Raw genomic sequence first — 53,781 nt, 5'->3', positions numbered from 1 at the left:
ACGGGGGATATCGCGAGGACGTTGTCTCCCCTTATAACGACACGCCCGTAGCTCTTGACGACCTCGCCGTTGTCGAGTACCTGGGCGTTCGCCAGCACGAGGTTAAGGTGAATGTCATAACCCTTGAGCGTGCCCCTCACTTCGAGTCCCCTCTTGAGGACAACGAGCACGTCCTTCTCAAGTGACTTGTGGATGACATCGAGTGGTCTTTCCGCCATTTTTCTTCCCTCCTAAACAATCAAAGACAGACAGTTCACAATCATAACGGGGAGGAGGCTTTATAACTCTTTCGTATGGAGCACGGGACGCTCTCGCGGAAGGCCGGCTCTTTCCAATCCGGTCCATTTATCCCATCAGCTCGTTGAGGAGGGCCAGGAGTTCCTTCTCGTTAAGCGCGGCCTTCTTGGAAAGCCTCCACTCCTTAAGGGTGCTCCCTATCTTCACGCTCGCGGGCAGCTTCACCCCGAGCCTCTCGAGGAGCTCCACCTCCTCAAACACCTCCCTCGGCCTTCCCTCAAGGATAATCTCGCCTTTATCAACCACAACCACCCTGTCCGCGAAGTTCAGGAGGTAATCGGTGTTGTGCTCCACCATGACGACGGTGAGCCCCTTCTCCTTGTTGAGGAGCGTTACGAGGCTGAGAACCTGCTCCCTGCCGAGTGGGTCGAGTTGAGACGTCGGCTCATCGAGAACGAGCATCTCCGGTTTCATTGCTATGACGCTCGCTATGGCGAGCCGCTGTTTCTGACCGCCGCTGAGGTTGGGGGGAAACTCCTTTTCAAGTCCCTCGAGGCCCGCCAGTTTGAGGGCCCACGATATGCGCTTCCTCATCTCCTCCCTGTCCAGACCGAAGTTCTCGAGAGCGAAGGCCACCTCCTCCTCCACCGTCATGTTGAAGAGCTGCGCATCGGGGTTCTGGAGGACGAGACCGACAATCGTGGAGAGCTCCGCCACGCTCGCCTCCCTCGTATTCTTCCCCTTAACGTAGACGTTGCCCTCGAACTCGCCTCCTATGGAGTGGGGGATTATGCCGTTGAAGAGGAGGCACAGCGTTGATTTGCCGCTCCCGCTCGCCCCGAGGATTCCCAGAAACTCGCCCTCCCTGACCTCAAGGGAGACATCTTTGAGGGCGTAATCCCTGGCCCCAGCGTACCTGAAGCTGACGTCTTCAACCTTCGCCATGTACCCCATGGTCGCACCTACTCGCCAAACTTTAAAAGGATGTGGGGTTAGTTCATACGGTGGTGTAAGTGGATAAGTCGGAGGTATGGAAGTATCTCACATTTATTCTCACCCTTCTCCTCGCGCTCTCCGTGGTTTCAAGCACGCTTCTCTACATGCAGAACGGGGAACTCCAGAGGGCGATGCTGAACCAGACCAGGAATGCGACCTTCGAGGTGCAGATTCCCAACGTTACCGTGGTTACCAACAACACGGAGCTGGAGCTTAAAATCGAGGAGCTCAGGAAGCAAATCGAATACCTTCAGGAGCAGTTAAGGGAGAAAAGGGCGGAGAAGGCCAACGCGACGATAGTGGTTCTCCCCGTAGTGGGCCCTATTGATGAGTACACGGCCATGGACATGGTGGCGAAGATAAGGGAGATAGAGCGGAACGAGAGCGTTGGAGGCGTTATCCTCTGGGTTGAGAGCCCGGGAGGCTACGTCGGGCCCGTCCGCCTCATTTACGCCGAGCTCAAGAAGCTCTCCTACAGAATCCCCATAGTGGCCTACACCTCCTCCATGGCCGATTCGGGGGGTTATTACATCTCCTGTGCCGCTGACAAGATAGTGGCGGACCCCCTGGCTGATGTGGGGAGTATAGGGGTCCTCTACGTCCACTACGACCTCGAGCAGAACTACGCCCAGAACGGCATTAAGGTGAACGTCTTCAAAACCGGGCCCTACAAGGACATGGGAGCGGAGTGGAGGGACCTGACGCCTGATGAGAGGAAGATCATAACGGACATGATAAACACCTACTACAACGAGTTCCTCTCCGTGGTGAGCGAGGGCAGAAACCTCGACATGAACACCACGAAGGAGTACGCAACGGGTAGGAGCTGGTTCGCCAGGGACGTTGAGGGAGTCCTCGTTGATGAGACCGGAGATTTTGAGGATGCCGTTAGAGCTCTCGAGGAGCTGATGAACGTTTCGAGCGCGAGGGTTATCTTCTACGATTCGGAAAAGGTGGACTTCGGGATATACCAGAGCTCCTCCCTCATGCTCGACCCGCGCTACCTCGATGCCTACCTGAGGAGGTGAGGGGATGCTCTGCGAGGAGAAGCTTGAGGTGTTTGAGAACGGCTTTGAGGACGGGAGGTTTCACGTCAGGATTGAGTACTACGGGAGCGACGCAAGGAAGGTTCTCCTCGCGGCAATCTTCGACCTCTACAGGGCCGACTACGGAACGGAATATGTTTACCCCTTCGAGTGCGCCAAGGAGTTCTGGGGAATATACATGGACGCCTCCGAGGTGGAGGGGGAGGAGCTTCCCCTCAGGGGCACGAAGTTCGTGAACCGCTCCCTCCTCAACAGGCTTGAGGGTGCCCTGGAGGACATAGAGGCCCCTCCGGAGGTTAGAGAGCACGTCAAAAAGGCCCTCGAGGGGAGCGAGATATACAAGCTCAAGGACGGGCTCATAGCCTTCGGCAGGGACTTCGTACTCGACGAGGGGAGGGGGAGACTCTTCCTCTTCAACAAGCCCTCCGTTAGGGAACTCATAACTCCCTATCTCCGGAAGTGGTAGAATGGAGGGTGAGAGACTCGTCTGGATAGCCCTCTCCGTTTTTATACTCTTTTTGGTGTGGAAAACCGTCGAACCATTCCTCACTCCCATCATCTTCGGGCTGGCCGTGGCCTACATAGTGCTCCCCGTCCACCACAGGCTCGCCCTTAAGACTGGCGAGAGGGAGTCCGCGATATTAATAACCGCCTTGATGGGTGTTATCTCGATTCTCCTGCTCATGGGTGTTGTGCTCTGGCTGAGGGGCACGCTCAACTACATCTACACTTACATCGTTTACGCCATGGACTTCATCAACCGCCCCGACCTTCCGGGTCCGGTTCAGAGCGTTGTGGCTACCCTGGGGGAGAACCTCCCCGCGAGAATTCAAAGCTCCCTCCTCAACTACTCCCTCTCCGTTCCACTCTTCGTTCTCCAGATTATAGTGTTTCTCGGGGTTTTCTTCGTCTCACTCCAGAACGCCCGCTTCCTCTACCTCGAGCTCAATCGCCTCATCCCTGCGGAGAACAGGGAGCTTGGAGAAGCGCTCATAAAGAGGGCCGAATCAACGTTGAGCGCCCTTCTAAGGACATGGTTTCTCCTGAGCACGCTTAAGGGGATATTCCTCGTAGCGGGGTTCATGCTCTTTGGGATAGGTGACACCGCGGCCGCGATAGCCGCTGGAGTGCTCTGCGTGATACTCGAGCTGCTCCCGGTCATAGGTGGGTGGGTGCTCTGGCTGGCGGGTGCGATCTACCTATATCACAGCACTGGCCTCGCCAGCGCGCTCCTCTTCGCGCTCTACGGTGCGGTCTTCATATCTCCGATCCCTGACGTAACCATAAGGCCCCGCCTGGTGGGTGAGGGCGCTAGAATAAACGGCGTGGTGGCCCTCATAGGGATATTCGGGGGTCTCATAGCCTTTGGCTTCAAGGGGTTGATAATAGGGCCCGTGAGCCTCGCGCTCCTCCAGACGCTCATGGAGGAATGGAAGGAGAGGGAAAGGGAGGCACTTCCGGTGGCAGAGTAGTCAGACAACCTTCCACAGTTCGTCAGTTTTTGGCTGGGGAAGGGGCCTCTCCTCCCCGTCCACCACGATAACCCTCTTTTTCTCCTCTAGGAACTCGCCTATGACCTCCGCGGTGATGCCCTCCGCCCTGAGTGCATCAACCACCTTTTTAGCTCTCTCCGGCGGCGCCGCTATCAGGAGGGCCCCCGAGCTTATGAGCGCCAGCGGGTCGAGGTTGAAGTGCTCGCATATAACCCTCGTTTCCTCGGCTATGGGGAACCTCTCTCCGTACACCCTAAAGCCGAGGTTCGAAGCCTCTGCCATCTCATGGAGGCCGTTGGCCACTCCTCCCTCCGTGGGGTCGTGCATCGCGTTAACACCAACCTCCATCGCCACCATCGCATCCTTCACGACGCTTATTTTTCGCAGGAATGACTTTGCCCTCTCGACGAAGTCGTCCCCGTATGCCGCCCTGAGCTCTTCCTCCCTCTCGGCGGCTATTATAGCCGTCCCCTCTATCGCGAGGCCCTTCGTGAGTATTACGGCATCCCCGGGCTTTGCGTTTCCGGCGTGAACGAGCCTACCCTTCTCCACCTCCCCGAGCATCGTTCCAAGGACGATGGGCCTCTCGAGTCCGACGGTTACCTCCGTGTGGCCACCTATCACGGCCACGCCAATCTCCCTCGCGCTCCGGTGTATGTCGTCCATTATCTCCCTCAAAAGCGCCTCGCCGGCGGTCTCGGGCAGGAGAATCGTCACGAGAAACCACCTCGGTCGGGCTCCCATCGTCGCCACGTCGTTGGCGTTGACGTTCACCGCGTAGTAACCTATGCCCTTTTCGGCACCCGTTATCGGGTCGCTCGTCGCTATCAAAACCCTCCCCCCGAAATCTATGGCGGCGGCGTCAATCCCAACGCTCGGCCCTATCAAAACCCTCTCGTCCTCCACTCCAAGGTGGTTGAAAACTATCTCCCTGAGCTTCTCCGGCGGAACCTTTCCAGGCAGCATCTTTCATCCCATCACGTGTTCGGGGGAACGATTAAAAGCCTGTCGGAGAAACTAAGAACGGCGGCCGATGATTGGAACAAGAGTGAGCTGAGGGATGACGACCGACTTCTCGCTGAGGCCGCCGATAGAAATGTAAAGGCTCAGTAGCTCACCTCGTAGTCGAAGGTGACGCTCCTCTTCTCCCCCGGCCCCACCGTGAGGATGAACTCCACATAGCTAGCGGTCTCTTCGCTTGGACTTACGCTCGACTCAAGAAGCTTTCCGCGCCCCTTGTAGTGCCTTACAACGACATCCCTGCTCTCGCTTCCAAAGTTTTCCACGGTGACCTCCACCTTGTAGTAGGCCCCCCTGTCGTAGTGCCTCTCATCGAGCACCTTCGTCGTGCCCTTTAGGTCAACGTCGCGCCCGAGCCTGAGTCTCAGGGTGTCGCCCTTGGGGGTGTGATCTATCCACTGCTCGCCTATGAGGAGAGCTTTACCCTCGTTTTCGCGGTAGATCTCCACGATTCCGGCAGGGAGAACCCTGTCCGTCTTGAGGGAGACGACCTCGTAGACGTCCCCGCTTCCGGAGTACGTGTAGCTCTCGTAGAGATAGCTCCTATCCACAGGTGCCCTCACGGAGACGTAGGGTATGAGCTTCCGCTCGAAGGCGTTGATGTCCGCCGTTCCGAGGGAGTAGAGGTAGAAAGCCTCAAGCTTCTGGGGCTCCACAGGGGCAGCCTCGGGCATTCCAGCGCTTTTTACAGCCATATCGAGGTAATATCTGGGTGATCTGTAGAAGGTCACATCCCCCGAGACGAGGAGCACATCCACATCCTCGAAGCTCTTGTTCGTGGGGTTGTCTATCACAACGTAGCCCTGGAGGATTGCATCATCGCTCAGGTAGAGCTTGTAGCGTGAGCTCCAGCCGATGTTCTCGACGCGGTATATAATGCGGAAGGTGTAGGTGCCGTCCTCCTTCGCCCTCACCACCGCGTAGCTCTTTCTCCCGTCCGAACCGGCGGAGGGCACCTTGAGGTATGCTATCTCAGAGGGGTCAACGAGGTAGTAGCTTTCGCCCTCTATGACGAGCTTTCCGTCCGAGTAGCCCATGAGGGTGCCCGCTATAACATCCCCGTTCTTCAGCTTGAGTTCCACCCTCTGGCCAACGCTGGCTTCAAAGGCATCCTTTTTGTCTCCCCTGCTCACGAGCCCGAGAACCTCGACCCCTTCCGGGGGTATAAGCGTTACCTCCGCGATATCCAGACCCTCTACCTCCTCGAGAGGAACCTCGTTGAGGCCCGACTTCAGCTCGAGCGTGAGGTTCTTCTCCACGACGGCTATCCTGGCTGAATCGTAGAGCACGACGCTTCCAGAGGGCTGGGAGGCTTTTCCTCCCTGAAATGCCAGTGCCGCTATAACCACGAGCACGAGCGCGAGGCCCGCGAAAACCCTCTTTCTCTCCATAAACATCACCGATACTAACTCTCCTTTATCGTATTTAAGGGGCCCGACGGCTTCAAAGGAGGTTGAAGTGAAAGGGAAACCTTAAAAGTCCGCGCCGAGAGGCCTCAACCATGAAGAGCACCAGGGTCATAAAGCCGCGCATAAGGGAAATTCTCTCCCGCGAGCTCCCGCCGGAGCTGATTGAGAAGCTCCCGAAGCACTGGGTCCGGATAGGGGACGTTCTGATTCTACCGCTCCGGCCGGAGCTTGACCCCTACAAGCACCGCGTTGCGGAGGTCTACGCGGAGGTGCTTGAGGTCAAGTCCGTTCTCAGAAAGGGCCGCATTGGAGGTGAGTTCCGCGAGACCAACTACGAGCTCCTCTACGGAAACGACACGGTGACGGTTCACGTCGAGAACGGTATAAAGTACAAGCTCGACGTGGCTAAGGTCATGTTCTCCCCGGCCAACGTCAAGGAGCGCGTGAGAATGGCCAGGGTGGCAAAGCCGGGGGAGCTGGTAGTTGACATGTTCGCGGGGATAGGCCACCTCAGCCTCCCCATGGCCGTCCACGGAAAAGCGAAAGTAATAGCGATAGAGAAGAGCCCGTATACATTTAGATTTCTTGTGGAGAACATCGAGCTCAATAAAGTGCAGGACAGGATGACGGCCTACAACATGGACAACCGCGACTTTCCGGGTGAGAACATCGCAGACAGGGTTCTTATGGGATATGTAGTCAGAACGGCCGAGTTCATTCCCAAGGCCCTCAGCATAGCGAAGGACGGGGCGGTTATCCACTACCACAACACCGTTCCCGAGCGTTTAAGGCCAGGGGAGCCCTTCGAGACATTCCGGAGGATAGCGAGGGAGCACGGCTACGAGGCGGAGAAGCTCAACGAGCTGGTCATCAAGCGCTACGCCCCCGGTGTCTGGCACATCGTGGTGGATATACGGCTCTTCAAGTGAGCAACCCTTTTAAGGCACCGCGCGATGCTTAACACGGTGGTGTCTATGAAGTTCGTTGTAGGTAGCGGTGCTTATCATATGCGTGAGGAATTCGCCGGGAGGGTCGAGCTCCTGGAGGCGGAGATAAAGAGCTTTCCGGACGGGGAGCGCTACGTCCGCGTTCCGGGGGAGGGGAAGGAAGTTACCGTCGTCCAGTCCACGTTCAGACCCCAGAACGAGCACCTCATAGAGCTCCTCCTTCTTGGTGACGCCCTCAGGGAGAGGGGCTTTGAGAGGCTCAGGGCGGTGGTGCCTTACCTTGCTTACTCGCGCCAGGACAGGGTCACGAAGGAGGGCGAGCCGGTAAGCGTGAGGGCCGTGATGAGGGCAATAGGACTCTACTACGATGAGCTCTACGTCTTCGACCTCCACAACCCCGAGACCCTCAGGTACTTCCCTGGAAAGGCGGTGAACCTCTCACCGGCTAAGGCCATAGCGGACTACTTCCGCGAGAAGCTCGGCGATGGACTTGTTCTTGCCCCCGACAGGGGCGCCCTTGGAAGGGCTGAGGCCGTTGCCCGCGAGCTTGGCCTTGAGTTTAGCCACTTTGAGAAGAAGCGCGTTTCCCCGACGGAGGTTCAGATGTGGCCCGTGGACGTTGACGTTGACGGAAAGAACGTCCTCATAGTGGACGACATAATAAGCACGGGAGGAACAATGGTGAGGGCCGCGAACCTGCTGAGGGAGATGGGGGCGGAGAAGATTTTCGTGGCCGCTACCCACGGTGTCTTCGCCGAGGGGGCCATAGAGCGCGTGAGCGGTGCAGTGGACGAACTCGCCGTCACGAACTCAATCCCGACCCCCGTTTCAAGGATAAGCCTCGTGAATGAGATAATCTCCCTTTAGCCTTTCATTTTGTTGCTCAGCATCGCCATGGCCCACGTCTTCACGTCCTCGTCCAGGATGTCGTTTATAAGCTCAAGGGCCCTGGACAAATCTCCATTCTCCGCCAGCTTCAGCGCGACCTCCGCCTTGACCTTGGACTGACCGGAGACGTCGGGTATAATGTTCCCGACCATCAGCGCGTCCTCGAACTTTCCGAGGTTCATGAGCTCAAAGGCGAGGCTCATGAGGGCCTTTTCCCTGGCCTCTTCGTCGAGTGCCATCGTGGCGTTTATTGCCTCTTTGAGGGCCTCTTCGTAGTTTATCCCTATCCTAGCCATCTCGATGACTATCTTCGAGTACGAGGTGACCTTTATGCCGTCGTCCGGGATTTCCCTGCTCATCTTGAGGGCCATCTCAAACTGTCCCTTCTTGAGGAGACTCGTTATGGTCTCATAGAGGGCCCGGGATTGATACCACTCCTGCATTTTCCCACCGTATGTAATGCGGGCTAAAATGACTTAAACTTTTGGATGAGTTGACCCAAAAGAATTTAACCTTGAAACCCAAAACCAGATACTAACAAGGTGGTGTGGTCATGGGGCTGTTTTCCTTTGGCTCGAAGAAGGGTAAAGTAAGAAAAATGATTGAAGAGGAAAGGATGGGGGAGATAATTGAAAGCGCCCTCAAGGATAGGAAGGTGGTTGAGGCCCTGATTGAGCTACTCGATGATAACGTTATGGGAATAAGGGGGGACGCCCTTCTCCTGCTTAGCGAGGTGATATCCAGGGATTCCAAGACACTGCGTGGGAAGGTTGACAGCTCTTTCGTGTCAAAGCTCTTTGCACTGGTCAGTTCTAAAAACCCCTACGTCCGTGAAAACGCCATGGTGTTCCTCAAGGCCCTCCTGGAGAGCGGTATGAGCGTTCCCAAGGAGGCGGTGCTCAGGGGAGCGGTAGAACTCGTGGAGAGCGGGGACAAAAACCAGAAGGCCTTTGGGCTCATCATGCTCAAGGCCGTGAACGGTAGGGAGGCCATTGAGAGCGTTAGGCCCCTCATCGAGGTTCAGGATAAGGTCATACTGCCCTTTGAGGGCTACAAGTGGGTCCCCCTCGGTGAAATCGCCAGGGACGTTATGAACTCCCTCGGAGGCGAGTGAGGTGTTCGAGTGGCTTGTTTTCCTCCTCCTACTCATCCTCGTTGGCTACATCGTGGCCAAGCTGACCCTAATGGTACTCAAGTGGCTGGCGGTGAACACGGTGGTGGGCCTCATCCTCGTGGGCCTGCTCAACTTCCTTGGAATTGTGCACATTGATCTGACCCTGGCCAACCTGCTGATAATCGCGGTGGGCGGCGTTGTGGGCGTCTTCATCGTCATTCTAATGTCCCTCTTCTAGGCCAAACTTTTATAAGCCCCATTTTTTATTGTGATTGAGAGAGAAAAATGGTTCTGAGGTGATGCTCATGTCTCATACCTCAACTGAGATGTATGAACTTAAAAAGAAGGTTGAAGAGCTCAAGAAGATTCGGGGCCGAGCGACGGAACTGGTGAGCCTCTACGTTCCAGCCGGCTACGACCTGAACAAGGTTATGCAGCAGCTCCGCGAGGAATACGGAACGGCGCAGAACATCAAAAGCAAGTCAACGCGAAAGAACGTTCTCGGGGCATTGGAGAGGGCAATGCAGCACCTCAAGCTCTACAAGCAGACCCCTGAGAACGGTCTGGCACTTTTCGTCGGCAACGTGAGCGAGCAGGAGGGAGTGAGCGACATACGCGTTTTCGCCATAATCCCCCCCGAACCCGTCAACGTGAGGCTCTACCGATGTGACCAGACCTTCGTTACGGAGCCCCTCGAGGAGATGCTACGAGTTAAGGACGCCTACGGTCTCATAACCGTCGAGAAGAACGACGCGACCATAGGCATCCTCCGGGGCAAGAAGATAGAGCTCGTGGATGATCTGCACTCAACGGTTCCCGGAAAGACGAGGGCCGGTGGTCAGTCTGCGAGGCGTTACGAGCGCATCCGTGAGCAGGAGACCCACGAGTTCATGAAGCGCATAGGGGAGCACGCCAACGAGGCCTTTCTGCCGCTCCTCGAGAAGGGAGAGCTCAAGGGAATAATCATCGGCGGGCCCGGTCCCACCAAGGAGGACTTCCTTGAGGGCGACTACCTCCACCACGAGCTCAAGAAGAAGATACTCGGGGTCGTGGACATAAGCTACAGCGGCGAGTACGGGCTGAGGGAGCTCGTTGAGAAGGCCAGTGACATCCTCAAGGAGCATGAAGCCGTTAAGGAGAGGAAGCTCATTCAGGATTTCTTCAGGCACCTCGCCAAGGACACGGGGATGATAACCTACGGTGAGAAGGAGATAAGGCACGCCCTCATGCTCGGGGCCGTTGACACTCTCCTCATAAGCGAGGGATACGACCTGATAAGGGCGAAAGTGCACTGCAACGCCTGCGGCTGGGAGGAGCTCAAGACGATACACGAGAGCGACTTCGATGCCTTCAGGAAGAGCTATCAGGCATGCCCCAAGTGCGGCAGCCAGAACCTGAGCTTCGAGAAGTGGGAGGTTGCAGAAGAGCTCATAAAGATGGCCGAGGAGAGCGGTGCCAACGTGGAGATAATATCCCTTGATACGGAGGAGGGACAGCAGTTCTACAAGGCCTTCGGAGGGCTTGGAGCCTTCCTGAGGTACAAGCTCCATTAAGCTCCTTAACTTTATTCTTGAATTATGGGCGATGATGAGAGCGAATTGCGCTGACCGGTGAAGAGAAGTGGGGACTGAGCTCGAAACTCCCGAAACTTGAGTATCACGAGGGAGGACTTTTGATGGTTCCTGCAAAGGTGGGATGGGCGCAGCTAACGAAGAGGAAGGCCCTTTTCGCGGGGCTCTTTCTTGTTCTGTATTTTGTTCGTACCCCCCTGGGGATGTTAGGGTTAATGTTTGTACTGGGCATTGTCCTCGCTTCTCGAATCTTTGAGGAACCTGAGGAGGGTCTATTGATTTCTCCGGCCCTTGGTGCCTCCTACATCATCATCGCCTCATATCTCCTCAGTTTTCTTGGGATTCCCCTGAAATATCTGGACATATTGGCCATCCTATCCGGTATTCTCATGGTGCTATTTGAAAAACACTCCCTCAAGTTTGATTTTGACCGTAAAGTTGCCTTTGTGCTCGCAACGGTCGTTCTGATGGAATTTGCGGTGAAGCGGTTCTACTTTCTTCTCCCCGATTACAGGGCTCCGGATACGTGGTTCCATGCCTCAAAGGTCAGGATGATACTTGACACGGGTTCGCTGTATTTCCAGAGTGTTCCTCCGTATTTCAGTTCCTCCATAACCACTTATCCCTCGGGTTACCACTCTTTGGTGGCCTGGCTCTCAGCCGGCAATCCGGGCAATATAATATTCGCGATGAACTACCTGCGCCTCTTTGAGTGGGCCTATTTCCCCGTAGCCACGTACCTTGCCGCCAAGGCCCTTCTCGGGAAGGATGCGGCGCTTTATGCCGCGTTAATAACTCCCTTCTCAGCTCTCTACTATTATTTTGTTCAGTATGCCCTTTTACCCGCGTTTACCAACTATATGTTTTTTCTGTTCGCGCTTTTCCTGTACGTCCGTGCCATGGATGTGGGGGATGTCAAGTACATTTCGACAGCAACGGTGGTGTCCACCGTTATGTTGCTCGTTCACCCGTACCAGTACATGATCTTTCAGGCTTTTGCGGGGTTTTACATGCTCTCCAAAAGGAAGGAACGCAGGGCGTTTTGGGTTTTTCTGGTCCAGCTACTCGTGAGTGCGGGGTTTTACTACCTCTCTACACCACGCGCCCAAGCTTACATGCAGAACGGTATAAAAATCAATTCCATTTATGCTAATAAGGACAATGTAGAATTTCTAATGAACATCCTCCGGTTCACATTTTTTGACAACGGACAGCTGTTGCTGGGCTTTGGGTTTGGTATGGCCCTTCTTCTCTCAATAGCAACCCATAACAGGCTGCTGCCTCTGACATCAACCTTGTTGTTCATATTTTTCCTAATCTTGAATAAAATCTACTGGAGGTTCCCTATTCCTTACTACTCTGCAATATGGAACTCTGAGCGAACTTTTATACTCTTGACACCTATAATCCCCATATTTGAGGGGGTGGGCGTTTGCTACATCGTTTCTTTCATCCTAAGCCGCGTTAAGGGTGTTTTCACCCGTGGGTCAGGTATAGTGGTAGCGGTTGTCCTGCTACTATCCCTAGCGCCCGCGGTATATCCACTCTCCATCGAGCACATGGCGAGTGAGTCATCTTACATCCTTGACGAGAACGTTGTCTCCGCCCTTAAGGCGGTTAGTAATTATGTCGGGACAACCCCCGTGGCCACCGCCTGCGTCTTTGACTCGGGGAGATGGCTTCCAATTCTTATGGACACTCCCATTGTCTGTCTCGCCAGCAACAGTGGACTCAATCCCGAGAGATACCGCAGCCTCTTGGAGGGCAACCTCGCCCGCTATCTATACGTTGATACGAGGGGAACCGCTGAGATAGATCCTTACCCACTCAACGTTGAGGAGTTTTACAAACGGTACAGGCTTGTCTATTTCAACAGCGGGCTGTGGCTCTTTGATGTATCCTCCCACGACCCACGGGAGAATATAAAATTCGTTCGTGATTACTTTGGGGTAAACGACACCATTGACTGTTCCAAGGATGAGAGCGAGAGGTACTTCGTCTATGGATGGGTTTTAAGGAATTACGCGACGAGAAAAGCCCGGATCAAAGGTACTCCATACATTGTGACGATTTCCAGGAACTCCACGATTGCATTCGTGCCCACTGGAAATTACACGGGGATCAAACTTTTGCTTTCTTTGCCCGCGGGGAAAAGGGTGAGGTTTTACGTTAATGGGGAGCCCGCCGGGGAGTTCCTATCCCGTAAGGAGTACACCCCGCAGTGGGTTGAACTGAACCATAGGCTGCTCCCGGGCGAGCTTAACTTTTTAACCATTGAAGTTGAACTCAAGGAGAACGAAGCGCTTGGGGTACGCTACATAAAGCTCATCACGGGTTGAGGAACATGAAGAGGAAGAGGTTCATTCTACTTACTTTCCCGGTGCTCCTTTACATCGTTACGAGGTTGCCCCTACTTGTCCCAATGAACGAGTACATGGACTACGATGAGGGAACCTATCTTATGATCGCCCGTTTCATCAATCACGGAATCCTTCCGTACCGCGACATTTACGCCGTCCACCCTCCCCTGTATTATTACCTCCTGGCCCTCTGGATGAGAATCTTTGGGGATACATACATTGTTGGAAGGGCACTCTCCTTCTTTCTTGGGCTCCTGGCGCTCTTTGTAGCTTATCTGGTTGGAAGGGAGCTCAGAGACTGGAAACTTGGGGTTGCGTTCAGCACTCTGCTTGCCCTCGACCCGCTCATGGTGCACATGAACACCGTGGTTTACCATGAGACATCAATAGAGCTGTTTGCCCTCCTCTCAATGTATTACTTTGTTAGGTACTTTAAGACTGGGGAGTTTAAGCACGCTTACATTTCCGTTTTCGCCGCCGCCGTTGGTAGTACATCGAAATTTACAATACTTCCCTACCTCTTGGCCCTCTACATGACAATACTGTTTTCAAGGAGAGATGAATTGTGGGATTACCTAACGGATGCGGCAAACGTTGTGTTCAACAGAAAGCAGGGCACGGTAGTACTAATGGCATACCTCGCGATGACTCTGGTCTCGATATCCGCGGTGATGTTTTATCCCACCAACCTCACGAGACTCCTAATTATTGTGCCTGGAATTTCATCAATAACCATAGTGGGTCAGAAGTTTGCGGTAGCGCTTATGCTCATCCTTTGGGGGACGCTAACGGTTTACGTGTTCAATGCAAGCTACGTCAGGAAAATTGCCCACGCCATTTCCATGATTCTTGGGGAGTGGAGGACTGCAGTCAAGCTGGGACTTGTGGCGGTGGCCGGAAAGGCTGTTATAGAGATACCTTTGGGATTGTTTGTTGGCTTTGACTACTTTAACCAGACGTACATTGCCCAAGGAGGGCGCTACCTGCCGATAATAACTCTCTTTGAATTGTTAAATAATTTCTTGACTGCACTAAAGGATAGGGAACCGGAATTTTTGTATTCCTATACCCCCCTCTTATTCCTCCTGCTGGCATACTTTTTTGTCTCCTCGAGGGGAAAAGTTCGTCTTAACGCATATTTAAGGAATCTAGCGCTGATGAACATTGCGATATACTTCTTCGTGGCTCCGGTCCTTCCAAACATGCGCTTTTTGTATCCTCTTGTGCTCGTAGGGTACCTGCTCCTCCTCGATGCCATCTGGGGGGGTGTGCTGGAGGTGAAAAAAGCGGTATCCCTGGTGGTCGTGGGGATAGTGTTCCTTGGGATGATAAACTACGGCGTGGCCGTGAACTACCCCGCCGGCAAGCTGAGGCTGGGGTGGGCCGTTCACTCAAGGGAGCTTCGGGATGACCTTGAGGATTACATAAAACGTGAGGGATTGGATGGGGAGACGTATTATTCAGTTAACCCCATGAACGCGTACTACCTGGGACTTAAGACGCCCCCGTACATGCTGGACAACTTTGGAGTTTTCTACCTTGCCAGGGAGAACTCCACGGGATTACTCCACTATCTGTCCAAACATAACGTTTCGTACATCGTATTCAGCACGTGGATGTACACCATAAAAGATAGGGACACAACGCTGAAGAGGAACTACGACTCCCTGATAAGAACCGCGAGGATGAACTTCACCCTCGCTTTTGCGGAGTCATACGAGAATGGGAACGTTTTGGAGCTATATTGGATGAGCAACGATTCTCGCAACCTCAGCGTCACGAGCTCCCATGGAGAGGTAGCACTGCTCGTAGACAGCACGGAGGTTGCGTATATTCATGCCTTTAACAACACCACTGAGTTTAACACGAAAACCATGCTAAGCTGGGAAGGCTCCTCCTACACCGTGAGGCAGTGGTCTGAAAACGGGAGTGCAACCTATCAGTTAAAGCAGGTACCAGACGAGATATTGATTGTCATCCCAAATGATATGAGCATAACCCTTGAATTTAATGATGGCATCGTGGTGCAAACCCTCGAAAACGGGGAGGCGGTCATTTTACACCCGAAATTCAGCCTTTACATATCCGGCATTGAGGAAATAAAAAGAGTAAACGATAAAAAAGCGAGGCTATTCGGGAAGGAGATAATCCTAAAACTCACCCATTAATTTCTTCACTTGATATGTTGGCAATCTTGTCCATAACGTTCTTTACGTTTTGATTGTTGGTCTCTGCTGTACTGTTGGCCATGTTGTGGGAGAATGTGGCGATGTAACCAACAACCACGAGGATTATTACTATCGTTGCCCCCAGAAGGAACAGGTACTCAACGCTGCCCTGAGCAAATCGCTTCATTTCAAACACCCTTACATAAAAGAAGAAATATGGCCAAGGTGAATTTAGCCTGTTGCGTTTGCAATTTCGCTGCTTATGGCACCCGAGATCTGGCTTCCAATATCGCTTACGGTCTGCTCAGCCTGTCCTCCAGCGGCACTACCAGTACTCCTAAGGTACCTTATCACGACGGCCACGATAATAAGGGCGGCCGCAATCATAAACAGATACTCAATTGCTCCCTGCGCTTTCCTCTTCATTCTAACACCTCCGAACGGCAATTGTCATGTTACTTTAGTGCAAAATTGTTATATATAACTTTCTCCTCAATTTTGAGTGATTTATACCCATTATGCGGTATTGCCAAGGGTGATTCCATGGAGCTGGTGATAATCCAATCGGAATCGGCGAATGTTGAAGATTGTGTAATGGGAATTAGAAAAAATTCAATGGAAAAACTCGGTAGGAGAGGAGGTAAAATCAGCAGGGCGAAGGTGGACCTGAGTTTCGGAGCGTTTATGGAGATAAGGGTAGCCCTTCTCCTGGATAAAAGTATCACAATGGACAAGGGCATAATCGTGGATTATTCAGTGGGCAGAAACAGGGAGGAGGCCATAAAACAGCTCCAAGAGGCCATTAACTCGCGCATGAAGCCCCATTACGAAGTCGTGGACTTCACCTTTGGAACGTACACGACGCCCGTCACGAGGAGAACTTACGCCGTTGGCCTCGTAGTATACAACGCTCCCCTGGAGAAAGTTGAGCTGAGGGAGTTCGGAATCAAAGAAAGGCGTGAGCTGCTTGCGAAGGCCCTGAAGCTTTTCCAGTACAATCCAAAGGCTCTCAACATCTCGGAAATCGCCAGGATGTTCAACGTGTCCAGGGACTCCATATACTACGACATTGAGCAAATTCTAAAGGAGCATAGAAAAGATTGAAAAATATCCACCCTCACGTCGTGCTCAGCGGTGCAGGGGTGGCGGATAGGAGGAATATGAGGAGCACTGCTAATGCCAGGACTATTCTCCTCCCCGATATTGGGGACACCTCGTCGAGGGCACCGGGGTTGCCGACGCGGCCCATGAGGAGCACTATGAACCCCCAGAGGGCCCAGCCCACCCAGAAGTAGCTCATGAGTATCAGGAGAAAGCCCACACCCATTGTGGCGTAGGTGTGTGCCTTTTCCCCAAGAAACGCCCTTGCCACGTGGCCACCGTCGAGCTGGGCAGCTGGAATTAGGTTGAGGAACGTGACGAGTATCCCCACCCAGCCCGCTATCGCCACGGGGTGGAGGTTTATGACATAGTCCTCCGGGATTTTCAGGATATATGTCTCTATGAGGGTCATTATCAGACTGTTGCCGAAGATTATTCCACCCTCGACCGGTTTTACCGCGCTCGCAGGCAGGGCCACGGAGAGGCGGAGACCTATTATGAGGACGGGGACGGCAACTATAAAGCCCGCTATGGGCCCGCTGACCCCGAGGTCAATGGCGGCGTTCCTCGTGGGGATTGGCGATTTAACCCTTATTACAGCTCCCAGCGTGCCGAGGATGTTCGGGAAGGGTATGAAGTACGGGAAAGTGGACTTTACGCCGTGGAGAGTGGCCGCTATCTTGTGGCCCATCTCGTGGGTGCCGAGGATGGCGAGAACGCTTATAGAAAAGGCGAGCGCGTTTATCCAGATGTTTCTAACTCCCGGGAGGCTGTACTCATTGAGGAAGCTTATGTAGCCGAGGGACAGGTAGTAACCGGCCATTATCGTGCTGAGGAGAGTGAGGATGAAGAGCGCTATGCCCACGTAGGGGTTGCTCTCCTTGCTCTCCTGCGCGGAGAACACGTAGAGAACCACCTTTCCCTCGCGCTTCTTGAGGGCCGCCCAGTAGCCGAGGGGCTCGAGTGCCTCCAGAACCCTCTCGAAGTTGGGCTCGTGAACATCGAGAACCTCAAAGGCCGTTACCTCTCCAGCCTGTTTCATCTCCCCGAGCGTGTAGAAGCTCTGGAGAAGCCCCTCAAGGCGTTCGTCAACGGGCTTTGCTTCCTCAACGGGCTTGACCTCGAAGCCGACGAGGAGAAGGTCACCCCCGCACTCGGGGCACGCGTTCTCTATGAGAACCTCACTTGAGTCGCGAACCTCTCGATGCCCGCAGTTTATGCACTCATAGATTCCCTTCGGCATTTTTTCACCTTGTAATAATTTGTGGGGAGGGTTTAAAGGTTATTCGTCCTCCACCACTACCTCCCCGGTTTCTCCATCAACCTTCACCCTCGCGCCGCTCCGGAGTTTCGAGACGTCTATCCCCTGCACCATTGGAATGTTCGCGATTATTGCACCGGTTGCCACTATGGTTTCCGCCTCCTCGACGATTATGGCCTTCGGTGCCTTCCCGTTCTTTTTGAGGGCGTAGATGACGTAGGAGCCAACTGTTGATCCTTTGCCGCGGGGGAAGGCGAGTATCTTCCCCGCCACACTCTGCCCCCTTATGTCGCTCTCCGCGTCGGTAACGATTCCGGTATCGGGGTCAACCCCTCCAAGGAAGGAGAGGGGCTTTTGGGACACGATGAGCTCGCCATCAACCCTCCCGCCGACCACTTTCCTTCCCTTGAGCCTCATCCTCTCACCTCACGGGGCCTCCTTTATCAGGTTCTCCGCCTCGTCGAGCCTCACGCTGAAGCCGAACGAGCGGAAGTAGAACGCTGACTTGCCGCTGTTGGTCGCTATCCCTCTGTACCAGCCCTTTATGGGTGAAACCACGAAGCAGGAATCTGCTATTATCTTCCCGTTGTAGCGCTCTATGGTTTCGGTGTAGCCGAGCGCATCCGCTAAAGCCTTAACGGCCCTGCTCGCCGTTATGAAGAGCGGTATCCTGAGCGGCCTTCCGCGCATTTTGAGGAGCTCCGCAATTTCTTTCACCTCTGGCAGGGAGGCGTGGGGACAGCCAATTAGGATCATGTCTATCTCGCTCCATCCATCTGAGAACTGCTCCTTCACCGCCTTTATGTCGGAATCCTCAACCGTTATCGTTTCAAGCTCACCGGCTATCGCTTCCTTGTACTCAGGTGTCTCACCCTCGACGTGGTAGAGCGCTACCGACCCGCTCGCGGCCATAGCAGCTCCCATCTCCTTGAGGAAGTCGGTGCTCTCCGGCTTCAACCCTTTTAGGTAGGGCACGTCGTTTCCAAGGGCCCTTCCAAGGTGGTAGCCAAGGGCCGCGTAGTCCACGAAGCTCTCCACCTTCGCTCGAACGTCCACGATAACAGTGGCCTTCCGGTTTTCATCAAGATGGAGGCCGTAGTTGGGTGTTTTCCCCACTATAGCGGCAGCCAAGCTTGATGGGCCGCCCTCCCTGTTGGTTCTGGCCCCTATTATGGAGTTCGCGAAAACCACGGCGGAGCTCTCGCTCCACGCTACGTGATCACCGAACTTGGGAAGGTTGGCGCCGTAGTAGGGGGTGCAGGTCGAGGTGACCTCGATGCCCATGGCGCGGTACAGTTCGAGCACTTCCCTCTGCCTCTCCATGAAGTCATCGTCCCCGATTCCAGCTGGATTCAATGTCGTGTAAACGCTCACCTTCGCCCCGGCATCCACGAAGTCCCTCAGGAACTCGACGCCAGCTTTGCCAATGTTCTTGTAGGAAACTCCAGCCACCTGGGCGCTCTTGATAGGTATGAGCCGATCAGCTCCATATATGTCGCCAAGCGCGACCAGTATCTCCATCGCCTTCTGGAGTGCGTAGCCGTACTCGCCCACCAGAATAAGTTCCTCTTCCTTCGTGAGGTACATGTCACCACCGTGGCTATCTGGGGAGGGAAGGTATAAAAGCATACCACCGCAACACTTATAAAGCCGACGTGGGGTAGTATGTATCGGGTCGAGCAGCGGGGTGGGGCAGCTAGGAGTGCCCGCCGGGCTCATAACCCGGAGGTCGGAGGTTCAAATCCTCCCCCCGCTATAAGCCTTTTGTTCCATTGTCCCATGATATCGTCGTTCTCTGTTACAACAACTTAAAATGAGCTAACAGTTTGTTCTGTTTTCTGCGAATAGTGAATCCTACTTCTCTCATGTACCTGTACACACTGTCTTTCTGGTTTATCATAAGTGTGAATAGGTCTGAGGTGTAGTGATATTGTTTCCCGTGTATTATCACGGATTGTCCTTTGTGTTTTGTTCTGTAAATCCTCGAAAGTATCCCCAATTCACTAAGCAGCTCTCTGCAGAGTTTTATGACTTCTAAATCGTAGTTGCATGCCTCAACACGGGCTCTCCCATTAGAAACAATCGCACTTCCCTCGCTGTCAAAGAACCCCCTCAAAAACTCCCTCGGGTACGCCTTTGCAACCTCAAAAAGCCTATCCTCAGGCCCTCTCAGGAAGTTGAAGAGACCCTTTCCGTAGGCTTCAACGTACCACCTATTACTTCTTCCGGTGTTTCTCTCAAAGCCGAGTGATGGACTGAGGCCGATTTCGCTCAACGCTCCGGCAAAGGCCTCTGCGAACTCCCTGTCAACGACCTTGAGCCTTATCGCGTAGCGGTAGTTGCTTTTCTCCACGGCGGTGGCGTCTCCTAGGTAGGTTCCTATAATGTAGGCCAACGGCGCTGAAGGTTTCAGATTAACCCTTTTCGTTCTGTTGAATGTGTTGTGCGTCCCTTTGCACCAGCGCAGAACAGTGGCTTTGGAAATCCTCACATTGCGCTCTTCGGCAATTTTCCGAACAATGTGGGAGTAGCTAAGCCCTTCGTCTCTAAGGCTTAGTACATGCCTCTGGATCCCCTCGATTTCCTCCTGCGAGAGCTCCCGGAGATCGCGCATGTTAACCACTGGTATGCGTTTTTTAAAACTTTTTTGCTGAGTAACCTCTCAAAGCGGGCGCCAATAACATTATAAATTTCCCGGCGGAAATCTAAAACATGAGCATATCGTCCAGGGATTTGCCCCTTCCAAAGAGGGTTCCCATTGGCCTCGTGGCAATCCGCTCGGCCAAGCTCTTTGACCTGCCCGACATAATGAGGATAGAGCACTCCTCGTTCAGGGAGAAGTACCCCCGCGGGATTTTCATAGTCTTTCTCGAGAACAACCCCCAGACCTTCCTCGTCGCGGAGTATGCTGGCAAGGTGGTCGGCTACGTCATGGGCTACCTGAGGCCCGACCTTGAGGGCCACATAATGAGCATAGCGGTTGACCCGGAGTACAGGGGGAATGGCATAGGCAAGGCCCTCATGGTTGAGGTGATAGAGCGTCTCTTCGGCCTTGGCGCGAAGTACATAGGCCTTGAGGTCAGGGTGAGCAACGAAAGGGCTATAAACCTGTACCTGAAGCTTGGCTTCCGTGTGCTCAAGAGGGTGAAGGCATACTACTCGGACGGCGAGGACGCCTACTACATGGTGCTAAGGAGGGACGACTGGGGGCAGGACTCATGAAGGAACCCATAGCGTTCTATCTCAGCGGTGAGAGGGTCTTCTCGGAGAGGGAGAAGGCCATAAACCAGTTCTACAATAAGCGCTACTTTGGAGAGGTCATTGAGGGCAAGCTGTTCCTCTCGCTCATCGAGGCGGCGTACCTAATGGAGTGGGGAAAGATACGGGTTTTCGACGGCGATAGGGAGCTCTCGCTGAGGGAGCTCTTCGACCTCGCGAGGAAGAAGGACGAGGGCTTTGATCTGAAGTTCCTGGTTTACAGGGATTTGAGGAAGAGGGGCTACATCGTGAAGACGGCCCTCAAGTACGGCTCGCACTTCCGCGTTTACCGGAGGGGAATGGAGGAGCACGCTGACTGGCTCGTGTGGGTCGTGGGGGAGAATAAAAAAATGGTGCCCAACGACCTCACCGCGCGCGTCAGGGTCGCCCACGGCGTTAGGAAAAACATGGTGATGGCCGTTGTTGACGAGGACAACGACGTTGTTTACTACCGCGTTGAGAGAGTGAAGTTTTAGTCCCCAAAGCTACCAGCCCTCTTTCTCACCGAGCACGACCTCAAACTTATAGGCCCCCAGCTCCTTCCCCCTTGGCCCTGGGAGTGTGAACTTCAGGAGGAACTCCCCGTGCCCGAGGACCAGGAAGGAGTAGCCGAGGCTTCTCGTTAGGTTTCCCACGCTCAGACCCCCCGAGGGGCAGAACACCACGGTCTTTTCGTAGGGGAGCATTGAATACCGAAACTCCGGGCTCGAGGAGTCCGCAACCTTCACGCTGACGCTTGGATTCTCCGGGATGTTAATGAGCACATTGATCTTTCTCCCCTCCCTGAGGCGGTAGAACTTCCCAACCAGCTCCCTGCCTCTCCCCTCCACTTCAACATCCAGCCCATCCTCCGTGCCGGCGATGAGCCTTTTGCCGACCACACGCCCCCTGTCGGTTAGGAATAGGAGGACAACCCTTTCGTAGGGCTTTGTTATCACCCGTATCGCGGGAAGGCTCGCAAACCCCTCCTCTCCCCTGGCCACGATCTTGAACTCCTGATCCTGGAACTCGATGACTGAGGCCTTCGCCATTCCCAGGGCTTTGAATCCCCGGTCCGGCCGCCGCCGTTTTGGATGATCGATGAGGACGACCCTTCCGTATTCGAACTCGAGTTCCGCCGGAAACACGAGGCGGTTTCCCTCGAGCATGGTCTCCCCGGCCAGCCGGGCGGCCTTTTTGGGGCCCTCCCCCATCTTCCTAAGCGAGAAGACCATCAGGGCAGTTACAATGGCCGCGAAGATGACGTATATCAGAATCCCCGTGAAAGCCTCTCTCGGGGCCCCTCCCCTCGCGAGGTTAAGGAGCATCAGTGTGACCATGGAGACGAAAAGAACGAGGAATACCGTGAATAGCCGTCTCATGAACTTAAGCTCATAGGCCTCAAGGACGAGTTTCCTCATGTCCAGCATCTCCCCGTTGCCCCAGGAAGCGGAGAATGGCGTCCATGATTTCACCCCTTTCGAGCTTTGCGATTTTTTCGGTGGGGTAAAAACCCTCAAGCCAGCGTATGAAGGCGTAACCGAGGTAGTAGCCGGTGAACTGCCTCCCGAAGAGCGTGTACCATGAGCCGAAAAACGGGTTCAGGGGTTCGTTCTCCTCAATCCTCCTGAGGAATTCCCTCTTCAGAAGCCCCTCGTTCTCCTCACACCACTCGAACCACCCTTCCTCCTCTAGGTGCCAGGGCCTTCCGGTCACGGAGTCCTCAACCCGCTGGGCAAAGCCCTCGGTGTAGAGCCACATCGCGGGTTCGTTCTCACGTTCCTCTATGTTCTCCCCCCTTATGAGCCAGTGAACCACGTGGCCGAGCTCGTGAGCTACCAGCCCCTCGAACCTCTCGTACCAGCCAAGCTCCGCTATCGCCTCAAGGCCGAACAGGACGGAGGGCTTTCCAAGGAATTCGCTCACCCAGCCGGCACCGTTTTCGAGGCCTACGTAGATAACCACGTTGTAGTCCTCCGGTTTGATACCAAAAATCCCCTCAATCTGGTTTTCCACCCTTGGAAGGACCTCAAGCAGGTTTTCGTGGGCAAGGACGAGTTCCTCCACGTTTCGTTTTGAGGGTACCTGTGTGAACTCCCTCCAGTCCATTTTGTAGCGCTCGTAGTCCCACTTTATTTTCTCAAATAGCTTAGGATATTCTCGAATATACCGAAGCCAGCTGTCTACGCTTCCGTCCCACTCCTCAAGGAACCTGGGAAAAGTGTCGAGGAGCATCGAAGCCACCCGGGATTGCGTGCCGCTATCTGCCCTAAGTCGAGCCTCCCAATGGATTCCTTCTACCTCGCTCGATAAAAGGGTTGTGATAAGTGCTGGCTTTCATACTACAGAGCGATTCCAAAAACCCACAGCAACGCCCCGGCCGAGACGAATGCCGCGAACTCAACCAGGAGACCGAGGACGAGCTTCTTCCACATCCCAATCTGTCTCCTCTCCCTTTTCCTCAGGCAGTCCTCCGCCACGAGTACTGGAATGGCTTTGTAGGAGCCGTAGACGAGGAGAACGTAGAGCCACGCCACCGGGTTGAACGAGAGAAAGACCGCCCCCATCTGCTCCATTAGGATGCCGATTGCCCCGCCTATCAGGAAAACCTCCCGCCAGGAGTAGTCGTACCGCCTCACTGCCAGCCCCCAGTAGAGGGCGAAGGGGAAATAGTAGGCAAAGGCCAGGTACAGGTCTGTCAGCGGGTCGGGGTTGAGGAGTATTCTCTCTTCAGGAGGAAGTTTGAGGTTGTCAATTACGGCAAGCACTTCCACCAGGTAGGCGGATGCCATGCCAACGAGCAGATACGCTTTAAAATTGCCTCCGTATTTCCGATAGAGTCTCCACACCCTCTCCCGGAAGCGGTGCACCACCGCGAGAACCGTGAAGATAACCCACGTCGTCCCGAGCCACGGGAGTGTGAGGAGGGGGATCAGTCCCCCATAATGGAAGATGCCCTTTCTGCTGACGCCCATTCCAAATCTCCCCTGGAATGCGACACGAGCCACTCCACTATCGCCCTGTGGAACTCCTCGCCCCATTCAGGGTCCTCAAAGATTTCGTGGTACGCACCCTTAAACTCCATGATCGTTTTGTCCTTCACTTTAAGCTCTTCGAAGAGCCTCCTTGAGCCCTCCGGTGGTGTTATAATATCGGCCGTGCCCACGAGAAGGAGAACTGGAGCCTTAATTCTCTCTGCCTCTTTGTGCGCCCTCTCCATGTTGTCGAAGACGCTCATGCCGAGCTTCCCAGAGATTCTGTCGTGGACGAGGGGGTCTTCGATGTAGCGCTTCACGGCGTCGGGGTTTCTTGAGAGGAGCTTCGGGTCGAGGCCGTTGGAGAGGCTCAGTCCGGGGGTTATCCTCCCCAGGACTTTGGCGAGGGCCACCATGAAGCTCGGCGTTTTGGGGCTTTTGGCCAGGGCTGGGGATGAAGCGACGACGCCCATTATCTTATCCGGCCTAGTCTCTGCGTACCTGATAACTGTCAGACCGCCGAGGCTGTGTCCGAAGAGGAAGGGCTTTTCACCTAATTCTTCAATTATGGAATCAATTATTTTCATAGCCTCTTCGACACTCGTGTGTCCCCTCTTGCCGGGGCTCTTTCCGTGTCCGGGCCAGTCGAAGGCGTAAACTCCAAAGCCTGCACCGTTGAGGAGTTCTATGAGCTTCCCGTAGCGCCCGCTGTGCTCGCCGAGGCCGTGGACGAGAACCACCCACCCCCTCTCTGGAGTGCCGAATTTAGCTCTGTAGAGTTCCATACCTCAAACCTCCAGCCAGAGCCTTTTAATGGGGAGTTTATCAAAATCTTCATCCTCACTCACAATCGCCTGAAGGCCGTTGTTCTGAATCGTGGCGGCGTGGAGGGCATCCGAGGGACGGAGGCTGTACTTGAGGATGAGCTCTTTGGCCGTGAGGTAATCGAGGACAGTCAGCGGGAGGACGTTGACGTATGGAAGAACTTTTTCGTCTATGAACTGGATGGAGGTATCATAGGGGACTTTGTACTTCTTTTTCGACACGTGGATGGTCTCGTCGAGCACCAGAGGGTTGGTGTAGAGGGCATGTTTCTCCACGAGATCCGCGTAGAATTCCACGAGCCTTTTTGCTTCATCGGGGGTTTTTGTTAGCAGATACACAAGCAGGTTCGCGTCAATGAAAAGCTTCATTCTTCAATCCCCCAGGCCTCGTCGAACTCGTCTTCGAGGCTCACCCCTTTGAGATCCCCGAGTTTGGCGGGCTTCCCCTTTGCTCTCTTGTGCTTCCATTCCAGGAGTTCTTTTATCAGCTCCTCCTTACTTTTCTTGGGCATTATCACCAGTCCCCTCTCCGTAGGCTCCACTATAACTTCCCCGCCCTCCTTAATCCCGTAGGCCTCCCTGAAAACCTTGGGGATGACTATCTGGCCCTTCGGGCCGACCTTCAGACGGATGCTAACCACAAGTATCACCATGTATAACCTGTAGTTTAACCAATAAATAGGTTGCGCTTGAAAAGGAAAATTCAAGAAGAGAACGGGCCCTCCCTGAGCTTCTCGTTGGTGAACCGCACTATGTGACCGACGTCTTCCCCTATGGTCTCCGGCTCTGGTTTCATGAAGACGTAGAGGACGTTCGTGCTGGGGGTAAGGGAGATGTGTTTGACGTTGGACGGTCTGGAGAAACCCTTCAAAAACTCCTGCAGGAGTGATAGGTCGCGCCTCTTCTCGAAGAGGGCCTCGTATTCAACGCCGTTGACCTCTACCGTGTCCCTCTGAAGGAGGGGTTCGTTCTCTATCTTCGGCTTGAAGCGGTAGTAGCCCTTCTGGATGAGGTGGGCCTCGCGCTTTATCTTTGAGTAGGGCTTCACAACGAAGTATAGCTTGTCATGTCTGCTCGTGAGGAGAGATATCGGGAAGTATAGGATGCTCTGCCTCGGCAGGAGCGTGAGAGTGTACTCAAACTTTCTCAGGTTGTCCTCGTCCACCTTGTACTCCGCGCGGAAGCCTATGTAACCCCCGAGCCACACGTAGTCCTTGTCCTTGGGCTTCACCACCTCCTCAATGGAGCGGAGGTAGTAGTCCATGAGGTAGAGGTTCAGCTTCCTGCCCTTGTAGAACTGATAGGAGGCAATCCCCGCAAGAGCCATTATCCCAAGCAGCAGGCCGGGTGTAATGGAGATGTTCAGATTCATAGCTCATCCTCCTCGATTGGATAATACCTCTGAAGGGTCATGCTGTCGAGTATTTCAAGGTTTGGGAACTTCTCCCCTAAAACATTTACCACATCCTTCACAATTCTGGCGTGGACCGCCCAGTTCAGGGCCATTTCAAAGGGGTGGTGGGGCGTCCTGTGGGCCAGGTCAAGGTATACCGTCACCTTTCCCGTTTCGTCGTCAACCATAACCTTGCTCACGATTCCAAGGCTTACTATGTCCATCTCCGCTATGGGCTCCTTAACCTTCCTTAAGAGGGCGATTATTTTATTCTCCAAGGACGAGGCCTCCCACTTTCTTCAGCCACTCCATACCCCTCGGCTCCTCCTCGAACATTGGAACCTTAACCACGTCCATGCCCCTGAAGCGCTCCTCAACCTCCCTCAGGACGTTCTTCTGTGCATCCATCTTGACGCGTATCTTTGGTACCTCTTCCTCAAGCTCGATGACCTTATTTATCACCACGAGCCGCATGGGAATCCGGAACTTCTTCAGGGATTCGTGGGCCCTTTCAGTCTCGTAGAGCGGGAGCATCTCGGGGTTCATGACGGCCACGACGGTGGTTCTGTCGGGGTCGGTTAGTATGGCATCCACGAACTCTATTTCCTCGCGGTACGCCGTTAGCTCGTTCATAACGGGGTCTTCCTCCTCTTTGCTCGGGAGCTTGAACTCCTGGCCCTCAACGACAAACTTCCTCTCCCCGTGGACTTTGCCTATCATCCTTCTGCGCTCCAGTATCTTCTTCCTGAGCTCCGTGAGCTTATCCACCCAGACAAGGGAGACCTTGGGGAGGGCAAGGACCCTTAGAGTTAGCCCCGTTGGCGGAGTGTCGAAGACTATGATGTCCCACTCGTCCCCTTCCTTCAGTATGTCCCTTATGGCCTCGAGGGTGGCGTACTCCTCTATCCCAGGGGAGAAGCTGAGGACTTCAAAGTATTTCTCGAGGTTTATGACGGTCAGGTAGCGGTACATGTGCTTGAGGTTCTCCTCCAGGTGTTTGAGGTAGTTCCTTATGAGCTTCTCCATGTCGAGCTCCATCGCGTAGAGGTTCTCGGTGAGTCTCTTGGGTTTGTCCGTGAGTTTCGTCATAAACACGTCACCGAGGTTGTGGGCTGGGTCGAGTGAGACTATCAGCGTCCGGTAGCCGTGCTCCGCAAGACCCACTGAAACTGCCGCGGATGTGGTAGTCTTGCCCACTCCCCCCTTGCCTATGAAAAAGAGAACCCTGAAGTTCTTTTTTGGAAGCAGGTAATCCCTCATTTCGACCACCTCAGTCAATGTCGAACATCCCCGCTATCTCCCCGAATATGTCATCGAGGCTGGCCGCCCTCTGTTGCATGACGTACATCTCACGGAGCATGTGGGGCATTAGGCGAACCACGAGAGTCGTCGGTGGACTGGGAATCCCTATGAAGGAACCCATCAGTATAAGGGCAAAAACGTTCTCCAATTCCCTCTCCTCGAACTCGATGTACTCCGTTGACTGGTCCTTGAATGAGCTCGCAAACCCCTGAAGGAATGCCTTTACATCTTCAATGATTTTTTTGACCATATCCATCCCTCACACACCGATCCATCCGGTTTTCAGTGAGAACTCTTTCGTGCTCTTCTCTTCCATAACGTAGAGCTCCCTGATTACGTGGGGGAGCAACCGGAAACTCAACTCCGTTGGCGGATGGGGGAGCCCGATGTAGTCCCCAAACAGTATGAGCGCGAAGATGTTTTCGAGTTCCTCTTCCTCCCATTCAATTCCCCTAACGTAGTACAGCTCAAATCCCTTGTGGAACTCCCACAGGACGCGGATAGGGGCTGAAATCCAGTAGAGAATCTTTTTCGTGTTCATGAATCTTCCCCCAAAAAGGAGTAAAAAGGAAAAGCCTTCAGGCCTTTGCAGCCTCGTACTCTTCCGTCGGCTTCTGCCAGGCTCCCCAGAAGTCAAAGGCGAGGAGCAGGTTGAGGAGAAGGCCGACGAGGGTTATGAGGCCGACGCTGTACTTCGTCAGCGGGTCTCCTATTCCCGGCACCACTACCACGAGGAACCAGCCAAGTGCTAGGGTCACTGTGATCCAGAGGAAGAGCGCCGGTATGAGCACAGCCCACGTCCACTTCCCTGCCTTCTGTATCTTGGCGACCCAGAGGGCGGCGGTCATCATTGCAATGCTCGCGAGCATCTGGTTCATACCGCTGAAGGCCGGCCAGAGGATGAGCCACTGGTTGCCCCATGCAAGGAGAACACCGAGGATGGCTATTATCACCGAAGCGACCCACTTGTTGGTAACGGTCTTCCAGAAGCCCTCGCTGGTGTCAACGACCATCCCAAAGACTTCCTGCCAGGCAAAGCGGCCAAGCCTCGTAGCGGTGTCGAGCGAGGTTAGGGCGAAGGCTGAAACCCAGAGGCTCGCGAAGACCACACCGAACTTATAGTCAATGCCAAAGGCGTTAGTTAGACCGTAGGCGTAGCTCTTGGCGAAGATTCCGGTCTTTCCTACCTTGCTGGCCACAAGGGGTGCGTACTTGGCAGCCCAGTCGCCCGCCGTTATGCTGAGGCCGGCATCGGAGAAGACCTGGAAGCCGTAGACCGCTATCGAGGCTATAACGATGGTTGAGAGGAAGCCCTCGGTGAACATTCCACCGTAGCCGACCATGAGACCGTGTATCTCGTTGTCAAGCTGCTTTGATGAGGTTCCGGAACCGACTATAGAGTGGAATCCGCTGAGGGCACCACAGGCGATAACGAGGGGTATCGTGGGCCAGAATGGTGAGGGCTTTCCACCGACGACGTGAGCGCTCCAGGTGGTGAAGGCCGGTGCGGTGAAGGTTCCCTTGCCCCCTATAACGATGAAGGCAAGGCCACCGAGTATGAGGCCGAACCACAGCAGATATGCGTTGAGGTAATCCCTTGGCTGCAGGAGTATCCAGACCGGAAGTGACGCCGCCACGACGATGTACACGAGGAGGAAGAGTGCCCACTGGTGGTATGTGGCGTGTATCGGGAACTTGAAGCCGAGCCAGACTGAGATTGCTACGAGGATAAGGCCTATGACCGTCGCCCCGGCGAAGTGGAGGCTCGTCTTGTACATGAGGTAGCCTACGATAACCGCCGAGACCAGGAAGAGCAGCGAAGCGGTGGCAGCCTCAGGGGTCTTTGAGTATATTCCCGCTATGACCGAGGTGAACGCGGCCACAACGAGGAGGAGGGCGAACCATATGTAGACCTCGAACGCTATTCCCGTCCTCTTGCTCATGAGCTTTCCTGCAATCCACTGGACGGACTTACCATCGTAGCGGACGGAGGACATCAGTGCGAGATAGTCATGGACGGCACCGATGAAGACGTTTCCGAACCAGACCCAGATGAGTCCTGGCAGCCATCCCCATGCCATTGCCACTGCAGGACCGACTATCGGTCCGGCTCCTGCAATCGAAGCGAAGTGGTGTCCGTAGAGAACCAGCGGGTGGGCTGGGACGTAATCCACACCATCGTAGAGTGCGTGGGCCGGTGTTGGTTTGTTGGGGTCGGCCTTAACTACCTTATTCTGCAGATTCTTTCCGTACGTGAAGTACATGGCCACGTATATGACCGCGGCCACCAAAATTACCACAGCGGAGTTCATTTCAGCACCCCCGTGAAGATTTTCTCAGTAATGTAATATTATGTCCATATAAATGCTTTTCGGCGCCTCGCGGCTTCAACCTAACAAAATTCGGAATTTGTTGGAGGATTGTTAAAAAGAAGCAAATTTCACTTTACTCTCTCAAGTTAAACGGCTTTGATAGGTTCTTTGAGGGAACCTCAACCCGATTTTGGAGTGAACCTCAAACCTGAAATGGGAAGGGTCAGCCCAGCTCCACCAATGCCCTTCCCGTGTCCACGGTTTCACCCTCCCTCACGAGTACCCTCTTAACGACGCCGTCCATCGGTGAGGGAATCTCGTTCTCCATCTTCATTGCCTCGAGCACGAGAAGCCCCTGACCCGTCTTGACCTCCTCGCCCTCCTTAACGAGGATTCTAAGGATTTTTCCGGGCATCGGAGCAGTGACAACGCCCTCGCCTGCGGCGGGAGTTGGTGTTGTAGCTGTGGTTGGAGCACTTGGAGCGGCCGTTGGAACCGTTGCCGTGGTTTGAGGCGTTGAGGTTGGCATGATGCCCGCCATCGAAGGCATGTATTTCAGCGCGCTAAGGTCAACCCCCTCGAGTCCGACCTCGAACTCGACGCCGTTCACGTAGAGTTTCAACCTCTGCACCCTTGGTGGCATCTTCGGCCCTTTCCTCCCGGTCCTTCTCGCCTCAAAGAACTCCCTCGCTGTCTGCGGGAAGAGGCAGTAGGTGAGGACGTCCTCCTCCCTCTCGATTCCGAGCTTCTCAAGTTCTTTCCTGCATTTCTCGAGGGCCGGCTCCAAAAGCTTGCCGGGCCTTACCGTTATCGGCTCCTCGTCTCCGAGCACCTTCTTCTTGAGCTCTGGATTTATTTCCGCCGGCGGCCTTCCGTAGAGTCCCTTGATGTAGTTCTTGACCTCCTCGGTTACCCGCTCGTACCTCCCAAAGAGGACGTTGAGGACCGCCTGGGTGCCAACTATCTGGCTGGTGGGAGTGACAAGCGGCGGCCAGCCGAGGTCTTCCCTAACACGCGGTATCTCCTCGAGGACTTCATTCAATCTGTCGAGGGCCTTCATCTCCTTGAGCTGGCTTATGAGGTTGGAGTACATTCCGCCCGGAACCTGGTACTTGAGGACGTAGGGGTTGACCATGAGGGCCTCCTTGGGCAGCAGGCCCGAGTACTTCTCGTCTAGGAGTTTCTTGAGGTAGCGCGAGACCTCGTGAATGAGCTCGCGGTCGAGGTCTTCGAGAGTCTCAGGAATGGCATGCCATATGGTCTGTATGCCGGGCTGGGCCGTTCCAAAGGCGAGCGGGCTTATGGCGGTGTCTATGAAGTCTGCCCCGGCCTCGATAGCTTTTAGGTAGGTCGCGACCGCCATTCCGGTGGTTGAGTGGGTGTGAACGTTGACCGGGATGCCGTATCTCTCCTTTATCTCGCTGACGAGTTCGTAGGCCTTCCAGGGCGTCAGTAGGGCCGCCATGTCCTTGATGGTTATGACGTCAACCTCCAGGGCAAGGAGCTCCTCGACCTTCTTCATGTAGTATTCCAGTGTGAACACCTTGCCGGTAGTGTAGGCTATCGCCCCCTGAACCTCGGCGCCGACTTCCTTGGCCTTCCTTATCGCCACCTCCATGTTCCTCACGTCGTTGAGGGCATCGAAGACGCGGAATACCTCTATCCCGTTCCTGTGGGCCAGCTCTACGAACTTTTCAACAACATCATCAGGGTAGTGTTTGTATCCAACGAGGTTCTGGCCGCGGAGGAGCATCTGGAGCTTTGTTCTCTTTATGTGTTCCCTCAGGAGCCTTAGGCGCTCCCATGGGTCCTCGTTGAGGTAGCGTATGGAGACGTCGAATGTTGCCCCTCCCCAGACCTCCATGGAGTAGAATCCTATCCTGTCCATCTTCTCGGCTATGGCAAGCATGTCCTCCGTCTGCAGGCGGGTTGCTATGAGTGACTGATGAGCGTCCCTAAAGGTCGTGTCTATTACCCTCACCATTCCCCCTCACCTCCGGTTAAGACTAATGGAGAAGAGCTATATTTAACTTGCTGGCCAAAAATGTGAAATGAGGAGTCAGAGAAGCCCCTCGGCTTTCGCAGCCTCCTCAGGGTCCTCGTTCCTGTGGACGACCTTGAGGAGAGCCTTTATGAAAGGTTCTGGGTTCTCGCGCTGGAAGATGTTCCTTCCGACGACGGCTCCAGAGCCACCGGCCTCAATGACCTCCCACACGAGCTTGAGGAAGTCAACCGGGTTGTCGGTCTTCGCCCCTCCACTGAGGAGAACTGGCACTCCAGCGGCGGCATCAACGACCTTGGCGAATGTCTCCCTTGAGCCGGTCCAGTAGGTCTTTATCATGTCCGCGCCGCTCTCCGCCGCCGCCCTCGCGCCGTACATAACTACACGGTAGTCTTCCTTTTTACCGTAGCGCTCGTTGATGTACGGGCCGCGTGGATAGGCGAACTGGACCACCGGGAAGCCCAAATCGTGGGCGTAGCTCGCTATCTCCGCGAACTGGCGCATCATAACGTCTTCTTGAGGTGAGCCCCAGTAAACGGTTGCCGCTATCGCATCGGCGCCGAGCTTTATGGCGTCCTCAACGAAGCCCAGCTGGCTCTGGAGGAGCTGATCATCCTTGGGCCTGAGGTTCGTCTTGCTCGTGAGCTTTATCATAAGCCCCGTGTCGGGCTTGAGCTCATCGCCGGCTATTCTGACAATGCCGGGGAGCATCATGACGCCGTCTATTCCGGCCCTGACGACCTTTCTTATAATGACCTTCGGGTTAACGTGCTCCCAGTGCTCTTCAAAGTCCGTCGGCCCGTGCTCGAAGCCGTGGTCCATGGCGAATATCAAAGCCCTTCCGTCCCTGCGGAAGAACCTCTTAAGCCTTCTCCTAATCCCAACGCTCTGGTAGGCATCCATGTTATTCACCCCTGGTGATACATGAGTTTGGAATAATTTAAACTTTGCCCTCGAAACACTATTAACCTCCTCCCCCAAAACGGTTTCGGTGGGAGCATGCTGGGAATTGGATCAAAGCTCATCGGTCGGAAGGTTATCTACCTCCGGGAGGTTGGCTCCACCAATGATTACGCCCGCTCGATAGCCGCCCGCGAGGACGAGGGAACCGTCGTGGTGGCGGACGTGCAGACGAGGGGAAGGGGACGAAAAGGGCGTTCGTGGGTCTCATCGAGGGGAGGCCTGTGGATGAGCGTTATCCTCAAGCCGAGGATTCCCCCCTCCGAAGTTCCGAAGCTCGTCTTCGTTGGGGCCCTGGCCGTTACGGACGCTTTGAAAGCATGGGGTGTGGAGGGCAGGATAAAGTGGCCCAACGATGTTCTGGTGAACGGAAAGAAGGTGTGTGGGATACTCTCGGAGGCCAGCTTTCTGGAGGAGGTCAATCACGTCGTCCTCGGCATGGGAATCAACGTGAACAACCCTGCTCCCGAGGAGGGGATTTCGCTCAAGGATGTTCTGGGCAGGGAAGTTCCGCTTCCGGAGTTCTTTAGGACGCTCGTTGAGGCTCTGGATTTATGGTACTCCGTCTTCCTGAAGGATAGGGCCAGGGTTCTGGAGGAGTGGCGCTCGAGGGCGATACTCGGGACAAGGGTTCGCGTCCTTGGCGATGAGCCCTTTGAGGGTGTCGCTCTGGATGTGGACGACGATGGATGCCTCCTTGTGGACGTTGGGGGGAGAGTAACTAGGATTCTCTACGGGGACGTTTCCATAAGGTTCAACTGACGAGATGACGATTCGGCACTCCTTCTATTCTTTGGAGTTTATCGAAATGCGTGTCATGGGAGCCACAGCATTTATATACGTAAAGGTACAAAGAAATGCTGCCATAAACACGGATATACAACAATGGCGAGGTGTTGCGATTGGGGATTATAAGAAGGTATCTCGACTATCCGATTCTGCAGAAGATACTGCTGGGGCTGATTTTGGGTGCAGTGGTGGGCTTAATACTCGGCTACGCCGGCTACACCGAGGCAGTCAAGACCTACATCAAGCCCTTCGGTGACCTCTTCGTTAGACTGCTCAAAATGCTAGTGATGCCCATAATCCTGGCCTCCCTCGTCGTCGGAGCGGCGAGCATAAGCCCCGCGAAGCTCGGAAGGGTGGGGATTAAGATAGTGGTTTACTACCTCCTCACATCGGCCTTCGCCGTGTTCTTCGGGCTCCTGATGGGCAACCTCTTCAGAGTCGGCACGGGAATAAGTCTCGGCACGGGAGAAGGAAAGGCCATACAGGCGAGCGCCCCGTCCATCGTCTCCACGCTGCTCAACATAGTACCCAAGAACCCCTTCGGAGCGCTCTCAAGCGGAGACGTGCTTCCCACGATATTCTTCGCAATAGTGCTCGGAATAGCGCTGAGCTACCTGGTCAACTCCGATGACGAGAGGATCAAAACGGCCGGAAAGACCGTCCTGAGGTTCTTCGATGGTCTCGCCGAGGCAATGTACCTCATAGTCAGGGGTGTCATGCAGTACGCGCCCATAGGTGTGTTCGCCCTCATCGCCTACGTCATGGCCGATCAGGGGACGAAGGTCGTTGGCCCGCTCGCGAAGGTGGTGGTCGCGGTTTATCTCGGCCTCATACTCCAGATAGCCATCGTTTACTTCGTCCTTCTCAAGGGCTTCGGCATAGACCCCCTCAAGTTCCTCTCGAAGGCCAAGGACGCCATGATTACCGCCTTCGTGACAAGGAGCTCAAGCGGAACGCTGCCAGTTACGATGCGCGTTGCCGAGGAGAACATGGGGATTGACGAGAGCATATTCTCCTTCACCCTGCCCCTCGGTGCCACGATAAACATGGACGGAACGGCGCTCTACCAGGGAGTCACGGTTCTCTTCGTGGCAAACGCGATAGGACAACCCCTCACATTCGGCCAGCAGCTTGTGATTGTGCTTACGGCAGTTCTTGCCTCAATAGGAACCGCCGGAGTTCCTGGTGCCGGGGCGATAATGCTCGCGATGGTCCTCCAGAGCGTTGGGCTTGAGCTGACGGCTGGGAGTCCCGTTGCATTGGCCTACGCCATGATACTCGGAATAGACGCCATACTGGACATGGGAAGAACGATGGTCAACGTCACGGGCGATCTCGCCGGAACAACTATAGTGGCAAAGACGGAGGGAGAACTTGACGAAAGCAAATGGTAAACCCTTTTCACTTTTTAATCTGGCGTCAGACCCTAAGGTCGTCATCACTTCTCAGCAATCCGCCATCTCCTCATCCGCCGTGAGGAAATGGGAGAAGTAGAGGCTTCACGCCTCCGGCTCTGCGAGAACCTTTATCTTCCTGACTTCCGCCCTCTTGAGCGGGTATATCTTCCTCGCTTCCTTGGCTATCTCAGCCCCGATCTTTCCGCTAACGCTCTCGAGGACGAAGTCGGCGAAGTTGAGCTCTTCGGCCTTCTTGTAGATTATGTCCTTTATTATGGCCCTGATGGCCCTCTCCTGGCTGGTCTGGATCCTCCTGTAGGCGACGACCATTCCCATGACGCGGAGCTTGTAACCGTCCTTTGTGGTGACGTTGAATATGCCATCAACGCGGGTGGTTCTCCTCCTGACGAGTGAGCGGATGTAGCTCCTTGAGAGCTTGTGACCCTTGAACTTGGTGTAGGCGTTCTGACCCTTGACGTCGTAAATCTGGAAGTAGAGCTTGACCTGGCCCTTGGTGAAGTCTCCAGTGAGGTCCTTGAGGGTCGTCTCGATGATCCTTCCCTTGACCTTCTCGGGGTCGTCGGCCGGGGTGAGTCCTATCTCCCTGCTTCCGAAAAATTCTGGAGCGTAAACCACGAACCACTCTTTTGACTTCCACTTATCCTTGGCAGCCGCAACCTGCCTCTTCGACCTTGCTTTTGCCATTTTCACACCTCCGATCCTTCCCTTTTCACTAAATTATTTTGAGAGGTTACGTCTTCGGCTATTTTGACCGAAAACACCAAATCATCCATTGCCGCTATGAAACTCTCAATCTCACCGGAGTATTTAACTTTTGTTATCACCCTGCCCTCTTCCCAGAGGGTTTTAAAGTTTAGGTTCTCCGGAAGGTTGAGGTTGTCCACCTCAACTGCCTCTGCTATGGCCCTCGCGTTCTCCCCGTAGTCCCACTCTATGTACGCCCTCGCCCTAATTTTCATCGCCCCTCACCTGCCTTCCAAGGGCCCTGTCAATGAGTTCTATGAACTCGTCGAGCTTCTTCTGTGGGAAGCGTATTCCCGCCGCTATCGCGTGTCCGCCGCCCTCTCCGCCTATCTTTTCGGCCACTTCCCTGAGGGCCTCCCCAAGGTGGTATCCCTTCTTGAGCGCCCTCTCCGTAGTCCTCGCGGATGCCTTGACGAGCTCACCGTCCTCCTCGCTGTCGGCCACGATTATGACCGGCTTCTCAGGATTCGCGAGGCCGGCGTTTATTGCCATGTTGGCCGCTATGCCCACCATGGTGTCCTTTATGTCCTTCCCGGCGTAGAAAACGTAAGCGTGCTCCTTCTCGACGATGCTTCCCCAGTTCTGGATTATGTACCGTCTCATCTCTATCTGTTCGCGCTTGTACTCCTCGACGAGCTTTACCGCTTCCCTGTAGGCGCCCTCATCTCCGAGGCATATTGCAACTCCAAGGGTGCCCCTGTTGAGCCTCCCAGTGGCGTTCAGAAGGGTGGCGAACTCCCTCGCCTCGTGCCTCGGGTCGCCCTCCGGGTAGGCCTTTATGAGAACCACGTCACCGATAAGGCGGTCTATGTCCTCCTTGGGGACGTCGTGCTTTATGAGGTGAACCACCAGCGCGTCGTGGAGCCTCCTCTTCTCCTCCTCGCGGAGCTGCCAGTACCTCATGTCCGGATCGAAGTTTTTGGCTTTCAGCCACTCGATGGCGTTCCTCAGGTCGCCGGTAATCTCTGGAAGTTCGGGGTTGGAGGCATAGGCAAGCATCTGGGCGAGGGTTCTCGTTTCCCTTCCAAAGAGACGGAGTTCTTTTCTAATCTCGATTAAGTCGAGGGCCTTTCCATCCTCTATTATCTCGAGGTTGAGGCCGTGGAACTGGCCATCTATCTCCTGCATGTCCCCCACCGCACCAACGAGGGCGAGGGGGCTTAAATCGCGGTTCCTATCGTTCATAGCTCTGGCCACGAAGTAGGCCACGCCCGAACCGCTGAGGTCTCTAACGCTGTTGGCGCCAAACACGGTGGGGTTCACGAGAACGTGGGAGTCGTTCGCTATCTCCCCGTCCTCGGGTGGGTGGTGGTCGGCTATAACCACTGTGGCGTCGGCCAAATACCTCTCTATTAGCGTTATGGAGCCGCTTCCGAGGTCGCTGAAGACGTACACCTTCTGCTTCTCCTTTGCGAGCTCTTTTATTATGTCCTCGCTGAGCTGCTTGACGATGCTCAGGTGAAACCTCGCACCCTCGCGAGCCACCGCTTTCGCGAGGATCGCTCCCGCGGTTATGCCGTCGGCGTCACGGTGAGAAACAATGCGTATGGTGTGCCCTAACTCGGTGTGCATCCTGATTAGCTCCGCGCCCTCACGAACCTTTTCCAAGAAAGCGGCCCTATCCATTTGATCACCTTAAAAGAAGGGGAAAGGGTTCAGCGAACCAGCAGCTTGGCGGTCTCTGGGTCGTACCTCCACTTGGCCGGGAGCTTACCCGTCCTGCGGTAGTACTTGACGAGACGCCTTATCTTGCTCTCCACGAGCTGGAGACCGCGCCTTGAGTGAAGGTCTTTCGGGTGCTGCTCGAGGTGCTTCCTGAGGTTGACCGCCTTCTTGATGAGGAACATGAGGTCCTCAGGTATCTGGGGTGCGAGGTTGTTCTCCTCGAGAATCTTGGTTATCTTCTTGCCCGTGATGAGCTTGACGCTCGGGATTCCGTACTGGTCCCTGAGTATCGTACCTATCATGGCGCTTGAGTAACCCTGCTTGGCGAGGGTTACAACGAGTCCCTCAACCTCTTCGGCGGTGTACTCAACCCAGGTGGGCGGAGCAGTCCTCGGGGGCTTCTTTGAACCTGACTTTCCTCTCTTGTACGTGTGCAACCTTACCATTCCTTTCACCTCCACGGTGACGGCCAGCCGTAGCCAGCCGCCCCTTGTCGTTGGTGGTTTGAGGGGAGCATTTAAAAAGTTTACCCCGGATGTCCAATAGCCCGCCAAAAAGCCTTAAATAGTTGGGTGCCGTTTAACATCAAAGCGGTGGTGACAGTGAAAGTAAAGAGTTTAATGACCCCCAATCCGGTTGTTATAGAACTGCCCGCCACGAGGAGTTATGCTCTCCAGCTTTTCAAGAAGCATAACGTCAGGGCGTTTCCGGTTATTAGAAGGCACGATAAGGAGATAGTCGGGATGGTGAGTATTAAGAGGGTTCTTCTTCATCCCGACGAGGATCAGCTGGCCATGCTGGTTAAGAGGAATGTTCCAATCGTGCGCCCAGATGATGACCTCAAGAAGGCAGTCCGGAAGATGCTCGATTCTCACTACAGAAGGGTCATCGTGGCAGATGAGACGGGGGAGGTCGTCGGTGTTCTCACGGTTGGCGACATAATAAGGCGCTACCTCTCAAAGAATGAGAAGATGAGGGAGATTTCAATAGCCCCGTGCTACACCAAGTACACTAGCGTTGTCTGGAAGGGAACTCCGCTAAACGCCGCCCTTAAGGCCCTCCTGCTCGCGGACTCCATGGCCATACCCGTTATTGACGATGAGGGCAAGCTCGTGGGAATGGTTGATGAGACGGACCTCCTCAAGGACAGCGAGGTTATCAGGACCTTCAAATCCTCCGAACTGGTGGCGTCAAGTGAGGAGGACTGGATACTCGAGAGCCACCCCGTTCTCCTCCTCGAGAAGAAGGAACTCAAGCTTCCCGACAAGCCCGTCGAGACAATAATGAACACCGAGCTCGTGGTTGCAACGGAGGGAATGAGCGTCTACGAGGTAGCCAGCAAGATGACGAAGTACCACATCGAGCAGCTGCCCGTGATAAGGGGCAAGGACGACCTTGTCGGCATAGTCAGAGACATAGACATAATAAAGGTGATAGTGAACAGGAAGTGAGTCCATGGAGGTTTCCCTCTCCCTTCTGGGTTTTGGCAACGTGGGGAGGGGCTTCCTCCGCACCCTTCTTGAGAAATCCAGGAAAATAAGGGAGCTCTATGGCATAGAGTTCAGGGTTGTCAGTATCTCCGATTCCTCCGCCACTGTGTGGAGCGGGGAGGGGGTAGACCTTTCTGAGGCCCTCGCCGTTAAGGAGACCTTTGGAGCACTCTCCCGCTGGGGGGACGATTACGAGGTTTACGAGCTCTCTCCAACGGAGGTTGCGCGTGAAGTGGAGAGCGACGTGTTCATAGACGTGACGAGCGCCAACCCCGAGGCATACAGATGGCAGCTTGAGGCCCTGAGGCACGGGAGGCACGTGGTAACGTCAAACAAACCACCCCTCGTCTTTCACTACGGCGAGCTCACGAACGAGGCGGAGCGGAGGGGGCTCGAATACCGCTTCGAGGCCACGGTCATGGCGGGCACGCCCATAATAGCCCTCCTCAGGGAAAACCTCATGGGCGATGAGGTTATCGGCATTGAGGGCGTTTTGAACGGCACGACCACCTTTATCCTCAGCGAGATGGAGAAGGGCACTTCCTTCGAGGAGGCACTTAGAAGGGCCCAGGAGCTCGGCATAGCCGAGGCCAATCCCGAGGGGGACACAAAGGGGCTTGATGCGGCCTATAAAGCTGCTATCCTCCACAACGTTGCCTTTGGGAAGTTCGACTTTTCGAGGGCAATGGTGGAGGGAATAGACTCAATCGGGCCGGACGGGGTTATGGAGGCAAAGAGGCGGGGTAAGGTGATAAGGCTCATCTCAACGGTGGAGAAAGGTGTGGTTGAGGTCAAACCGGTGGAAGTGCCCGTGGGTTCGCCCCTTGCCGTCCACGGCACCTCCAACGTTGCCCTCATAAAAAGCGACCTCCTCGGGGAGCTCACCCTCAGGGGGGCCGGAGCGGGGGTAAAGGAGACCGTCTCCGGGGTTTTAAGCGACGTCATAAGGTGCGCCCTGAAAACGGATTGAAGGAACTTTCATGGAGCGCGGCTCGTTCTCCCCGCGGGCAGGATGGGGAACACACATGCCATTGAAACCTGAAGGAGAAGGATGAGTGATTCTGTGGTGCGGGGGACGGGCTTTGAACCCGCGAAGGCCTACGCCACCGGATCTTAAGTCCGGCCCCTTTGGCCAGGCTCGGGCACCCCCGCGCTTTCCCAGAGGAGAGGTAAAGAAGTGAGTTAAAAAAGGTTTCGGTTCTCAACGGAGAACTATCACGGGCTCGAAATCGAGCTCCATTCTTCCGTTTCTGCTCTCTACTCTCCTCCCGCTCAGCGCATCCCTTCCCCTGACGTCGAGCTCGACGCTCCCTATTTTACCCTCGAGGTTGAACACCCCAACGGCGTTCCCGCACTCCACCACGGCCACCCCCTCGACGGGCATGTGGACGCGCTGGTTTTCGCACCTTACGGACTTCACGGTATCGAGGAGGCGCTTGAAGAACTCGAGGAACTCCCTATCGCCTTCCTCCCACGGGACGGGCTCCCTCTTGAAGAGGCTTGGGGCGCTCTTTATCGCGTATTCCTGGCCGGCGTAGATTAACGGTGCTCCCTTGAGCATGAAGGTGAATGCCGTCCAGTTCCTCAGCCTCTCCCCGTCCCCGAAGAGCCGTGCAGCCCTCAGCGTGTCGTGGTTCTCGAGGAAGCGGAGCTTTACGTAGTGCGCCGGATATAGGGCCTCCTGGAGGTTGAGGTAGTCAATGTAGCTTCTGAGGGGCCTTTCGCCGCGGAGGTACGCCTCAAGCACTTCCCTGCCGTCGTAGTCGTAGGTTACATCGAAGGCTTCGTGCATCTCCGGGTCGGAGTGGGCCCTAAAACCCCTCCCGCGGAGCCATCTGACGAAGGACGGATGGACCGTCTCGGCGAGCCAGATGACGTTGGGGTTTACCCTCGCCACCTCGGCCCTCGCGCGCTTCCAGAACTCGAGGGGAACGAGGGGCGCCACATCACACCTGAAGCCGTCAACGTAGCGCGCCCAGAACTTGAGGGTCTCTATCTGGTAGTCCCAAAGCTCCTCATTGGTGTAGTCGAGATCGTAGACGTCGCTCCAGTCGGGGACTTTGCGCGAGGGCTTCCCATCCTCCGTGAGGAACCACTCCGGGTGTTCCCTCAGGAGAAGCGAGTCCCTGGAGGTGTGGTTGTAGACCACGTCAATCATTACTTTGAGGCCGAGGCTGTGGGCTCTCTCCACGAGGGCAACGAAGTCATCCATCGTTCCCAGTTCCGGGTTGACGGAGCGGTAGTCCCTTATGGCGTAGGGGGAACCGAGCGTGCCCTTCCTCCCCTCCTCGCCTATCGGGTGTATGGGCATCAGCCACACGTAATCCGCTCCAAGGGCCTTTATCCTCGGTAAGTCGTCCATGAGGGCCCTGAACGTTCCCTCCTCCGTGTGGTTCCTCGGGAAAACCTCGTATATAACGGGGGGCCTGGATACCATTGTATCACCGATGGTGATTACGGCGTTGTTCTTAAAAAAGTTGGGCTCAGCGTCCGAAGCGCCTCTGCCTCTTCTGGTACTCCCTTATTATCCTGAGGAAGTCTATCTTCCTGAACTCGGGGAAGTAGACGTCAACGAAGAAGAGCTCGCTGTAGGCTATCTGGTAGAGGAGGAAGTTGCTTATCCTCAACTCACCGCCCGTCCTTATGACTATGTCGGGGTCGGGCATGTTGGGGTAGTAGAGGTACTCCTTTATCGTATCCTCGTCTATCTCTTCCACCCGTATCTTCCCCTCGAGGGCGTCCCTCACTATCTCCCTCACAGCGTCCGCTATCTCGCTCCTGCCCCCGTATGCGAGGGCTATGTTGAGGGTGTAGTTGTCGTACTTTTTCGTGGCCCTCTCGGCTTCCTCAGCGGCTTTCCTCACGTTATCGGGCAGGGCCTCCTTCCTTCCGAGGACGTTAACCCTTATGCCGTACCTGTGAACCCTCTCGTCCGTGACCAGCTCCTTGAACTTCTGCTCAAAGAGCTCCATGAGGGCGTTTACCTCCTCCGGAGAGCGCTTGAAGTTCTCGGTGGAGAAGGCGTAGACGGTAAGGTTCCTTATTCCAAGCTCCCTGCACCAGTCGAGGATGTTCTCAAGGGTCTTCGATCCGAAGAGGTGCCCGTACCACGGCGGTTTTTTCTGCATCCTCGCCCATCGTCTGTTGCCGTCCATGATTATGGCGACGTGATTCGGTATTCTGCCGTTGGCCTTGACCCTTTCGAGGAGGTAGTCCTCATAGAAGTCGTAAACGGGTCTTAGGAGGATCTTGGGGACGTGTGATGCCATCCTGTACAGTGTTCTCATTCCGGGCCACCATGGGAGGCTGGGTCTCCGCCTTTAAAAATCTTCCCGATGAAAAAGGGGAAAGAATTAAAGCTTCTTCCTTGAGCTGAGGTGCTTTTCAGCGAGCTCCATGTAAATCTCGGCGTTCTTCTTAGTCCATTCGATTTCCTGCTCGCTGAGCTGCCTGACTATCTTCCCGGGAACGCCGACGACGAGGCTGTAGTCGGGAATCTCCTTTCCGGGCGGAACGAGCGCTCCCGCTCCAATGATGACGTGCTTGCCTATCTTGGCCCCATCGAGGATTATGGCGCCCATTCCAATGATAGTGTAGTCACCTATAACTGCCCCGTGGACGACGGCGTTGTGCCCTATTGTCACGTACTTCCCTATTACCGTCGGCTGGTTGTGGGATGTGTGTATGCTGACGTTGTCCTGGACGTTGGAGCAGCAGCCAACGTGAATCCGCTCGATATCACCGCGAAGGACTGCCGAAGGCCAGACGCTTGCGTTCTCCTCGATTACTACGTCCCCTATCACGGAGGCAAGCTCATCAACGTAAGCGGTCTCGTGGATTACGGGCTTCTTTCCATCGAGTTCATAAACGGGCATTCTGATCACCCCCATTTTTCAAGGTTGGCTAGGAAAGGGACTTTATAAAGGTGCCCCTAAATCAGCTCCCTGTCCGTCTTGGTGAGCCTCTTGGCACCGTCCTCTGTTATGAGAACGGTGTCCTCTATCCTAACTCCTCCGAACTTGGGGATGTATATCCCGGGCTCTACCGTTATCACCATGCCCGGTTTGAGCTCCGTTTCATCGAACTGACTCACGCGAGGCCATTCGTGTATCTCGAGTCCCACGCCGTGGCCCGTTGAGTGGATGAAGTAATCGCCGTAGCCGTACTCCTCTATGACGTTCCTCACTATGGTGTCAAGCTCCTTGGTGGTTATCCCGGGCCTTGCCTCCTCGACGCCCCTCTTCTGGGCCTCAAGAACGGCCTCGTATATCTCCTTCTGCTTCTCGTTGGGGGAGCCAACCACTATGGTTCTCGTCATGTCGGAGTTGTAGTGTCTGTAGAGGGCACCCTCGTCAACGACCACCAGCTCGCCCTTCTCGATGCGCTTGTCGCTGGCTATCCCGTGTGGTAAAGCGGAACGCCAGCCGCTCGCTATTATCGTGTCAAAGGCGACTTTCTCGGCCCCGTTGGTCTTCATGATGTACTCCATCTTGGCCGCTATCTCCCTCTCAGTCTTGCCCTCGCTTATCTCCTCTATGGCGACCATCATGGCCTGATCCGCAATCCTGCACGCGGCCTCTATGACCTCGATTTCCTCGGGGGTCTTGATTATGCGGAGCTCCTTTATTACGTCGTCTATGAACTTCAGCTCCTCAATTTCAGCCTTCTCTCTGAGGCTGTTGCCGAAGGACATGCTCAGGGAGCCTTCGACGCCGAGGCTCTTCAGGGGCTTGAGGACGTCGTAGAGTTCCGTGAGTTTCTTGAACTTCTCGACCTCCACCCTGGCCGTTTCTCGGGCCTCCTCGTATTCGAGCTCCGGGACGTAGAAGCGTGCATCGTCCTCCGTTATGAGCAGGTAGCCACCGAGCACGGGGGCACTTCCCGTGAAGTAAAAGAGGTTCTCCTTCCTCGTGATGAGTGCCCCGTCAATACCGTTCTCCCCAATGTACTTTCTAACGGCATCTATCCTCGACTTCATGAACATCCCCGCTATGAAGTTACGGGGGCACAATAAAACCCTTTCTATCACTCCCGGTGAGAAGAGATGGTGAGTACAACAAAAGGGGACGGAAAGAGAACTCACGCGTTCTCTTCCTTGAGGAGGACGGCGTTAACCACGCCATCCTGGCCGGGCCTTGAGGTAACGATGGCCTTGCCCGCCTCGGTCTCGATGATGGCGCCCTTGGTTATGATGTTGCGCCTGATGTACTGCCTGTTGGCGGGGTTGTCAACGACGCTCAGTATCTTTACCTTCTTGCCCTTGCCGCCATCGAAGACGTTGGCGTAGGCGGCGTTAACGAGCCTGACCTTTCTGTTGCCACCGTAGGTTCTTATTATCTTCTTCTTTTCCTCGTCGCTTACCCTGGTCATGGCGGGCTCTCTTCCGAGCTCCCTCTTCCTCTTCTTCCTGGCGAGCACGATTTTTCCGCCTGAAGGTTTCCTAAGTGATCTTCCTTGCCAGATAGCCATAATCTCACCTCACCTGATGAGCTTAATCACAAGCACTATTAAAGAAGTCCTTTTATAAGCTTTACCGTTGGGAGGGGGTTCACCCCTCCCCGGCTCTGAAGGTTCCCCTCTTGATTGAATAGCTCAGGCCGTAGGCGGGCCAGAGTCCTGGGGGCATTGAGTAGTAGTGCAGGTTGCGGAGGATTTTCTCCGCGTCCTCCCGGGTTTCGGCAACCACTTTAAGACCATCCCTGCTAAGGGTCACCTCCCCGCGGGGGAGCTTAAGGCGAATCTTGTCTCCATCCCTTTCGGGGTTGGCGCGCATCAAAACCGCCCTGAGCTCGTTGTAGGCATCGGGCGTTATCTTCTGCGTCAAAACAGCCTTCCTCTTCTTTTTAAAGAGTTTACTTAACCAATAACTACTACTCGAGGATTCGTCCTCCATAGACCCAGTCTACCTCCGAGATGTTCCTCAATTACTAAAGGCCTTTCATCCCTTTTAAGCCTTTTCCATCGCTTTTTGACGAAATATCAATGAAACCATGGAGAATGGAAAAAGCACCAAAAAGTCTAACGCCGACTGGATGGAGAATGTGCTTTTCCTGTCTGGGAGGGATTTACGAGTTCCGTTGCCTGGTTGTGGGGAAGGCCAGCCCTTTTCTTCCAAGGCCGCCCGCAGCGATCATTGGGGGGTATTCTTTTAAACTCTCGAAATAAAATTAAGGGGGTGTTGTTATGAGCGAGCTATCCCATGTTGCCCGGGACGATATAAAGAAACTGCTTCAGAAGCTTCCCAAATTGAGCATGAAGGAACTTCTTTCCTATCTGGTAAATGCGGAGGCCGAGGAAGCCGAGATGTACCGTCATCTCACTGAGGTGAGCAGGGAAATAACGTGGAGTGAAGAGATTCCAAAGGTTTTTCACGGACTGAGTGAAGACAGCATTCAGCATGCGGAAGAGTTGCTAAAACTTTACAAAAAGCTGTTCCCGGGCGAGGAACTTGCCCCCGTGGATCTGCCCCCTCTTGAGGTCGTTCTGGGAGAGGATAAGCTCAGGGAGTTTTTGAGACATGGGAGGCTGTGGGAGCTCTTTGACATACTGATGGAGAACGAAAAGATGACGGCGGAGGTTTACGAGTACATCCATAGTGTGAGCGAAAATCCTGAGATAAGAGAAGTTGCAAAGTGGCTGGCGGAGGTTGAATGGGGGCACTTCAACAAGATAAAGATTCTAAAGGACAGGCACCTCCTGCTAAAAGACAATCAGACTGGGTGATGATTCCCACGGGCCGGCCAAATTGGAAGATTAAAGGGCAAGAAATCACGCTTTGAACCAACTCTCCAGGGTTCTCTGCTTGCCCTTTTGGAGGCCCTTCCTGAGCCGCTCAAGCCCGTGCCTCACACGTTCCTCGCTGAAGTCGTGCTCGTCGCACAGGAACTTGAGGATTCCTTCCTCATCCGGCTCGCTCCACTTCAGTTCGTATTCGTCGGTGACGGGGGGCTTAAGGAAGAACTCCTTGATGGCGTAGAGGTCAACGTCGCTCTCCTTGGTATAGCGGGAGAGCACGTCCTTCTTGTACCTCACCAGCTCAAGAGCCTTCTTCGGCCCTATCCCCTTTATCCCGCCGGGGTTGTAGTCCGTTCCGACCAGGATGGCCATCTCGATGAGTTTTTCCCTGTCTATCCCGAGCGTCTTCAGGGCATCATCGAGGACTATGAGTTCGGGCTTAACTTCAACGTAAACGTTCTTACCGGGCAGCTTCCTCCTTCCCGTTATCGTGAGGTTCCTCACGAGCCTCGGCGCTCCAAAGAGGAGGGAGTCGTAGTCCTGGCTTGCTGAGGCATAGACGTCCTTCTTCGCGGCCATGTAGGCCGCCTGGGCTTCGCCCTCACTCGGGGCCTGAACCCACGGGATGCCCATGAGGGTTAGAAGGGTCTTGGCATCGTTTATGAGCCCCTCGTTCACCCTGCTCGCCCTCTGGGCGTACTTCTTTGCCTCCTCAAGCTCCCCCCTCGCGAGGGCCTCCTCCCATTTTTCCTTCGCCTCTTCCCGCGTCTCATGCCTCCTCTCAAGCTCCCTCTTCTTCAGCTCGGGAGGCTTGCCGTCGAATACATAAGCGGGCTTTACCCCCGCCTCCACGAGGTTTATGGTTCTGTAGAACAGGCCGCTTAGGTGGGAGGTTATCCTGCCCTGCGAATCCATAAGGGGCGTTCCATCGCGCTGCCTTATGATGGATAGGAACTGGTAGATTGCGTTGAAAGCATCTATAGCGACCTTTCTTCCGTTGAGCTTCTCAATCTCTATTTCCTTCCTTGGAATGAGCTCGCCTATCTGTACGCCCATATCACCACCGGGAGAATGTAGGCCCAAGTGGTATTTAGGGTTTGTCTCCGGTGGCCCATCGAAGGTTTTGAACCTTCCGTTCCTTTAACGAACGCCGATAGGGGGATCGGCAAATGAATAAGGGAAAAGTTATAACGGCTTCGGCGCATTTATGAACGTAAAGTTTATCGAGGTGGAAGAGATGAGTGTTGAGGCACTTTTCAAGCCCAGGAGTGTCGCCGTCATCGGGGCTTCGGACAAACCAGGCAAGATAGGATACGCTGTCATGAAGAACCTCATCGAGTACGGCTACGAGGGCAAGATATACGCCGTCAACGTCAAGGGCGGCGAGATCGAGATAAGCGGGAGGAAGTTCCCGGTCTACAAGAGCATTCTCGACGTTCCCGATGAAGTGGACATGGCCGTCGTCATCGTCCCGGCCAAGTTCGTTCCCCAGGTGGTTGAGGAGTGCGGAAAGAAGGGCGTCAAGGTCCTCCCCATCATCAGCTCGGGCTTTGGTGAGCTCGGCGAGGAGGGTAAGAAGGTCGAGGAGGAGCTCGTTAAGACCGCCCACAAGTACGGCATGAGGATTCTCGGCCCGAACATCTTCGGCGTTGTTTACACGCCAACAAAACTCAACGCCACCTTCGGTCCGACCGACGTTATGCCCGGCAAGCTTGCCCTCATCAGCCAGAGCGGAGCCCTTGGAATAGCCCTCATGGGCTGGACCATCCTTGAGAAGGTTGGTCTCTCTGCCGTCGTCAGCATTGGAAACAAGAGCGACCTTGATGATGCTGATCTGCTTGAGTACTTCGAGGGGGACGAGAACACAGGGGCCATTCTCATCTACATGGAGGGCGTCAAGGACGGAAGGAAGTTCATGGAGACGGCAAAGAAGGTCAGCATGAAGAAGCCAATCATCATCATAAAGGCCGGAAGGAGCGAGCGCGGTGCCAAGGCCGCCGCAAGCCACACCGGTTCACTCGCCGGTGCCGACAGCATCTACACCGCCGCCTTCAAGCAGAGCGGCGTTCTCCGTGCTTTGACCATCGGAGAGGCCTTCGACTGGGCGAGAACCCTCAGCAACCTTCCGGAGCCGGAGGGAGAGAACGTCGTCATCCTCACCAACGGCGGTGGAATCGGCGTTATGGCGACCGATGCCGCCGAGGAGGAGGGGCTCCATCTCTACGACAACCTGGATGATTTGAAAGTCTTCGCCAACCACATGCCGCCCTTCGGAAGCTACAAGAACCCCGTTGATTTGACCGGTATGGCTGGAGCGCAGGCCTACGAGGGAGCCGTTAGGGACGCTCTCGCCAACCCGAACATGCACAGCATAGCGGTTCTCTACTGCCAGACCGCAGTGCTCGACCCGAGGGATCTCGCCAAGATAGTCATCCGCGAGTACAACGAGAGCGGAAGGAAGAAGCCGCTCGTTGTTGCCATCGTCGGAGGCATAGAGGCCAAGGAAGCCATCGACATGCTCAACGAGGAGGGAATCCCAGCTTACCCGGAGCCCGAGAGGGCCATCAAGTCCCTCGCGGCGCTCTACAGGTGGAGCAACTGGAAGAAGAGCAAGAGGGAGTGAATCCCTCACCCTTTTCTCTCATTCTGGTGTTGGGCCCATAGTTCCCTTCCGCGCACGTAGGTTGCCGCAACGTTTCTCTCGTCCCCGAGTATCATGAGCCTCGAGAGCAGCACCTCAACGTCCTCTCCCGCCTCTGCCAGGGGTTCGGGGTTTATGACGACGAAGTCGGCCTCCTTGCCCACTTCAAGGCTTCCTATCCTGTCCTCCATGCCCAGAGCCCTCGCGCCTCCCATGGTCAGCAGGTGGAAGGCCTTGGCCGGGCTCATTGCGTTGGCGTAGTAGGCATCCCTGAGAACTTCGAGCATCGAGAGGAAGGGTCCTGCACCGACGTCGGAACCGAGGGCCACCGTCAGGCCGAGCCTCTCGTGGGCCCTTAAATCCATGACACCGCTGTGGAGGAAGAAGTTGGATGATGGGCAATGGGCCACCTTTGTGCCCGTCCTGGCCAGTATGGCCCTCTCCCTGTCGCTAAGATGAATTGCGTGTCCCACTACCGTTCTCTCGCCGAGGAGACCGGCCTCGTGGTAAACGTCTGTGTAGGACTTCGCCCAGGGGAAGAGCTTCCTCACCTCCTCAATCTCTCCCATCTGCTCGGACAGGTGGGTCTGCACGTAGAGGCCCATCCTATCCGCGACTTCCGATGCGGTCCTCATGAGCTCCATGCTGCAGCTCACGGCGAAGCGCGGCGTAACCGCGTAGAATAGTCTTCCATCGAAGCCGTGCCACCTGGAAGCCACCGCCCTTATGTCCGAGGCGGCCCTCTCGGGGGTGGTCAAAAGCTCCTCGGGCCCGTTCATGTCCATTAGAACCTGCCCGATAACGGTGCGCATCCCGCTTTTCATGGCCTCCTCAAAGGCAACCTCCGTTGCACCCCTGTGGGGGGAGGAATAGACGACGGCCGTCGTCGTCCCGTTCCTGATGAGCGTGGAGAAGAACTCCCTTGCCACTTTTCTCGCGAAGTCCGCATCGGAGAACTCCATCTCGGCGGGGAAGATGTACCTCTCGAGCCACTCGAGAAGGGAATCGCTTACCATCGCCCTCTTGTGGAGCTGGGGAAGGTGGATGTGGGCATCTATGAAACCGGGGAGTATTAGGTATTCGGAGTAATCAACAAGCTCACCCGTGATAGCGGGCTTTCCCCTTGAGAGACCCACGATGCGTCCTTCATCGTCCACGGACATGTACCTGTATTCGGCAGGAGAAGAGGGGTTCTCAAAGCTCAGAATCCTCGCCCGGTATGTCCTCATAGGAAGCACCAAGAAAGAAGTAAGGAAAGGGGAGTTAAAAGGCTGCCGGTCACGCCTCCATGCGGAGGCGCCTTATAACGAACTCCCGGTCCAATGAGGCAAGGAACGGTGCGAGCCTCGGGCCGCGGTCCTTGCCGATGAAGACGTTGTAGAGGGCCTTGAACCACTTCTTGCTCGGGATTCCGCGCTTCTTGGCGGCATCAAAGATGACGTTGTTGAGCCCGTCAACGGTGAACTTACCGTGGTTCTCCAGCCATTCTGCCACCTCGAGCATCGCCTCCCTTACCGCGGGCTCGAGCTCCATCTCGGGCGGCTTTTCGAGGAGGGAGAACTTCACGTTCTCAGGAGCGTACTTCTCGACCCAGTTTTTGGCCAGGCGTATGCGGAGCCTTATCCTCTCGACGTCCTCCTCGTTCAGTTCCTCCGGAACGTGGCCCTGCTCCCTGAGGACGTTTATTATCCCCTCCTCGTCGAGGTGGGGCATCTGGACGAGCGTAACCAGGAACCTAAAGGGCGCCTGCGCGGTGGGTCTCTCCGGAACCTTCGGCATTGAAAGCTCGTACGTCCTCTTCAGCTCCTCCTCTTCATCCGGGTTCTTGGCCTCCTCAAGGCCGAAATAGATGCGCTCAACCTTGTCGAACTCGTCGTAGAGGTTGAGCAGGCCGAGCCCGAGGTCTATTTTGAGCTCCTTGTTCGGCCTCGCCTTGGCGTAGATGAAGCGGATTATTCCCGGTTCCAGAACCTCGTAGAGGTCACTCAGAAGGATAACATTGCCCTTGCTCCCGCTCATCTTGCCCTTCTGGCCCTTTATGCCAACGAACTCGTACATGAGATCTATTGGAGCGGGCCAGCCGAAGACCTTCTCCACTATCTCCCTCCCGGTGTCGTAGGAGCCTCCGGCAGCGAGGTGGTCCTTTCCTGCCGGCTCAAAGTCAACCCTGAAGTGGGCCCACCTCATAGGCCAGTCAACGCGCCAGCGGAGCTTGACGTTGCCCTCCCTCATGTCCGTCTCGCCCTCGGCGCCGCAGTGGGGGCACCTGTAGGACACCTTCCACTCGCCGTCCCAGGAAACGAAGTCCGCCTCCTTCCTGCAGGATGGGCAATACACCATGACTGGCTGCCATGAATCCTCAAGGAGCGGCTGCCTTGCCCTCTCGCGGTACTTGTCAAGGATGGCCTTCACCTCATCCCTCTTTTCGAGGGCGGTCCTCACTTCTTCGGCGTACTCGCCGTTCTTGTACAGCTCGTAGGCGTGGAGGAAGTCCACCTCGATGCCGAGCCTCGAAACCTCTTCCTCGAAGAGGCTCATGAAATGCTCGGCGTAGCTCTCGTGGCAGCCCCACGGGTCCGGAACCTCGCGAACCGGCCTGGTGAGGTGCTCCCTCCATTCCTGCGGGACGTTCTTGGGAACCTTCCTAAACCTGTCGTAGTCGTCCCACATGTGGATGTGGCGAACCTTCTTACCCCTGTCACGGAGCGCGTGGCCGACGATGTAGGCCGTGAAAAGCTCCCTGAAGTTGCCTATGTGAACGTAACCGCTCGGAGTTATCCCGCTTTCCACCACGTACTCTTCCCTGTCTCCCCTTTTCCTAATTATCTTCTCAGCAATGTAATCGGCCCAGTGCATGAAAACCCCTCCTGGATTAAAGTGCGAGGGGCCCTTTTTAAGGGTTTAGGGCTGACCCAAAAACCTATATACTCCCCTTTCCCAATCTCACCCGATGGCCATGGACAGGACGCTGGACGAGTACCTCAGAAACTCCGGGGCCAAAAAGGAGCAGAGAAGGGAGAACGGAAAAAAGCGCCGCATGAGGGATACTCAACTAGACGGCTTTCTTCCCCGGGAGCATATAGATTTCTTCAGGGAGCTCAGAATAGGCTCCAAAAGGATAAGGAACAAATTCAAGGACATCGAATGATCCTTCTGGGGTGAGACGTGTGCTTTTCATAGTGAGACGGGGGAGGAAAAGGAACGAGCTTGAGGCTTTTTTCATAGAGAACGAGCCCGAGAAGCTCTCCCAGATGAAAAACCTCAAGGCTGACCGTATTTACCGCTTCATAATGCGAGAGGGCAGGCTCTTCAAGGTTCTCGAGGGGAGCGAGTACAGGAACCCCAAGGAGGTCGAGAAGGCCCTGCGATCATCGAGGATAATACTTGTGGATGGGGATTTCGAGGAGTACTTCACCAGGAGGCTCCAGAAGAAGGTTGAGAGGGCAACGCTCTGCCGCTTCTGTATGATGGAGGGCAGGATTACAGTCCTCGGCGAGGGGAACAGGATAAAATACCACGACGAGTACATATGTGAGCGCTGCGCCGAGGAGGAGCTAAAGAGGGAACTCCGCTTCCGCTTCAGGAGCCTGGCAATGCTGGACCAGGCGAAAAAACTTCTAAAACGCTTTAAAGACCTCGACAAGGTGCTCTACGCCTTTGACCCGCGGTTTGATCCCACGACGCATCCCGAAATCACCCGCTGGGACGAGCTGAAGGCAAAGCACGTGAAGGTTGAGAGGGTCAGGGTGGATGAACTCCCGGTTCCGGAGAAGTTCAGGGAGGTTCTGAAGTCGGAGGGAGTGAACGAGCTCCTCCCGGTCCAGAGTCTGGCCATCAGGAACGGCCTCCTCGATGGCGAGAGCCTCCTTGTGGTTTCCGCAACCGCGAGCGGTAAGACCCTCATTGGAGAGCTCGCCGGCGTTCCGAGGGCGATGAAGGGGCAAAAGATGCTCTTTTTGGTTCCCCTTGTGGCTCTGGCCAACCAGAAGTACGAGGACTTCAAGAGGCGCTATTCGAAACTCGGCCTCCGCGTGGCGATAAGGGTCGGAATGAGCAGGATAAAAACCAAGGATGAGCTGGTTGTCGTTGATACGGGCATAGACGCGGACATAATCGTCGGAACCTACGAGGGAATAGACTACCTGCTGAGGGCCGGCAGGAAGATAGGAAACGTTGGGACGGTAGTCATTGATGAGATACACACCCTCGATGACGAGGAGCGCGGGCCGAGGCTGGACGGTCTCATCGCGCGTCTTAGAACCCTCTATCCGAAAGCGCAGTTCCTGGGTTTGAGCGCCACGATTGGCAACGCGGAGGAGCTGGCGAAGGAACTCGGGCTCAAGCTGGTGCTCTACGACGAGAGGCCGGTGGATCTGGAGAGACACATAATAATCGCGAGAAACGAGAGTGAGAAGTGGGCGTACATAGCGCGGCTGGCGAGGGCCGAAGCATCGAGGACTTCCCGGCAGGGCTACAGGGGCCAGAGCATAGTTTTCACCTTCTCCCGAAAGAGGACGCACGAGCTAGCGGCTTACCTCACGAGCAGGGGGCTGAAAGCCAAGCCCTATCACTCAGGCCTTCCATACCACCAGCGCAAGCTCGTGGAGCTCGAGTTCCTCAAGGGCCGCCTCGATGTGGTGGTCACAACGGCGGCGCTTGGGGCGGGAGTGGACTTCCCGGCATCCCAGGTTCTCTTCGAGAGCCTTGCTATGGGCAACAAGTGGCTAACCGTGAGGGAGTTCCACCAGATGCTTGGAAGGGCCGGAAGACCGCTCTACCACGAAAAGGGAAGGGTTTACCTCATAGTCGAGCCCGGAAAGAAGTACTCGGCCGGGATGGAGGGCAGCGAGGACGAAGTGGCTTTCAAGCTCCTGACGGCGCCTATAGAACCCGTTGTTGTTGAGTGGAGCGACGAACTTGAACAGGACAACGTTTTGGCACATTCCTGTGTCTTCAACCGGCTCGACGTCATCGAGGAAGTCCAATCCAGGTGCCTTGGCGCCAACCAGAGCGCGGAAAAAGTTCTCGAGAAGCTTCAGGAGTTTGGTTTCCTGCGCGTGGGCCGCGGCGTTGAGGTGACCCCCTACGGGAGGGCCGTTAGCATGAGCTTCCTCCTCCCAAAGGAGGCTACGTTCATCCGTGAAAACCTCGGCAAGAAGGAAGCGAGATGGATAGCGGTTAAGCTCTTCCCCTTTGAAAACCTCTACCTCAGCGGCACGATGCAGAAGGAGCTTGGTTCAGCGATTAGGGGGCGCGTGGGGGGCAAGCTGTTCTCACCGAGCTTCACGGCGATGCTTAAAGAGCTGGACAGGATCATCCCGGAGGTAAGCCCCAACGTGGCGGAGAAGCTCTTCACGATATACCAGGACTTCTTCAACTGCCCAGAGGAGGACTGCACGGAGTACGCCATGGAGAAGGTTAGCTACGAGATCATGGAGCTCAGGAGGGCTGGAAGGCATCCCTCCCAGATAGCCGAGCACTTCAGGCGAACCTACGGTTTAATAGCCTATCCCGGCGACGTTTTCACGTGGCTGGACGGGACGATAAGGAAACTCGACGCGGTGGAGAGGATAGCGAGGGTCTTCCGCGTGAGAAGAACCGAGGAAGAGGCCAGAACACTCAAGAGAGAACTTGAGGAGGGTAGGGGGGTTCAAGTTAAAAACTGAATGTGGGGCACGAGAGC

General features: G+C 55.1%; 59 protein-coding genes and 2 tRNA genes (1 of these 61 running past the window's edge). 22 read left to right on the top strand and 39 right to left on the bottom strand.

All coding sequences use genetic code 11. The features are described from left to right. A protein-coding gene (locus PFER_RS03640) for an LSM domain-containing protein (protein ID WP_048148882.1) crosses the window boundary here: on the bottom strand, positions 1-218 show its 5' portion. 19 nt of this gene lie to the left of the window's left edge; the window shows 218 of its 237 coding nt (coding positions 1-218); the start codon lies at positions 216-218; its stop codon lies beyond the left edge, outside the window. A gap of 127 nt (positions 219-345) precedes the next feature. Further along, positions 346-1,182 (bottom strand): energy-coupling factor ABC transporter ATP-binding protein, encoded by an 837-nt coding sequence (locus tag PFER_RS03635; protein WP_048149115.1) that lies wholly within the window; start codon positions 1,180-1,182, stop codon positions 346-348. A 68-nt stretch (positions 1,183-1,250) separates the two neighbouring features. On the opposite strand from PFER_RS03635, the gene sppA reads away from it, so the two are divergent. The 3 genes from sppA to PFER_RS03620 are packed head-to-tail and all read left to right on the top strand — an operon-like array spanning position 1,251 to position 3,751. Then, complete coding sequence (gene sppA, locus PFER_RS03630) at positions 1,251-2,261, top strand: signal peptide peptidase SppA (RefSeq protein ID WP_048148881.1); 1,011 nt, start codon at positions 1,251-1,253, stop codon at positions 2,259-2,261. A gap of 4 nt (positions 2,262-2,265) precedes the next feature. Beyond that, entirely contained in the window at positions 2,266-2,745 is a 480-nt protein-coding gene (locus tag PFER_RS03625) for a PH1570 family protein (RefSeq protein WP_048148879.1), read from the top strand. 1 nt (position 2,746) lies between these two features. Further along, the gene (locus tag PFER_RS03620) at positions 2,747-3,751 is read left to right on the top strand and encodes an AI-2E family transporter (RefSeq protein ID WP_048148876.1); all 1,005 of its coding nucleotides are present in this window, start codon (positions 2,747-2,749) and stop codon (positions 3,749-3,751) included. Here PFER_RS03620 and PFER_RS03615 read toward each other — a convergent pair whose 3' ends face one another. Both PFER_RS03615 and PFER_RS03610 read right to left on the bottom strand, forming a co-directional pair. Further along, a complete protein-coding gene (locus PFER_RS03615) occupies positions 3,752-4,738 on the bottom strand; it encodes an AIR synthase family protein (protein WP_048148874.1) in 987 nt (328 codons plus the stop codon). A 140-nt stretch (positions 4,739-4,878) separates the two neighbouring features. Beyond that, positions 4,879-6,183 carry a DUF4139 domain-containing protein gene (locus PFER_RS03610; protein WP_048148872.1) on the bottom strand — a complete coding sequence of 435 codons (1,305 nt, stop codon included), beginning with the start codon at positions 6,181-6,183 and terminating at the stop codon, positions 4,879-4,881. A gap of 110 nt (positions 6,184-6,293) precedes the next feature. Here PFER_RS03610 and taw2 point away from each other — a divergent pair, with 110 nt between their 5' ends. Next, the gene (gene taw2 / locus PFER_RS03605; protein ID WP_048148870.1) at positions 6,294-7,130 is read left to right on the top strand and encodes a tRNA(Phe) (4-demethylwyosine(37)-C(7)) aminocarboxypropyltransferase Taw2; all 837 of its coding nucleotides are present in this window, start codon (positions 6,294-6,296) and stop codon (positions 7,128-7,130) included. Between the two features lie 45 nt (positions 7,131-7,175). After that, a complete protein-coding gene (locus PFER_RS03600) occupies positions 7,176-8,015 on the top strand; it encodes a ribose-phosphate diphosphokinase (protein ID WP_048148868.1) in 840 nt (279 codons plus the stop codon). Here the strand turns inward: PFER_RS03600 and PFER_RS03595 are convergent. After that, positions 8,012-8,479, bottom strand: coding sequence for a hypothetical protein (locus PFER_RS03595; RefSeq protein ID WP_048148866.1), 468 nt, complete (start codon positions 8,477-8,479; stop codon positions 8,012-8,014). The genes PFER_RS03600 and PFER_RS03595 overlap by 4 nt on opposite strands. Positions 8,480-8,634: 155 nt before the next feature. Here PFER_RS03595 and PFER_RS03590 point away from each other — a divergent pair, with 155 nt between their 5' ends. The 5 genes from PFER_RS03590 (at position 8,635) to PFER_RS03570 (ending at position 15,249) form a co-directional block, all read left to right on the top strand. Continuing rightward, positions 8,635-9,150 carry a hypothetical protein gene (locus PFER_RS03590; RefSeq protein WP_157255043.1) on the top strand — a complete coding sequence of 172 codons (516 nt, stop codon included), beginning with the start codon at positions 8,635-8,637 and terminating at the stop codon, positions 9,148-9,150. A 1-nt stretch (position 9,151) separates the two neighbouring features. After that, entirely contained in the window at positions 9,152-9,388 is a 237-nt protein-coding gene (locus PFER_RS03585; RefSeq protein ID WP_048148862.1) for a hypothetical protein, read from the top strand. A gap of 67 nt (positions 9,389-9,455) precedes the next feature. Beyond that, positions 9,456-10,703, top strand: coding sequence for a peptide chain release factor aRF-1 (gene prf1 / locus PFER_RS03580; protein WP_048148861.1), 1,248 nt, complete (start codon positions 9,456-9,458; stop codon positions 10,701-10,703). A 122-nt stretch (positions 10,704-10,825) separates the two neighbouring features. Beyond that, positions 10,826-13,060, top strand: coding sequence for a hypothetical protein (locus PFER_RS03575; protein ID WP_048148859.1), 2,235 nt, complete (start codon positions 10,826-10,828; stop codon positions 13,058-13,060). Positions 13,061-13,065: 5 nt separating this feature from the next. Further along, positions 13,066-15,249, top strand: a complete 2,184-nt coding sequence (locus PFER_RS03570) for a glycosyltransferase family 39 protein (protein ID WP_048148858.1) — start codon at positions 13,066-13,068, stop codon at positions 15,247-15,249. On the opposite strand, the gene PFER_RS03565 is transcribed toward PFER_RS03570, so the two are convergent. Both PFER_RS03565 and PFER_RS03560 read right to left on the bottom strand, forming a co-directional pair. Then, on the bottom strand, positions 15,239-15,436 hold the full coding sequence (locus PFER_RS03565) for a class III signal peptide-containing protein (RefSeq protein ID WP_048148856.1): 198 nt from the start codon (positions 15,434-15,436) through the stop codon (positions 15,239-15,241). The genes PFER_RS03570 and PFER_RS03565 overlap by 11 nt on opposite strands. A 44-nt stretch (positions 15,437-15,480) precedes the next feature. Further along, complete coding sequence (locus PFER_RS03560; protein ID WP_048148854.1) at positions 15,481-15,675, bottom strand: class III signal peptide-containing protein; 195 nt, start codon at positions 15,673-15,675, stop codon at positions 15,481-15,483. Positions 15,676-15,792: 117 nt separating this feature from the next. Here PFER_RS03560 and PFER_RS03555 point away from each other — a divergent pair, with 117 nt between their 5' ends. Continuing rightward, positions 15,793-16,353: an HTH domain-containing protein gene (locus tag PFER_RS03555; protein ID WP_048148852.1), complete on the top strand. Its 561-nt coding sequence runs from the start codon at positions 15,793-15,795 to the stop codon at positions 16,351-16,353. Positions 16,354-16,366: 13 nt separating this feature from the next. Here the strand turns inward: PFER_RS03555 and PFER_RS03550 are convergent, their stop codons facing one another. Genes PFER_RS03550 through PFER_RS03540 form a run of 3 tightly spaced genes read right to left on the bottom strand, consistent with a single transcriptional unit; the run spans position 16,367 to position 19,198 of the window. Continuing rightward, the gene (locus PFER_RS03550; protein ID WP_048148851.1) at positions 16,367-17,593 is read right to left on the bottom strand and encodes a site-2 protease family protein; all 1,227 of its coding nucleotides are present in this window, start codon (positions 17,591-17,593) and stop codon (positions 16,367-16,369) included. Between the two features lie 39 nt (positions 17,594-17,632). Beyond that, positions 17,633-18,028: a DUF126 domain-containing protein gene (locus PFER_RS03545; RefSeq protein ID WP_048148850.1), complete on the bottom strand. Its 396-nt coding sequence runs from the start codon at positions 18,026-18,028 to the stop codon at positions 17,633-17,635. A gap of 9 nt (positions 18,029-18,037) precedes the next feature. Further along, positions 18,038-19,198 (bottom strand): aconitase X catalytic domain-containing protein, encoded by a 1,161-nt coding sequence (locus PFER_RS03540; protein WP_048148848.1) that lies wholly within the window; start codon positions 19,196-19,198, stop codon positions 18,038-18,040. Between the two features lie 94 nt (positions 19,199-19,292). On the opposite strand from PFER_RS03540, the gene PFER_RS03535 reads away from it, so the two are divergent. Further along, positions 19,293-19,367 (top strand) — tRNA-Met (locus PFER_RS03535). A 42-nt stretch (positions 19,368-19,409) separates the two neighbouring features. Here the strand turns inward: PFER_RS03535 and PFER_RS03530 are convergent. Beyond that, on the bottom strand, positions 19,410-20,225 hold the full coding sequence (locus PFER_RS03530) for an LAGLIDADG family homing endonuclease (protein WP_048148846.1): 816 nt from the start codon (positions 20,223-20,225) through the stop codon (positions 19,410-19,412). 98 nt (positions 20,226-20,323) lie between these two features. Here PFER_RS03530 and rimI point away from each other — a divergent pair, with 98 nt between their 5' ends. Then, positions 20,324-20,833, top strand: a complete 510-nt coding sequence (gene rimI / locus PFER_RS03525; RefSeq protein ID WP_048148844.1) for a ribosomal protein S18-alanine N-acetyltransferase — start codon at positions 20,324-20,326, stop codon at positions 20,831-20,833. After that, the gene (gene endA, locus PFER_RS03520; protein WP_048148841.1) at positions 20,830-21,345 is read left to right on the top strand and encodes a tRNA-intron lyase; all 516 of its coding nucleotides are present in this window, start codon (positions 20,830-20,832) and stop codon (positions 21,343-21,345) included. Before rimI ends, endA begins: the two co-directional genes overlap by 4 nt. Positions 21,346-21,354: 9 nt before the next feature. Here the strand turns inward: endA and PFER_RS03515 are convergent, their stop codons facing one another. From PFER_RS03515 to fba, 14 genes are all read right to left on the bottom strand, one after another. Next, on the bottom strand, positions 21,355-22,278 hold the full coding sequence (locus PFER_RS03515; protein WP_157255041.1) for a hypothetical protein: 924 nt from the start codon (positions 22,276-22,278) through the stop codon (positions 21,355-21,357). Further along, positions 22,250-23,083: a hypothetical protein gene (locus PFER_RS03510; RefSeq protein WP_048148837.1), complete on the bottom strand. Its 834-nt coding sequence runs from the start codon at positions 23,081-23,083 to the stop codon at positions 22,250-22,252. Before PFER_RS03510 ends, PFER_RS03515 begins: the two co-directional genes overlap by 29 nt. Positions 23,084-23,190: 107 nt before the next feature. Beyond that, complete coding sequence (locus tag PFER_RS03505) at positions 23,191-23,823, bottom strand: hypothetical protein (protein WP_048148835.1); 633 nt, start codon at positions 23,821-23,823, stop codon at positions 23,191-23,193. Then, positions 23,781-24,608: an alpha/beta hydrolase gene (locus PFER_RS03500; protein ID WP_048148833.1), complete on the bottom strand. Its 828-nt coding sequence runs from the start codon at positions 24,606-24,608 to the stop codon at positions 23,781-23,783. The genes PFER_RS03505 and PFER_RS03500 overlap by 43 nt, the downstream gene beginning before the upstream one ends. 3 nt (positions 24,609-24,611) lie before the next feature. Then, complete coding sequence (locus tag PFER_RS03495) at positions 24,612-25,016, bottom strand: type II toxin-antitoxin system VapC family toxin (protein WP_048148831.1); 405 nt, start codon at positions 25,014-25,016, stop codon at positions 24,612-24,614. Beyond that, positions 25,013-25,300 carry an AbrB/MazE/SpoVT family DNA-binding domain-containing protein gene (locus PFER_RS03490; protein ID WP_245612424.1) on the bottom strand — a complete coding sequence of 96 codons (288 nt, stop codon included), beginning with the start codon at positions 25,298-25,300 and terminating at the stop codon, positions 25,013-25,015. Before PFER_RS03490 ends, PFER_RS03495 begins: the two co-directional genes overlap by 4 nt. Positions 25,301-25,350: 50 nt before the next feature. Continuing rightward, positions 25,351-26,019: a hypothetical protein gene (locus PFER_RS03485; RefSeq protein ID WP_245612422.1), complete on the bottom strand. Its 669-nt coding sequence runs from the start codon at positions 26,017-26,019 to the stop codon at positions 25,351-25,353. After that, the gene (locus PFER_RS03480; RefSeq protein ID WP_048148826.1) at positions 26,016-26,318 is read right to left on the bottom strand and encodes an iron-sulfur cluster assembly protein; all 303 of its coding nucleotides are present in this window, start codon (positions 26,316-26,318) and stop codon (positions 26,016-26,018) included. Before PFER_RS03480 ends, PFER_RS03485 begins: the two co-directional genes overlap by 4 nt. Beyond that, on the bottom strand, positions 26,308-27,300 hold the full coding sequence (locus PFER_RS03475) for an ArsA family ATPase (RefSeq protein ID WP_048148824.1): 993 nt from the start codon (positions 27,298-27,300) through the stop codon (positions 26,308-26,310). The genes PFER_RS03480 and PFER_RS03475 overlap by 11 nt, the downstream gene beginning before the upstream one ends. A gap of 10 nt (positions 27,301-27,310) precedes the next feature. After that, entirely contained in the window at positions 27,311-27,592 is a 282-nt protein-coding gene (locus tag PFER_RS03470) for a hypothetical protein (protein WP_211255073.1), read from the bottom strand. A gap of 9 nt (positions 27,593-27,601) precedes the next feature. Further along, positions 27,602-27,883, bottom strand: coding sequence for a hypothetical protein (locus PFER_RS03465; protein WP_052696177.1), 282 nt, complete (start codon positions 27,881-27,883; stop codon positions 27,602-27,604). 37 nt (positions 27,884-27,920) lie between these two features. Further along, the gene (locus PFER_RS03460) at positions 27,921-29,654 is read right to left on the bottom strand and encodes a carbon starvation CstA family protein (RefSeq protein WP_048148821.1); all 1,734 of its coding nucleotides are present in this window, start codon (positions 29,652-29,654) and stop codon (positions 27,921-27,923) included. Between the two features lie 223 nt (positions 29,655-29,877). Beyond that, complete coding sequence (locus tag PFER_RS03455) at positions 29,878-31,638, bottom strand: pyruvate/oxaloacetate carboxyltransferase (protein ID WP_048148818.1); 1,761 nt, start codon at positions 31,636-31,638, stop codon at positions 29,878-29,880. A gap of 75 nt (positions 31,639-31,713) precedes the next feature. Then, positions 31,714-32,559, bottom strand: a complete 846-nt coding sequence (gene fba / locus PFER_RS03450) for a class I fructose-bisphosphate aldolase (RefSeq protein ID WP_048148816.1) — start codon at positions 32,557-32,559, stop codon at positions 31,714-31,716. A gap of 96 nt (positions 32,560-32,655) precedes the next feature. Here fba and PFER_RS03445 point away from each other — a divergent pair, with 96 nt between their 5' ends. Both PFER_RS03445 and PFER_RS03440 read left to right on the top strand, forming a co-directional pair. Beyond that, entirely contained in the window at positions 32,656-33,378 is a 723-nt protein-coding gene (locus tag PFER_RS03445) for a biotin--[acetyl-CoA-carboxylase] ligase (RefSeq protein WP_048148812.1), read from the top strand. Between the two features lie 140 nt (positions 33,379-33,518). Further along, the gene (locus PFER_RS03440) at positions 33,519-34,799 is read left to right on the top strand and encodes a dicarboxylate/amino acid:cation symporter (RefSeq protein ID WP_048148809.1); all 1,281 of its coding nucleotides are present in this window, start codon (positions 33,519-33,521) and stop codon (positions 34,797-34,799) included. Positions 34,800-34,904: 105 nt separating this feature from the next. Here the strand turns inward: PFER_RS03440 and PFER_RS03435 are convergent, their stop codons facing one another. From PFER_RS03435 to PFER_RS03420, 4 genes are read right to left on the bottom strand one after another with little or no spacing between them, the layout of a single operon-like run. Further along, positions 34,905-35,507 carry a 30S ribosomal protein S3ae gene (locus PFER_RS03435; RefSeq protein WP_048148801.1) on the bottom strand — a complete coding sequence of 201 codons (603 nt, stop codon included), beginning with the start codon at positions 35,505-35,507 and terminating at the stop codon, positions 34,905-34,907. A gap of 2 nt (positions 35,508-35,509) precedes the next feature. Next, positions 35,510-35,782 carry a KEOPS complex subunit Pcc1 gene (locus PFER_RS03430; protein WP_048148799.1) on the bottom strand — a complete coding sequence of 91 codons (273 nt, stop codon included), beginning with the start codon at positions 35,780-35,782 and terminating at the stop codon, positions 35,510-35,512. Next, a complete protein-coding gene (locus tag PFER_RS03425; protein ID WP_048148797.1) occupies positions 35,772-37,193 on the bottom strand; it encodes a single-stranded-DNA-specific exonuclease RecJ in 1,422 nt (473 codons plus the stop codon). The genes PFER_RS03430 and PFER_RS03425 overlap by 11 nt, the downstream gene beginning before the upstream one ends. A 29-nt stretch (positions 37,194-37,222) precedes the next feature. Continuing rightward, positions 37,223-37,678, bottom strand: coding sequence for a 30S ribosomal protein S15 (locus PFER_RS03420; RefSeq protein WP_048148794.1), 456 nt, complete (start codon positions 37,676-37,678; stop codon positions 37,223-37,225). A 156-nt stretch (positions 37,679-37,834) separates the two neighbouring features. Between PFER_RS03420 and PFER_RS03415 the strand changes: the two genes are divergently transcribed. Then, positions 37,835-38,683, top strand: a complete 849-nt coding sequence (locus tag PFER_RS03415; RefSeq protein WP_048148791.1) for a CBS domain-containing protein — start codon at positions 37,835-37,837, stop codon at positions 38,681-38,683. A 4-nt stretch (positions 38,684-38,687) separates the two neighbouring features. Further along, a complete protein-coding gene (locus PFER_RS03410) occupies positions 38,688-39,692 on the top strand; it encodes a homoserine dehydrogenase (RefSeq protein WP_048148789.1) in 1,005 nt (334 codons plus the stop codon). A gap of 94 nt (positions 39,693-39,786) precedes the next feature. Here PFER_RS03410 and PFER_RS03405 read toward each other — a convergent pair. From PFER_RS03405 to PFER_RS03375, 7 genes are all read right to left on the bottom strand, one after another. Beyond that, positions 39,787-39,874: transfer RNA gene (locus PFER_RS03405), tRNA-Leu, on the bottom strand. A 49-nt stretch (positions 39,875-39,923) separates the two neighbouring features. Next, positions 39,924-41,159, bottom strand: coding sequence for an alpha-amylase family glycosyl hydrolase (locus tag PFER_RS03400; protein WP_048148786.1), 1,236 nt, complete (start codon positions 41,157-41,159; stop codon positions 39,924-39,926). 46 nt (positions 41,160-41,205) lie between these two features. Further along, on the bottom strand, positions 41,206-42,009 hold the full coding sequence (gene uppS, locus PFER_RS03395; protein ID WP_048148784.1) for a polyprenyl diphosphate synthase: 804 nt from the start codon (positions 42,007-42,009) through the stop codon (positions 41,206-41,208). A gap of 66 nt (positions 42,010-42,075) precedes the next feature. Next, on the bottom strand, positions 42,076-42,597 hold the full coding sequence (locus PFER_RS03390; RefSeq protein ID WP_048148781.1) for a gamma carbonic anhydrase family protein: 522 nt from the start codon (positions 42,595-42,597) through the stop codon (positions 42,076-42,078). 56 nt (positions 42,598-42,653) lie between these two features. Next, entirely contained in the window at positions 42,654-43,700 is a 1,047-nt protein-coding gene (gene pepQ / locus PFER_RS03385; RefSeq protein WP_048148779.1) for a Xaa-Pro dipeptidase PepQ, read from the bottom strand. A 101-nt stretch (positions 43,701-43,801) separates the two neighbouring features. Continuing rightward, positions 43,802-44,191 (bottom strand): 30S ribosomal protein S8e, encoded by a 390-nt coding sequence (locus PFER_RS03380; RefSeq protein WP_048148777.1) that lies wholly within the window; start codon positions 44,189-44,191, stop codon positions 43,802-43,804. A gap of 79 nt (positions 44,192-44,270) precedes the next feature. After that, the gene (locus tag PFER_RS03375; protein ID WP_394296992.1) at positions 44,271-44,546 is read right to left on the bottom strand and encodes a hypothetical protein; all 276 of its coding nucleotides are present in this window, start codon (positions 44,544-44,546) and stop codon (positions 44,271-44,273) included. A 359-nt stretch (positions 44,547-44,905) separates the two neighbouring features. Between PFER_RS03375 and PFER_RS03370 the strand changes: the two genes are divergently transcribed. Then, positions 44,906-45,445 (top strand): ferritin-like domain-containing protein, encoded by a 540-nt coding sequence (locus PFER_RS03370; protein ID WP_048148773.1) that lies wholly within the window; start codon positions 44,906-44,908, stop codon positions 45,443-45,445. A gap of 45 nt (positions 45,446-45,490) precedes the next feature. Here the strand turns inward: PFER_RS03370 and fen are convergent, their stop codons facing one another. Beyond that, positions 45,491-46,513, bottom strand: coding sequence for a flap endonuclease-1 (gene fen / locus PFER_RS03365; RefSeq protein ID WP_048148770.1), 1,023 nt, complete (start codon positions 46,511-46,513; stop codon positions 45,491-45,493). Positions 46,514-46,694: 181 nt separating this feature from the next. Between fen and acs the strand changes: the two genes are divergently transcribed. Next, positions 46,695-48,080, top strand: coding sequence for an acetate--CoA ligase alpha subunit (gene acs / locus PFER_RS03360; protein ID WP_048148766.1), 1,386 nt, complete (start codon positions 46,695-46,697; stop codon positions 48,078-48,080). A 5-nt stretch (positions 48,081-48,085) separates the two neighbouring features. On the opposite strand, the gene guaD is transcribed toward acs, so the two are convergent. Both guaD and lysS read right to left on the bottom strand, forming a co-directional pair. Next, positions 48,086-49,327: a guanine deaminase gene (gene guaD / locus PFER_RS03355; protein WP_048148764.1), complete on the bottom strand. Its 1,242-nt coding sequence runs from the start codon at positions 49,325-49,327 to the stop codon at positions 48,086-48,088. Between the two features lie 49 nt (positions 49,328-49,376). Further along, positions 49,377-50,954 (bottom strand): lysine--tRNA ligase, encoded by a 1,578-nt coding sequence (gene lysS / locus PFER_RS03350; protein ID WP_048148761.1) that lies wholly within the window; start codon positions 50,952-50,954, stop codon positions 49,377-49,379. A gap of 94 nt (positions 50,955-51,048) precedes the next feature. Between lysS and PFER_RS03345 the strand changes: the two genes are divergently transcribed. Both PFER_RS03345 and PFER_RS03340 read left to right on the top strand, forming a co-directional pair. Continuing rightward, positions 51,049-51,246: a PCNA-inhibitor gene (locus tag PFER_RS03345; protein WP_245612420.1), complete on the top strand. Its 198-nt coding sequence runs from the start codon at positions 51,049-51,051 to the stop codon at positions 51,244-51,246. 19 nt (positions 51,247-51,265) lie between these two features. After that, the gene (locus tag PFER_RS03340; protein ID WP_048148756.1) at positions 51,266-53,764 is read left to right on the top strand and encodes a DEAD/DEAH box helicase; all 2,499 of its coding nucleotides are present in this window, start codon (positions 51,266-51,268) and stop codon (positions 53,762-53,764) included. The last annotated feature ends 17 nt before the right edge of the window (positions 53,765-53,781 follow it).

This window comes from Palaeococcus ferrophilus DSM 13482, from assembly GCF_000966265.1.
In the GTDB taxonomy this organism is placed as follows: Archaea; Methanobacteriota_B; Thermococci; order Thermococcales; family Thermococcaceae; genus Palaeococcus; species Palaeococcus ferrophilus.
The sequence above is the reverse complement of the archived record's forward strand: the minus strand, read 5'-3'. Positions and strand labels throughout refer to the sequence as shown.

Excerpts from the sequence above, each read along its gene's own strand:
- PFER_RS03635 (WP_048149115.1), bottom strand. The coding sequence starts at position 1,182 with ATGGCGAAGGTTGAAGACGTCAGCTTCAGGTACGCTGGGGCCAGGGAT.
- PFER_RS03625 (WP_048148879.1), top strand. The coding sequence starts at position 2,266 with ATGCTCTGCGAGGAGAAGCTTGAGGTGTTTGAGAACGGCTTTGAGGAC.
- PFER_RS03620 (WP_048148876.1), top strand. The coding sequence starts at position 2,747 with ATGGAGGGTGAGAGACTCGTCTGGATAGCCCTCTCCGTTTTTATACTC.
- PFER_RS03615 (WP_048148874.1), bottom strand. The coding sequence starts at position 4,738 with ATGCTGCCTGGAAAGGTTCCGCCGGAGAAGCTCAGGGAGATAGTTTTC.
- PFER_RS03610 (WP_048148872.1), bottom strand. The coding sequence starts at position 6,183 with ATGGAGAGAAAGAGGGTTTTCGCGGGCCTCGCGCTCGTGCTCGTGGTT.
- taw2 (WP_048148870.1), top strand. The coding sequence starts at position 6,294 with ATGAAGAGCACCAGGGTCATAAAGCCGCGCATAAGGGAAATTCTCTCC.
- PFER_RS03600 (WP_048148868.1), top strand. The coding sequence starts at position 7,176 with ATGAAGTTCGTTGTAGGTAGCGGTGCTTATCATATGCGTGAGGAATTC.
- PFER_RS03595 (WP_048148866.1), bottom strand. The coding sequence starts at position 8,479 with ATGCAGGAGTGGTATCAATCCCGGGCCCTCTATGAGACCATAACGAGT.
- PFER_RS03590 (WP_157255043.1), top strand. The coding sequence starts at position 8,635 with ATGATTGAAGAGGAAAGGATGGGGGAGATAATTGAAAGCGCCCTCAAG.
- prf1 (WP_048148861.1), top strand. The coding sequence starts at position 9,456 with ATGTCTCATACCTCAACTGAGATGTATGAACTTAAAAAGAAGGTTGAA.
- PFER_RS03575 (WP_048148859.1), top strand. The coding sequence starts at position 10,826 with ATGGTTCCTGCAAAGGTGGGATGGGCGCAGCTAACGAAGAGGAAGGCC.
- PFER_RS03570 (WP_048148858.1), top strand. The coding sequence starts at position 13,066 with ATGAAGAGGAAGAGGTTCATTCTACTTACTTTCCCGGTGCTCCTTTAC.
- PFER_RS03565 (WP_048148856.1), bottom strand. The coding sequence starts at position 15,436 with ATGAAGCGATTTGCTCAGGGCAGCGTTGAGTACCTGTTCCTTCTGGGG.
- PFER_RS03560 (WP_048148854.1), bottom strand. The coding sequence starts at position 15,675 with ATGAAGAGGAAAGCGCAGGGAGCAATTGAGTATCTGTTTATGATTGCG.
- PFER_RS03555 (WP_048148852.1), top strand. The coding sequence starts at position 15,793 with ATGGAGCTGGTGATAATCCAATCGGAATCGGCGAATGTTGAAGATTGT.
- PFER_RS03550 (WP_048148851.1), bottom strand. The coding sequence starts at position 17,593 with ATGCCGAAGGGAATCTATGAGTGCATAAACTGCGGGCATCGAGAGGTT.
- PFER_RS03545 (WP_048148850.1), bottom strand. The coding sequence starts at position 18,028 with ATGAGGCTCAAGGGAAGGAAAGTGGTCGGCGGGAGGGTTGATGGCGAG.
- PFER_RS03540 (WP_048148848.1), bottom strand. The coding sequence starts at position 19,198 with ATGTACCTCACGAAGGAAGAGGAACTTATTCTGGTGGGCGAGTACGGC.
- PFER_RS03530 (WP_048148846.1), bottom strand. The coding sequence starts at position 20,225 with ATGCGCGATCTCCGGGAGCTCTCGCAGGAGGAAATCGAGGGGATCCAG.
- rimI (WP_048148844.1), top strand. The coding sequence starts at position 20,324 with ATGAGCATATCGTCCAGGGATTTGCCCCTTCCAAAGAGGGTTCCCATT.
- endA (WP_048148841.1), top strand. The coding sequence starts at position 20,830 with ATGAAGGAACCCATAGCGTTCTATCTCAGCGGTGAGAGGGTCTTCTCG.
- PFER_RS03515 (WP_157255041.1), bottom strand. The coding sequence starts at position 22,278 with ATGCTGGACATGAGGAAACTCGTCCTTGAGGCCTATGAGCTTAAGTTC.
- PFER_RS03510 (WP_048148837.1), bottom strand. The coding sequence starts at position 23,083 with ATGCTCCTCGACACTTTTCCCAGGTTCCTTGAGGAGTGGGACGGAAGC.
- PFER_RS03505 (WP_048148835.1), bottom strand. The coding sequence starts at position 23,823 with ATGGGCGTCAGCAGAAAGGGCATCTTCCATTATGGGGGACTGATCCCC.
- PFER_RS03500 (WP_048148833.1), bottom strand. The coding sequence starts at position 24,608 with ATGGAACTCTACAGAGCTAAATTCGGCACTCCAGAGAGGGGGTGGGTG.
- PFER_RS03495 (WP_048148831.1), bottom strand. The coding sequence starts at position 25,016 with ATGAAGCTTTTCATTGACGCGAACCTGCTTGTGTATCTGCTAACAAAA.
- PFER_RS03490 (WP_245612424.1), bottom strand. The coding sequence starts at position 25,300 with ATGGTGATACTTGTGGTTAGCATCCGTCTGAAGGTCGGCCCGAAGGGC.
- PFER_RS03485 (WP_245612422.1), bottom strand. The coding sequence starts at position 26,019 with ATGAATCTGAACATCTCCATTACACCCGGCCTGCTGCTTGGGATAATG.
- PFER_RS03475 (WP_048148824.1), bottom strand. The coding sequence starts at position 27,300 with ATGAGGGATTACCTGCTTCCAAAAAAGAACTTCAGGGTTCTCTTTTTC.
- PFER_RS03470 (WP_211255073.1), bottom strand. The coding sequence starts at position 27,592 with ATGGTCAAAAAAATCATTGAAGATGTAAAGGCATTCCTTCAGGGGTTT.
- PFER_RS03465 (WP_052696177.1), bottom strand. The coding sequence starts at position 27,883 with ATGAACACGAAAAAGATTCTCTACTGGATTTCAGCCCCTATCCGCGTC.
- PFER_RS03460 (WP_048148821.1), bottom strand. The coding sequence starts at position 29,654 with ATGAACTCCGCTGTGGTAATTTTGGTGGCCGCGGTCATATACGTGGCC.
- PFER_RS03455 (WP_048148818.1), bottom strand. The coding sequence starts at position 31,638 with ATGGTGAGGGTAATAGACACGACCTTTAGGGACGCTCATCAGTCACTC.
- fba (WP_048148816.1), bottom strand. The coding sequence starts at position 32,559 with ATGGATGCCTACCAGAGCGTTGGGATTAGGAGAAGGCTTAAGAGGTTC.
- PFER_RS03445 (WP_048148812.1), top strand. The coding sequence starts at position 32,656 with ATGCTGGGAATTGGATCAAAGCTCATCGGTCGGAAGGTTATCTACCTC.
- PFER_RS03435 (WP_048148801.1), bottom strand. The coding sequence starts at position 35,507 with ATGGCAAAAGCAAGGTCGAAGAGGCAGGTTGCGGCTGCCAAGGATAAG.
- PFER_RS03430 (WP_048148799.1), bottom strand. The coding sequence starts at position 35,782 with ATGAAAATTAGGGCGAGGGCGTACATAGAGTGGGACTACGGGGAGAAC.
- PFER_RS03425 (WP_048148797.1), bottom strand. The coding sequence starts at position 37,193 with ATGGATAGGGCCGCTTTCTTGGAAAAGGTTCGTGAGGGCGCGGAGCTA.
- PFER_RS03420 (WP_048148794.1), bottom strand. The coding sequence starts at position 37,678 with ATGGTAAGGTTGCACACGTACAAGAGAGGAAAGTCAGGTTCAAAGAAG.
- PFER_RS03410 (WP_048148789.1), top strand. The coding sequence starts at position 38,688 with ATGGAGGTTTCCCTCTCCCTTCTGGGTTTTGGCAACGTGGGGAGGGGC.
- PFER_RS03400 (WP_048148786.1), bottom strand. The coding sequence starts at position 41,159 with ATGGTATCCAGGCCCCCCGTTATATACGAGGTTTTCCCGAGGAACCAC.
- uppS (WP_048148784.1), bottom strand. The coding sequence starts at position 42,009 with ATGAGAACACTGTACAGGATGGCATCACACGTCCCCAAGATCCTCCTA.
- PFER_RS03390 (WP_048148781.1), bottom strand. The coding sequence starts at position 42,597 with ATGCCCGTTTATGAACTCGATGGAAAGAAGCCCGTAATCCACGAGACC.
- pepQ (WP_048148779.1), bottom strand. The coding sequence starts at position 43,700 with ATGAAGTCGAGGATAGATGCCGTTAGAAAGTACATTGGGGAGAACGGT.
- PFER_RS03380 (WP_048148777.1), bottom strand. The coding sequence starts at position 44,191 with ATGGCTATCTGGCAAGGAAGATCACTTAGGAAACCTTCAGGCGGAAAA.
- PFER_RS03370 (WP_048148773.1), top strand. The coding sequence starts at position 44,906 with ATGAGCGAGCTATCCCATGTTGCCCGGGACGATATAAAGAAACTGCTT.
- fen (WP_048148770.1), bottom strand. The coding sequence starts at position 46,513 with ATGGGCGTACAGATAGGCGAGCTCATTCCAAGGAAGGAAATAGAGATT.
- acs (WP_048148766.1), top strand. The coding sequence starts at position 46,695 with ATGAGTGTTGAGGCACTTTTCAAGCCCAGGAGTGTCGCCGTCATCGGG.
- guaD (WP_048148764.1), bottom strand. The coding sequence starts at position 49,327 with ATGAGGACATACCGGGCGAGGATTCTGAGCTTTGAGAACCCCTCTTCT.
- lysS (WP_048148761.1), bottom strand. The coding sequence starts at position 50,954 with ATGCACTGGGCCGATTACATTGCTGAGAAGATAATTAGGAAAAGGGGA.
- PFER_RS03345 (WP_245612420.1), top strand. The coding sequence starts at position 51,049 with ATGGCCATGGACAGGACGCTGGACGAGTACCTCAGAAACTCCGGGGCC.